Below are 57671 nucleotides of genomic sequence, written 5' to 3'. Positions count from 1 at the left end.
ATCTTCATCACCTAAAATATCAGATAATACAGCAAATTTACCAGAATCAGCATCAGAAATTAATCCCATTGCAATTCCAGAAACTGGTCTTATCATTTGTACCCCAGCATCCATAAGTGCCATTGTACCTGCACAAACCGTTGCCATAGAAGAAGAACCGTTAGATTCTAATACTTCAGAAACAACTCTTACTGTATACGGGCAATCTGCAGGAATCATTCCTTTTAAACCACGTTGTGCTAAGTTACCATGACCAACTTCTCTACGAGAGGTTCCTCTTAATGGTCTAGCTTCACCGGTACAAAAAGGAGGGAAGTTATAATGTAAATAGAAATTTTCCTCACCTTCGTAAGATGGCATGTCTATTTTGTTTGCATCTCTAGATGTTCCTAAAGTAACTGTAGCTAATGCTTGTGTTTCTCCACGAGTAAAGATTGCAGAACCATGAACTGATGGTAAATAATCTACCTCACACCAAATTGGTCTAATCTCGTTAGTTTTTCTTCCATCTAAACGTAAACCTTCATCTAAGGTTAGGTTTCTAATAGCAGATTTTTCTGCTTTTCTGTAATATTTAGAAACTAAATCTCCAAAATCGGCTAATTCTTCTTCTGAAAAAGTAGCTTTAATTTCGTCTTTAATTTCTGCAAATGCAGTAGTTCTTTCATGTTTAGAGGATCCTGCTTTTGCTATAGCATATACTTTATCGTATGCCATGTCATAAACTTTCTTCTCTAAATCTGCGTCTTCTCTTTCTCCTTCGTACTCACGTACTTCTTTTTTACCAAATGCTTCTGCTAATTTTACTTGAACAGCACATTGTACTTTTATAGCTTCATGTGCAAATTTAATTGCGTCTGCCATTTCTTCTTCAGAAATTTCATCCATTTCACCTTCTACCATCATCACAGAATCAGCACTTGCTCCAATCATCATGTCGATGTCAGATTCTGCTAATTGCGCTCTTGTTGGGTTGATTACAAATTCTCCGTTTACACGTCCAACTCTAGCTTCAGAGATAGCACATTCAAAAGGGAAATCTGATAATTGAATAGCTGCTGATGCTGCTAAACCTGCCATTGCATCTGGCATAACGTCTTCATCGTGAGACATTAATTGGATCATCACTTGTACTTCTGAGTGGTAATCTTTTGGGAATAACGGACGTAATACTCTGTCTACTAAACGCATTGTTAATACTTCACCATCACTTGGTCTTGCTTCTCTTTTGAAGAAACCACCTGGATAACGACCAGCTGCTGCAAATTTTTCGCGATAATCTACCGTTAATGGTAAAAAATCTACTGGTGATTGTTTGTAATTGGAAACAACTGTACATAATAGCATACATTTTCCTGACTGAACAACAACAGAACCATGTGCCTGTTTTGCTAATTTTCCGGTTTCGATAGAAATTTCTCTTCCATCACCTAGGTCTATGACCTCTTTAAAAACTTTTGGAATCATAAATAAGTTTTAATACTAATTAAACATTGGTAGTTGTGTTGTGTAGTTGTTGTGGCCAATGAAAAACTGTAATTTAGCTTCTTCAATATTGGAGTTTAGACTCTTCCAAAACGAGTTAGTATATACCAAAAAACCACGCTGTTGGGCGTGGTCTTTGTATTGAGATTATTTTCTTAATCCTAATTCTTTAATTATTGCACGATATCTTAAGACATCTTTCTTAATTAAGTAATCTAGTAAGCTTCTTCTTTTTCCTACTAACATTACTAACGAACGCTCTGTATTATAATCTTTACGATTATTTTTTAAGTGTTGTGTTAAGTGCTCAATTCTGTGAGTGAATAATGCAATCTGTCCTTCTGCAGAACCAGTATTTTTTGCGTTACCACCATGTTTTGCGAATAATTCTTCTTTTGCTTTTTGATCTAAATACATGCTAATATTATTGTAAATGATTTTTATGTACACGAAAGCTCTTCTTTCGAGCGGCAAATATAGTTATTTTTATTTATTTGATTAAATAAATAACAAAAAAGACCTTTAATTTTTTATTTTAAAGGTCTTTTTTGTTATTGTGTTCGTATTTAAGCTCTTATAGGTTGGTTTTGTACCAAGTCTATATAAAGATTTACACGATTTTTTAATTCTTTTCTATGTGTAATAAAATCTAGAAAACCATGTTCTAATAAAAACTCTGAAGTTTGAAACCCTTCAGGTAATTCTTTTCCTGTAGTATCTCTTACAATTCGAGGTCCAGCAAAACCAATTAATGCACCTGGTTCGCTAATGTTAATGTCTCCTAACATAGCAAAAGAAGCTGTTGTTCCTCCTGTTGTTGGATCTGTACATAGCGAGATGTATGGAATTCCTGCGTCTGCTAGTTGTGCCAGTTTTACAGATGTTTTTGCTAGTTGCATTAAAGATAATGCTGCTTCCATCATTCTTGCTCCTCCAGATTTAGAGATAATCATGAATGGTAGTTTCTTTTTTAATGCGTAGTCTGCTGCACGAGCTATTTTTTCTCCTACAACGCTTCCCATAGATCCACCAATAAAACTAAAATCCATAGCAGCAATAACTAAATCATTGCCTTTAGATTTTCCAACAGCTGTACGAACAGCGTCTTTTAGTTTTGTTTTTTCTTGTGCTGCCTTTAAACGGTCTGGATACTTTTTGGTGTCTTCAAATTTTAAAGGGTCTTTAGATTCTAATTTAGCATCTAATTCTTTATATTTATTGTCGTCAAAAAGTATTTCGAAATATTCATTACTACCAATTCTTACATGGTAACCGTCTTCTGGACTTACGTAAAAGTTTTTTTCTAATTCTTTTGCGTCTACTATTTTACCTGTTGGAGATTTGTACCAAAGGCCTTTTGGGGTGTCTTTTTTTTCTTGAGTAGAGGTGGTTATACCTTTTTCTTTTCTTTTAAACCAAGCCATATAGATTTACTATTTTAGTTTTTCTAAAATTAATTTAGTTAGTTCTTATTTTAAATAAATAAGTAAGCAAAATTACTCATTTTATTAATACAACTCCAAAATAGATGTCGCTATCTTGTTTTCTTGTTATATTAAAGCATAAAAAAATCCGTTTAAGTACTGAGGTTATTCTCTTTAAACGGATTTTTTATTTTATTAATTACCTTGATTTGTGTTAAGGATGGAACGGTTTGTTTGAGCTCCTCGCAGAGAGCGAGTAGTGACAGCCTGACCCTACGAAACTTTTGTGAAGTAGGGTAACGCCAAAATAATATTATAGAGTATTTACGTTATTTAAATCTTCAAACGCTCTTTTAAGACGCTCTACAAATGTGATTTCTCCTTTACGTAACCAAACGCGTGGATCATAATATTTTTTATTTGGAGATTCTGGTCCGTCTGGGTTACCAATTTGTGATTGTAAGTAGTCCTTTTTTTCTGCCATATAATCTCTAACTCCAGACATGAAAGCGTATTGCATGTCGGTGTCGATATTCATTTTTATTACACCGTAACCTATTGCTTCTCTAATTTCTTCTAATGTAGATCCAGATCCACCATGAAAAACAAAGTCGATATGATTATGAGGTAGGTTGTGTTTTTTAGATAAAAATTCTTGAGAGTTTTTAAGAATTTTTGGAGTAAGTTTTACGTTACCTGGTTTGTAAACACCATGTACATTACCAAATGCTGCTGCGATAGTAAATTGGTCACTTACTTTGCTTAATTCTTCATACGCATAAGCTACTTCTTCTGGTTGTGTGTATAATTTAGACTCGTCTACATCACTGTTATCTACGCCATCTTCTTCACCACCTGTAATACCTAATTCTATTTCTAGGGTCATTCCCATTTTGCTCATTCTAGCAAGGTACTCTTTACATATTGCTATGTTTTCTTCAAGAGGTTCTTCGCTTAAATCTATCATGTGTGAGCTATATAAAGGTTTTCCTGTTTCTTTATAATGTTGTTCACTAGCATCTAATAAACCATCAATCCATGGTAATAATTTTTTTGCACAATGGTCTGTGTGTAAAATTACTGGAACACCATAAGCTTCTGCCATTAGGTGTATGTGTTTTGCTCCTGCGATGCTTCCTGCAATTGCTGCTTTTTGGTTTTCGTTACTTAATCCTTTTCCGGCATTAAATACTCCTCCGCCATTAGAAAATTGTATGATTACTGGAGCATTTAAAGCTGCTGCTGTTTCTAAAACACCATTAATACTATTAGAGCCAATTACATTTACTGCTGGTAATGCAAAGCCTTTTTCTTTCGCTAGTTTGAAGATTTCTTGTACTTCACGACCTGTTGCAACTCCTGGTTTTATATTATGTGCCATTTTATTATTTGGTTTAGATGAATGTTTGTTTATTCAAAAGTACGTAATTTTTAAATAAATTATAGTTGTTTGAATAGATTCTTAAAGGAATAAACACGATAACGTTTTCGTTGTGAATGGTTTAAAACGGATAGTTAATACCAATATTATAGACTGCTTTACCAAAGTTGTAGTTAGAAAACCAACGGTTGGTTTCTAATGCTGGATTGTAGGTTTTAAAGCCTAAGTCTAATCTTGCTACTGCGAAACCAAAATCATATCTAATACCAAAACCAGATCCTATTGCAATGTCTTTTAAAGAGGATAAACTGGTGAAGGTGGATTTGTCATCCTCTACGTCATCCAATACATTCCAGATATTACCAACATCTATAAATAGTGCAGCGTTTACATCTCCAAAGACATTAAATCTATTTTCAAAACTAAAGGCTAGTTTTAGGTTTGCTTCATTAAATTCGTTGTTAGACCCTGATCTTCCTGGACCAAGACTATAAGCGGTCCATGCACGATTATCATTAGTTCCTCCTGCAAAGAAACTTTTAGAGAAAGGGATGTTTGTAGAATTGCCATACGGAATAGCAATTCCAACAAAACCTCTTGCAGCAAGCACATTTTTTTTACCTAAATCCCAATGACGAATATAATCGAACTCGGTTTTTACATATTGCGAGAATGCGACATTAAAAAACTCATATTGGTCATTATCGTTTTTTTGTAAGCCGAAAGCACTAGATGCCGCAGAAAAAATATTTCCTGCTAATTCTAATTTAAATCGGAAAATAGAAAAGGTTTCATCAAATAAATTTTCACGTCTATCTTGTGTATAGTAGTAATTAGAAGAGAAAATAAGATTGTTTTCTGTTAATCTGTCTTTACGCTCGCTAATAGCCGATATGGTTTGATAATCATCACTTGTGGATGCTAACGAAGTGTTTCCGCTTAATACATCATTGATAAAAAGATTTGTTTGATCTGGTATGCTTAAATCTGTATTGTCTGTATTGTAATTTAGATCTTGTGCAATAGAATTTAAATTATCATAAGAGGTTTCATATACATTAAAGTAATTTCCTGTATTTAAGTTTCTTACGTACTGTGCATTAAAAACATCTAATCTGTTGGTTACTGTTTTGTTAGGAATCCATTTGTAATTAAAAGCTCCAGTAACGGTTTGCTTATCTAAACCAATATTTGTCTGACTAGACATTGCCAACGATATTATGGTGCTTGGAAACATGTGTTTAGGTATTATTTTTTCAGTATTAAAAGGGAAAAATAATCTTGGTATAGTTAGTCTAAGGTTTGCACCTATTTCATTAATATCAAAAAACGGATCGCCATCATTGGATGCGTCTTTGGAAGCACCAATAGATCCAATTGCAGAGAGTTCTAGTGTTTCGGCACCTCGAAATACATTTCGCATTAAAATACTTGGGTTTAATGCAAAGCCTACAGTTTGTATATCGCTTTGTGAAACTTCTGCACTAAAACCAAATTTAAATTTCTTTAAAGGGGATAAATATATGTTCGCAGTAAGTGTGGTGTCTGGGTTTTCTATATACTCAATGTCTGGATATTTAAACGTTTTCAAGTTGCTTAAATGTCGGTAAGAACGCGTTTTGCTTATGTCTTTAAAAATGCTGTTTGGGGTAATAAAAACAGCGTCGGTTAAAGCTTTAGGCTTAAAGCGCATTTTACCAATACTAAATAAATTGTATCCATTGTAGGATACCGTATCAGTAATGGTTTTGTTTCTGTTTTCGTAAGTGCTAGTTGTGAAGATATTTACGTCTTTTACGTTATAGATCTTAAAAGGAATTCTATATGCAGAGTCTTGTTTTCTTACTTGTCGATTTTTTATTTGTAAATCTACCTTTACTTTTTGATTGTTTTCAATTGAATCCATTTCAAAATAAATGTATTCTTGGCTAAAATGATATACTCCTGAATTTTTAAAATGTTCGGTAATACGCTCCAGTTCATTATCGAAAGTAACTGTTTTGTACTGTTCTTTCTTAAGTAGTGATTTATGCGCTTGTGTTTTGTATAAGGAATCTAAAATAGGAGAATCAATAGATGTGGTTAGTGAGTCTACAAAATATGCTTTACCAGTAGTAACGGTGTAATCTACCCTTGCTTTTTTATTACCTAGTGTGTCTGTTTTTGCAGAAGCTTTCACATTAAACCAACCATTGTTAAAATAATACGCCTTTAACTGATTTATTGATTTTTTGGTTTTTACCTCATTAACAATTACTGGTGCTTCCCCCGTTTTTTTAAGCCAAGAATTAAAATCTATTTTTGCTTGTAAATAATTATCTAATTGTTTTTTAGAAAGAAAATTTTCTAATCTTTTTTTACGTTTAGGGTTTCTGTTTATTTTTTCGTTTACAATAGAGTCAATGTTTGGTCTTGCTGTATTGTAAATATGTAAACGTAACGGAATACCTAAAAGTTTTCTATTAGGCGCTTGGTATAAGAGGTTGTTTATTCTTTCTGTATTTACTTTTTTGTTATTTACTAAAATAGTGTTATTCACTAGTAAGTGCTCGTTTTCTCCAACTCTTTTAACGGCATCACAAGAAGTGAAAAATACTGCAAGGCATACAAGTAATACTATTTTAAAGGGTTGTAATTTCAAGAATATTATGTGATAAATTAATACTAATTTTGTTTTAATGAATTTAAGGTTTCATCTTTAGCCAGTAAAAACCTTTTTATAGTTTCAAAAATACATTATTTACATGTTAACCAAAAGCCAAATAAAATTAATAACTAGTTTAAAGCAAAAAAAGTATAGACAGCAAGAAGGCTTGTTTGTAGCTGAAGGTTTAAAAACGATAAAAGAACTATTGCATTCTTCTTTAAAACTGCAGCATATTTTTACTACAGCGTCTTTTAATATGGACCTTAATGAAGAAACTATTATTACAGAAAAGGAATTAAAAAAAATCAGTTTTCTAACTACGCCAAATAAAGCTTTAGCTATTTTTAAAATTCCAGATACAAGTCCAGTGCGTAATAATAATAATAATCTGATTGTAGCTCTCGATGATGTAAGAGATCCTGGAAACTTAGGAACTATTATTAGACTGTGTGATTGGTTTGGCGTTGCAGATTTGGTTTGTAGTACTGCTACTGTAGATTGTTATAATCCGAAAGTAATTCAAGCAACCATGGGGTCGATAACGAGAGTTAACGTGAATTATTTAAATTTAGAGACTTTTCTAAAGGAAAGTAATACCAATGTTTTTGGTGCTTTTATGGATGGCGAAAACGTGTATAAAAGTGAATTGCCAAATCAAGGTGTTTTAGTTTTAGGTAACGAAGCGAATGGTATTTCTCCTGCTGTTGAAGCGCTAGTAACGAAACGAATTAGTATTCCAAGGTTCGGACAACTTCAAGCAACGGAAAGTTTAAACGTGGCCACAGCTACTGCTATTTTGTTGAGCGAGTTTAAGAGGGGGTAAAAGTATTCAGTCGCAGTGGCAGTATTCAGTGGCAGTGGCAGTATTCAGTCGCAGTGGCAGTATTCAGTCGCAGTCTCAGTATTCAGTGGCGGTCGCGGTTTATTGAAAAGTCAAGTTGATAAACAATCCTCTAGTTTGCATACTGGAAACATTTCCTGTCCACGGACTATTAGGATCAACATCTGGAACCATTTCATCATTAAACGCAAAGATTCCACGAACGGATGGTGTAAACTTGAAAAAGTACAAATAGAAATCAATACCAAAACCAATTTCGTAAAACAGGTTATTTTTTTTCATTCTAAATTCACCAGCAGAATTATCATCCGGATTGTCTTGATTACTAGAAAGGTTTAATGCTGTAGAGATTCCACCAACAATAAAAGGTTTAAAGTTATTTAGTCGTTTTGTAGATAGTTTTATTAATAAAGGAATGTGGATATAGGTAGATTTCACTTCTCTAATTAAATCTGCATCTGTAAATTCTGTACCATCAAAATAACTTTCGTCATAAATTAAATTTCTAGAAGTTATAGATAAACCTGGTTCTAATCGTATATCTACATAATCGTTAATTCTTAAGTTTCCAATAAGTCCTACATTAAAACCGGTACTTGTTTCTACTTGAATGTCTTTTTTGTTTTCGTAGTAGTCAAAATTAAAATCATAGCTATTAAAACCAAGAAAGTACCCATAACTTAAGCGCGCTTTATCTATGTTTTCATTGTTTTTTATTCGCTCTTTACTAAATAATTGAGCCGATGCTGTTTGAAAAACAAAAAAAGTGATTATTAAGACAAGTATATTTTTCATATATTATTTTGACGATTTATAGATGGTTGCCACTCCAAATGTTTGAGGGAAATCTGTAACATTAATAAACCCCGTTTCTCTTAAAATATTGTTTAAAGCTTCACCAAAAGGAAAAACAGAAGCAGATTCGCATAAATATTTATAGGCACTTCTATCTTTCGAAAACATTTTACCAATTAAAGGAAGAATGTTTTTTGTGTAAAAATTATACCCTTGTTTATAAGGTGTTTTTGTTGGCATAGAAGTTTCTAATATTACAAAAGTCCCTTGTGGTTTCAATACGCGGTGTATTTCTTTTAGTCCTTTTTCTAGTGTTTCAAAATTTCGAACACCAAAAGCCACGGTTATTGCATCAAAAGAATTGTCTTCAAAAGGCATATTTTCACTGTCCCCTAAAACCATTTCTATAGTATTTTCTAAGCCGCGTTTTTTAATTTTGGTTTTACCAATATTAAGCATACCGCTACTTATGTCTAATCCAACAATTTTTTCGGCATTGGTTTGTGCTAAATTAATAGCAAGGTCTCCTGTTCCTGTAGCGATGTCTAAAATTGTTTTTGGCTGCGATTCTTTAACCATTGCAACCACTTTTTTACGCCATGAAACATCAATTCCAAAGGAAATAACTCTATTTAAGCCATCATAATCTTTAGAAATCGTATCAAACATTTTGGTAACTTGTTCTTTCTTACCTAAATCGCTATCCTTGTATGGTTTTATTTTCGACAAATCTATTTTTTTGGCAAAACTACATATTTTTTTTGTTTAAATACTTATAGTGTAATCAAATCAAATACAGGTATCTTATTTGTATCTTAATAATTTGCAGTATATTTGCTTACTTTTTTATTAAAACTATAAATGAAAATAATTATTGCTGGAGCTGGTGAAGTAGGATTTCATTTAGCAAAATTATTGTCTTACGAATCGCAAGAAATAACCTTAATAGATACTAATAAAGATAGTCTGTCTTATGCAGATAATCATTTAGATATTAAGGTGATTAAAGGGGATGCTACGTCAATATCTATCTTAAAAGAAGCAAATGTTAACAATATTGATTTACTAATTGCGGTAACAGCTTCGGAAACTACAAATATTACAGTTTGCGTTTTGGCGAAACAACTTGGTGCGAAACGTACCATAGCTAGAATCTCGAATACAGAGTTTATCAACCATAAAGATGAAGTTGGTTTTACCGAATTAGGTATTGATGAATTAATTTCTCCTGAAGCTTTAGCGGCTTCAGAGATTAGTCTGTTATTAAATCAGTCTGCATTTAATGATAGCTATGAGTTTGAAGAAGGAGCGCTTACTATGGTTGGGCTAAATTTAGCTAGAACCGCGTCTTTTGTTGGTAAAACAGTAAAAGAAGCAGCGCAATTATTTCATGAAATTCACTTTGTGCCAATAGCAATTCAACGTTTTGGTACGCAATATACAATCATTCCAAGAGGAGATACACAGTTTAAAGAAGGCGACAATGTGGTCTTTATTACTAGTGAAGGAGGAGGAGATGAGTTGTGTAAAATGACAGGGAAAAGTAATGTAGAGATTAAAAATGTCATGATTCTTGGAGGTAGTAAAATTGGTTACAAAACATCCAGAGATTTATGTGCTAACAATTTTAATGTAAAGCTTATTGAAAAAGATAAGGAACATGCTTTTGAGTTGGCAGACGAGTTAGAAAAAGTACTAGTAATAAATGGAGATGGTAGAAATGTAGATTTGCTAGACGAAGAAAACATTGGGGATATGGATGCTTTTATTTCTGTTACAGGAAATTCAGAAACCAATATTATGTCTTGCTTAGTTGCAAAATCTAAAGGGGTTAAGAAAACCATTGCACTTGTAGAAAACATGGATTATTTTGAGTTGTCACAATCTATTGGGATTGATACACTTATTAATAAAAAACTACTTGCTGCAAATAATATTTTTAGATATATACGTAAAGGAGAGGTTGTGGCAATGACCAAACTGAATAACATGAATGCAGAGTTGTTGGAATTTAAGGTAAAAGCTAAATCTAAAATTAACAATAAACTTATTAAAGATGTAGACTTCCCAAGATCTGCAATTATTGGTGGTGTTATTAGAGATGGAAAAGGGCATATTGCACTAGGAAGCTTTAGAATACAAGAAAATGATAATGTGGTAGTATGTTGTTTGCCAAGATCTATTAAACGAGTTGAAAAAATATTCTTGTAATGAGAGCCATTAAGCTTAACCACAAAATTATTTTCCATTTTTTCGGATTGCTACTCTTGTTTAATGGTGGTTTTATGCTGCTGTCTGCACTTATCAGTTTGATTTATAAAGATGGTGTCACTTTAGAGTTATTTCTTTCCGGAATTGTAACGCTTTTAGTTGGTGTTTTTGGAATGGTTTCTACTAGAAATCATAGCAAAGAAATGAACAAACGCGAAGGTTATATTGTAGTAACTTTTGGTTGGATTGTTATGTCGCTATCTGGAACCTTACCTTATGTATTTACCGAAAGTATCCCGCAATTTACAGATGCTTTTTTTGAAACGATGTCTGGTTTTACAACCACAGGAGCATCTATTTTAAATGATATTGAAGCAGTACCTGAAGGTGTTTTGTTTTGGCGAAGCTTAACGCATTGGATTGGCGGAATGGGAATTATAGTACTAGCCATTGCTATTTTACCTTTATTAGGAATTGGAGGTATGCAGCTTTTTGCAGCCGAAGCTCCAGGACCAAGCACCGATAAATTACACCCAAGAATTACAGATACAGCAAAACGTTTATGGCTTATTTATTTTGGGTACACGGTTGCGGAAACTATTTTATTGCAAGTAGCAGGAATGTCGTTTTTTGACGCTATAAATCATTCCTTATGTACCTTGTCTACAGGAGGGTTTTCTACTAAAAATGCCAGTGTTGCCTATTGGAATAATGAACCAGTAATACAATACATTATTATCGTGTTTATGTTTCTAGCAGGAACTAACTTTGTTTTAAGTTATTTCGCTTTTAAAGGTAAAGTGCAAAAAATTATACACGATGAAGAGTTTAAGCTATACTTTAAGTTTGTAGCTATTTTTACAGCTATTGTTGCCCTGATTATTTATTTCAAATCCGATCTTACAGCCTCGACAATTGATCATCCTATGGTTTGGGGAGAAGCAGAAAGTGCTTTTCGTCATGCTTTATTTCAGGTGTTATCTGTTATCACTACAACTGGTTTTGTAACGGCAGATTATACGTTATGGACACCGTTTTTAGTGGTGTTCTTTTTCGGAATCATGTTTCTTGGTGGATCTGCAGGTAGTACTTCTGGAGGTGTGAAAGTAGTACGTCATTTAGTACTAATTAAAAATGGATTTTTAGAGTTTAAACGTACTTTGCATCCCAATGCTATTGTGCCTGTTCGTTATAATAAAAAAGCCATTTCAAAAGAAATTGTATTTAATATACTTGCCTTTTTTATTCTATATATGCTTTCCTTTATTGTTGGAGCATTAGTGTTTTCAATGATGGGAATAAATTTTGAATCTTCCGTAGGTTTGGCAGCTTCCAGTTTAGGAAATGTTGGTCCGGCACTTGGTGATTTTGGTCCCGTAAATAACTATGCATCATTGCCTGATTTAGGAAAATGGTGGTGTAGTTTCTTAATGTTAATTGGAAGATTAGAATTGTTTACTGTACTTATATTATTTACGCCATTTTTCTGGAGAAATAGATAAGATATTAAAAATATTTTTTATTCAAATTCTTTAATTAGAATAGGTGTTTCCACGTTATTGTACAGTTTCAAGACTATTGTTGCTGTAACATTTTGTTATTTGGTTCGTCTTTATTATACAAACCAATTAAAATAAACCATCATGGAATTAGTAATTACATCACAAGATTTAGAGCCACTTCCCAAACAAGATAAGGACACCGTAAACAAACCTTTAGGGTTTTTAAACTCCAACTACCAACAGATCGTTAATAGTAACTTTAGTAAAGTTTCTTCCAATTCTATTTTCGGAATTAAACAACGATTAAAGAGTAGACAATTTAATACCTGTTGCTCTATAGAGACCATATTAAAACTATCTCTGTTTTTTGTAGCATTTCTTATTGCTACTCTGTAAATGTGTTTCTGAAGAATATTTTTTTCTTTTCAAAAGTGTAACATTTATATTAAATGTACTACATATATATAAAGCTTTTTACTGGATTGTTAACTGATGATCTTTGAGCTACCCTCAAAATAATCTTTTATAATATGCTAAATAGAAAGCAAGAATGAGAATTCTTGTAATACACTTCTATTATCTAAAATTTAATGTTTCACTTTTAAAACCTAGAAATTATGGGATTTGGTGGTTCTGTGCAAGCAATGATTACCGTTATTAAGAATAATGAGAAAATGCGTTCCAATAGAAGCAAAAGAAAATCTTTTGAAGGAGGTTATTCTAGTACAAAACTACAGTTTCATAATACCGCAACTAAAGAAGAGTTGAAAAGCATTGAAGAAAAGATACAACGCGAACAAAAGCAAGTAAGACTAAAGCAGATTATTGTTTTAGGTGTTGCTTTAAGTATTCTAATGACACTAATAATTATTTATATATAAGGTTATGCCTTTAGGAGAATCCATGCTATTAACGTTAAAGAATAATAAAAACCTGAAACGTTTAAGAAAGAAAATTACCAGGCCGTTTTTTGGTGAAATTAGGAAAACAGAATCTTTGTATAATTTTCCGGAAGCGACACCAGAAATTTTAGAAAGAATACGTTTGCAAATGGTTATTCAAAACAAAGAAGAAACCATTTATTATCTAATAAGCCTAGTGATTACTTTGCTTTTATTTTTGCTAGTAATAGTATAAAAAAAAAGCCATGAATACATTGTATTCATGGCTTTAAAATATATTTAAAATAAAGTTTAGCTAAGTGCTTCTTTAATTCTTTTGATTGCTTCTTTAATTTGCTCTTGACTTGCTGCATAAGAAATACGAATACAGTTTTTATCTCCAAATGCATCTCCTGTTACCGTAGCAACTAATGCTTCTTCTAAGAGATATAGAGAGAAATCTGTAGCGTTATTTATTTTTTTACCACGTAAGGTCTTTCCGAAGAAAAAAGAAATATCTGGAAACACATAAAAGGCACCTTCTGGTGTGTTGGTTTTAAAACCTTCTATACCATCCAATAAATCTAAAACCATATCACGACGTACTTTAAACTCGTCTATCATGTATTTTACAACACTTGGGTCTGCATTTAAAGCCGTTATAACAGCACGTTGCGCTATACAGTTTGTTCCGCTAGTTACTTGTCCTTGCATTTTATTACAAGCACGAGCAATCCAATCTGGAGCACCAATAAAACCAACTCTCCAGCCAGTCATAGCAAAAGCTTTAGATACACCATTTACGGTAATCGTATTATTAAACATACCATCAATTCCAGCCATACTTGCGTGTGGTTTTCCGGTGTAGTTTATGTGTTCGTATATTTCATCGGAAACCACATAAATATTTGGATGCTTTACCAAAACAGAAGCCAAAGCTTCCAATTCTTCCTTACTGTATAAAGAACCACTAGGGTTACAAGGAGAACTAAACCAAATCATTTTTGTTTTTGGCGTAATAGCTGCTTCTAATTGCGCGGCAGTCATTTTGAAATCTGTATCTATAGACGTTTTTACTTCTACAGGAACTCCTTCTGCAACCTTAACAATATCACTATAGCTCACCCAATACGGACAAGGTAAAATAACTTCGTCTCCTTTATTTAACATTACTTGTGCAATGTTATATAAAGATTGTTTTGCACCAGTAGATACCACTACTTGTGGTAAAGTATATGTTAAATTATTGTCGCGTTTAAATTTTGTAATTACAGCTTCCTTTAAATCTACATAACCATCTACAGGAGAGTATGAATTGTAATTGTCTTTTATTGCTTGAATTGCAGCGTCTTTAATGAAATCTGGAGTATTAAAATCTGGTTCTCCCAAACTTAATCCTATAATATCTTTGCCTTCGGCTCTAAGTTCTCTTGCTTTTGCTGCCATAGCTAATGTGGCAGAAGTAGACATGTTTGTTATTCTTTCTGAAAGTGGATTCATTTATGAAATATTGGTTTGAAGTGCAAAAAAAAAGGGTTAAGCCATGCTAGGTTTTTGACCTAACACTTTTAATTGTTGATAATGTTCTCCTATTGCTTTCCACATCGTGTTGTATTCATTGTATGGTAAGCTAAATTCATGCGCAGTATCTTTAACAATTTTAGCTATGTTTTTATAGTGAACATGGCTAATATGTGCAAATAAGTGATGTTCTACTTGTCTGTTTAAACCACCTGTATAAAATTCTACTAACCAGTTTTTTGGTGAAAAATTAGAAGTAGTAAATAGTTGATGAATTGCCCAAGTATTTTTCATGTTTCCAGCTTTATCAGGAATAGGCATGTCTGTATTAGGCATTACGTGTGCTAATTGAAAAACGACACTTAAGATAATTCCAGCAGTATAATGCATGATTAAAAAGCCTATTAAAACTTGCCACCAAGCATAACCCATAGCTATAGGTAAAACTACCCAAATAGAGTAATAAATTATCTTACCAATAATTAACTTGGTCCATTGTGTAGCTGGTTTTGGGAATTCACCATAAGATAATTTTCTTTTTAGATAAATATAGGTTTGTTTAAAGTCTGTAGTAATAGCCCAGTTTACGGTTAATAAACCGTAAAGTAAAAAGGCATAATATTTTTGATATTGATGAATTTTCAACCATTTAGAATGTTTTGAAAAACGAATAATTCTTCCCGCATCAATATCTTCATCATGTCCTTGAATATTGGTATAAGTATGGTGTAACACATTGTGTTGTACTTTCCAGTTGTAATCGTTACCAGCTAATATGTGTATGCTGCTTCCCATTAATCTATTTACCCATTTTTTACTAGAAAAAGAACCATGATTTGCATCATGCATCACATTCATTCCTACACCAGCCATCCCAATACCTATAATCATCATAGATATAATTTGAAGCCAAGTTGGTAAATCAACCGTTAATAAAAGTACTAAAGGACCAAGTAATAAAGTAAACATTACTATGGCTTTAGTATATAACTTCCAATTACCGGTTTTTTTAATTTTGTTCTCTTTAAAGTAGTTGTTAACACGTTTGTTTAGTGTTTTAAAAAACTTTGCCGAGTCTGTTCTTGAAAAAGTTATTGTTTGTTTTGTCATGCTATTATTTTTTACTGTATTATAATGTATAAATACAAGTATCAATTATTACACCAAAGATAAATAATATTGACGTGCATCTTAATAAAAATTTCATAAAAATGCACAATAATTTATCTACTTTTGTGCAAAATTAAAAACCATGCAGCTAATTCTTAAGTATTTTCCAAATCTAACAGAAGATCAAATTGATAAATTTACCAAGTTAGAAGCCTTGTATCAAGACTGGAACTTAAAGATAAATGTAGTATCTAGAAAAGATATTGACGAATTGTATTTACGTCACGTGCTGCATTCTTTAGCTATTGCAAAAGTGGTAGATTTTAAACCGAAAACTAAAATTATGGATGTTGGTACTGGTGGAGGATTTCCAGGAATACCTTTAGCTATTTTGTATCCAGAATGTTCTTTTCATTTGGTAGATAGTATTAATAAAAAGCTAAATGTGGTTAGAGAAGTAGTAGAAGGTTTAGGGTTAGAAAATGTAAAAACTACCCATTGTAGAGTCGAAGAAATTAAAGATACCTATGATTTTATTGTAAGTAGAGCAGTAGCGGCAATGCCAACTTTTGTGCATTGGGTGAAAGGTCGCGTAGCTAAAAAGCAAAACCACGAACTTAAAAATGGTATTATTTATTTAAAAGGAGGGGATTTAACCGAAGAGTTACAGGATTACCCAAAAGCTACCATTTATAATATTTCAGATTATTATACTGAAGATTTTTTTGAAACAAAAAAAATAGTACATCTCCCTTTAAAGTATAAAGGGTAAATAAAAAAAGGCTTCTTTAATAGAAGCCTTTTTTTATGAAATCTATTTAACCATAAATTTTGTTTTTAGGTTTTGGTTTTCTGAAGTTTCAATATTTAAAATATATAAACCAGAAGCAATATGTAAAGGAATACTTGTTCTTTCATTTAAAGCCATATTGTTATGATATACTATTTTTCCTGTTACATCTACAATAGTTATTTTTGCGTTTTGAAAAGTCTTTGTGCTTAAAATATGTAACGCATTTGTGATAGGATTTTGTTCTAGTTTAATGCTGTTTTCTATGTAGGTATCTGTAGACAATGTTTCTTGAAAAATTTCATTTAAAGCAAAAGCAACGTTCCCTTCTGTTAAAGTGACATGTGGTTGGTTTTCTGTTGGCATGTACCAAGCGTCAAAAGGTGTGATGTTAGATGTTGCTCTAGCAGTAGTTATTCCAGATGGTGTATGAAACCAGTTAATTTCATTGGTCGTTGTTTCAAAAGCCATAGCGCTAACACTTGGAATAAAATTAAATTTATCGATTTTTAAGGAGTTTAAAAAATCACCAACTAGTCCATCTGCACCTAAATCTGTTGTTAATTTTTTAATATCAAATAAACCTCCAGAAGCAGCGTCAATTCCATTGGAGTATGAAAAGGCCGTCGAGCTTGCGTTATTTTCTCTGTCGTTTGCTAGAGCGAACCACCAAGGAAAGTCTAAATGTACTTTACTGTTTTCAATTTGCGTTCCTGCATTTGGTGTAAAATAGGTTCTTACTTTTAAGGTTGCAATATCGAAAAGATCAATATTTGCATTTACAATTTGGCTTCCAGGTACCAAATCATTTTCTTGAGGCGAATTATCTGGATAACGATTATTACTACCACTTCCATTTATTATGGAAATATTACGTGTTTGTTCTGGAAAAATAGAACCGTTTGCTGTATTCATTCTTCCGTCCAAAATACCTTTAAAAGCGTGTGCTCTTGGCAAAGATCGAGAACTATTAAAGGTAACACCATCGCTACTTGTAATATGTGGTTCAAATTGATCGGTTAGCATTTGTCTTGCTGCAGAAGAACGTAACATGCCATCAATAATTGGTTGTAATTCTTCCACATTTTGGTCTCCTAATACCCAGAAGTCATCTAAGCCAAATGCAAGAAAATTGAATTGATGCTGAAAGCCAATTGGTACATTTGCACCATGATGCGGTGCATCAAAAGAAATCCATAATCTAGTTTCATGATCCATATTTTCCGCTTCCATATAATTTAGTGCATATCTAGAAATTAAACCTCCCATACTCGGACCAATAATCACGTTTTGAGCATCCCCTATTTTTTCTTCGGTATTAATATAATTTATTAATTCTACCAATAACATAGCGTTACGCTCTATAAAATCTACACCGCCATCTACTACTTTTGCATCTGCAGCTCTTGTATAAATAGGGAAATTTAAAATGATAACATCAAATCCTTCGGCTCTTACCAAATCACCAAGATTAGAAGTGTTTCCACCATCATTAAAATTAAGGAGGTCATAAAGTCCGTCTACGTAGTTTCCAGATATAATATCGGTATAGCCGTTAATTGGTCTGCCATCACCAGGATCAAATCCATCTACCAGAAAAATTGGTTTGTCTATGATGCCATCGGCACTAGCAAATATTTCATATTCACCGGTTCCAGGGTATGAAGTAGGTTCCCCATAAGGAGCTAGTAAGTTGGTTGGAAGACTAGCATTAAAGGTGCTTATTACACGATTAAAATTAGTGTATAAATCCGCATTAGAGTATTTGATTTCTATGCTAGCGTTTCTAGTAATAATGTTATTGTTATCTAATGTGATTTCAAAATGTAAGGTCTTTTTTCCAGGGCCAGGATATGCTACAACGATGTTTTGATTGGTGGTAATGTTTCTTTTTCCTAATCCGTCATTAAAATCTATTGCAATATTTTGAATACTATGGTTTGTAGTGTTAAATATATTGCTAGCATCTAAACGAAAAGTAGTTTGCAAACCTTTTGTTTCTGTACGTAAAGCCGTTGCAAGTGTAATGGTGCTTTTTTCAAAAACGGGAGTTTCTGTGTTGGTTCTTAATAGGTTTCCTTGCGCATCTTTGGTTACGATATTGTTTTGCATGGCGGCATCTGTTATAGATTCAAACTCACTATGCATTATTGCTAACGGAATTATTTTAGTAAAGTAGCTTTGTTTACTTTTTTCTTTTAAGCTTTGTAAAGGTGAAAGACGTTCTTGTAAATCACCTTGGGCAATGGTTTTGTATGCTTGGTAAAAGCTTAAATTGTTGATTGTTTTTTGGTTGTAGCTAGTGATGTCTGTGATCACCGATTTTTGTGCTAAAACCGAAGTTTCCATGTCTGAAGTATCCAACTTAAGAAATGCCTTTTTGTTTTGGGCAAAAGCAGAGAGGGTTACTAGTGAAAATACTAGAATGTAAAAATTTTTCATAAAATTAAGGGATTGATTAATCACTTTAAATATATGAAGTTCTCTTAAGAGTTTTTTAATTAGGTGTCATTTTAAGATAAAAGGTATAAAAAAACCCTTAAAATGATAAAATTTTAAGGGTTTTTACTAAAATACTATAATTTTATTCTCCTAAAAAAGGATATCTGTAATCTGTAGGAGTTACAAATGTTTCTTTAATCATTCTTGGTGAAACCCAACGTTGTAAGTTTAAAATACTTCCAGCTTTATCGTTTGTTCCAGAACCTCTAGCACCTCCAAATGGTTGTTGTCCTACAACAGCGCCAGTTGGCTTGTCATTGATATAGAAGTTTCCAGCACAGTTTTCTAAAGCTTTTGTTGCTTCAATAACCGCATATCTGTCTGTTGCTAAAATTGCTCCAGTTAAAGCGTAGTCACTAGTTTCGTCAACAAGTTTTAATGTTTCCGAATATTTATCATCCTCAAAAACATAAATAGTAATAACAGGTCCAAATAATTCATCACACATGGTCGTGTATTTTGGGTCTTCTGCTACAATTACTGTAGGCTCAATAAAGTAACCTTTACTTTTATCGTAACCACCACCAACAATAATGTTAGCATCTTTATCCGTCTTAGCTTGGTCAATATATTTTGCAAGCTTATCGAATGAACCTTCATGAATAACAGCAGTTATAAAATTACTCATATCTTCAGGAGATCCCATTTTAAAAGATTTTACATCTTTAATTACTTGCTCTTTCACTTCGTTCCAAATACTTTTAGAAACATAAGCACGAGAAGCAGCGCTACATTTTTGTCCTTGAAACTCAAAAGCACCTCTAACAATAGCAGTTGCTACTTGTTTAGGGTTTGCAGTTTTGTGTGCAACGATAAAATCTTTACCTCCTGTTTCTCCAACAATTTTTGGATATGTTTTGTAGTTATGGATATTGTTTCCAATTTGTTTCCATAATTCTTTAAATACATAAGTAGAACCTGTAAAGTGTAAACCAGAGAAATCTGGACTAGCTAATACTGTATTTGTAATCATAACAGGATCACCAAATACTACATTAATTACACCAGCAGGTACACCAGCTTCTTTAAATACATCCATAATTACTTTTGCAGAGTATATTTGAGAATCACTAGGTTTCCATACTACCACATTTCCCATCATTGCCATACAAGCAGGTAAGTTACCAGCAATAGCCGTAAAGTTAAATGGAGATACCGCGTAAACAAAACCTTCTAATGGTCTGTATTCAATCTTATTCCATGCGTCACTAGTACTTTCTGGTTGTTCGTGGTACATATCTGTCATAAACTGTACGTTAAAACGTAAAAAGTCTATTAACTCACAAGCAGCATCAATTTCTGCTTGATGTATTGTTTTAGATTGTGCCATCATAGTAGCAGCATTTATTTTTGCTCTGTAAGGACCTGCAATTAATTCGGCAGCTTTTAAAAAGATAGCAGCACGATCTTGCCATGGCACTTGAGACCAACCTTTTCTTGCTTCAAGAGCAGTAGAAATAGCCTCGTCTACATGAGATTTTTCAGCTAAATGGTATTGACCAACAATATGTTTATGATCATGAGGAGGAGACATTGTTCTAGTGTTACCCGTTGTAACATCTTTCCCGTTTATGTACATTGGCACGTCTAAATTGCTGTTGTACATTTCTTTATATGTTTTTGAAATAGCTTCACGATACTCGCAACCAGGAGCATACGCTCTTACAGGTTCGTTTATTGCGATTGGAACATTAAAAAATCCTTTTCCCATTTTATTTTGAGTTTTTAGTTGTAAAATTTGAAGTGCAAAGTTACGATATTTTTATAGATTAGTAATTCTTTGAAATATTAAAGGCAAGTTAAATTATAAGATTTTTTTTGTAAGTTGCTGTGCCGATTAAAGACTACAACAAACATGTGTACAGTAACTATTTTTACAAAAGGAGATAATGATTTTGTCTTAACGTCCAACAGAGACGAAGCGCCAAATCGTGTTTCTTTACCTCCAGATTTTTACTTGGTAAATAATACAAAAATGTTGTTTCCAAAAGATGAAAAATCAGGTGGAACATGGATTGGTGTTAGCGAAAAAAACAGGTTAATCTGTTTACTAAATGGCGGTTTTGAATCGCATCAAAGAAAAGAACATTACACATTAAGTCGCGGAGTTGTGGTTACCGATTTATTAGCTTCGGAAGAAATTGTTTCTACAATTGAAAATTATAACCTTCAGGATATAGAGCCATTCACTATAGTGATTGCCGATTGGGATACTGATTTACATTTGTACGAATTGGTTTGGGATGGTACCCAAAAACACTTCACCAAATTACCAAAAGAAGCTAGAGTTTGGTCTTCTTCTACATTATATACCAAAGCCATGCGCGAAGAACGTACCCAATGGTTTGAAGATTTTAAATCCAGAAACGAATTGTCTTCCGCGAAAGCGTTACAATTTCATAAAAATACCAATATAGATAATACAGAATATGGTGTTATTATGGATAGAGGATCTGTGAAAACCACTAGCGTTACTCAAGTTGTAAAAAGAAAAGAAGAAATTTTCATGTCTTTTGAAAACCTTCAAAACAATACGGTATTTTCAAAAACATTTTTATTTTCAGAGACTATTCATGAGTAATACAGGAATTATTTTAACATTGGCATATCCAGAAACTATTGTTATGGTTGCAGATGAATGGTATTCACCATATTTGCGGTTTATAGGAGTTGGAAAAAAGGATTATCTACGAGCAGGACATGCAGCTTTAGTTTTAATTGAAAAAGCAACGGGAACTTTAGAATATCATGATTTTGGAAGATATATTACGCCAGAACCTAACGGAAGAGTTCGAGGAAAAGATACCGATCATGAATTAGCATTTCCTTTGGTTGCTAAAATTGAAAATAACAAAATAGAGAATCTAAACGAAATTTTAGAGTTTCTAAGTACGCATCCAAAACTAACGCATGGTGATGGGAAATTAATCGCTTCGGTTTGTGATGCTGTAGATTATGATTTAGCGAGACAGCATGTAACAAAAATGCAACAGCGTGATTTTATTCGTTATGCCGCTTTTGTTAAAGATGCCTGTAATTGTGCGCGTTTTGTAACCGATGCTTTAATTGCTTCAGTGACCGATTCCGTAATAAATAAGAAACTGCAAAAATCGAAATGGTTTACACCAAGTACCGTTGGTAATGTGGTAATTGCAGATACGGAAAATAAGGTTTATGAAGTTTCCGAAAAAGGAGAGATTTCGGAATACGCATCTTCTGTAAGTAAAGATAATAGATTGTATTTCTTAGATAAATTAAAAGGGCATACGCCAAATTTTGTGGGTACATTACATCCGAAGGCAGTAGCCGATTTACATGAAAAAGCACAATGGCTTTCTGGTATTGCCGCAGGAGCTTGGTATGAATTGCATGCTACGGAAAATAGTTTAGATTATTGGTATAAACGAATTTCACCGCATGGAAATATAGATGTACATGCTTTGTATGAAGTGAATGAAGAAGGATTTGATTATCACGAATCTTATGATTTTATACATTATTCGAATTGTAAGTTTTTCCATGTAGAACAACACGGAAAGGTGTACAGGTTTGAGATAAAAGAGTAAACAGTATGCAGTGAGTAGTCACCATTAAAATACTTGTTCTTTCCTTTTTAAGTAAAATAAATGGAGAGAATTTGTCCTTTGTTAGATTTCTCGACAAGCTCGAAATGACAAAATTAATTTAGAATAAAAAGAGTAAAGCGTTTTTTTTAAAACGTGTTCTTTTCGGTTAGCGTAAAATGAATTGGAATGATTTGTCTTTAGTTAGCTTGTCTCGACAAGCTGGAAAGGACAGCATTAATTTAATGCAAAAGGAGCACTCAACTTAAAAGTTGGAATGGCAACATGAAACTTTTTGGTGTTACTAAAATTCACCATTTCATAATAGCCTTTCATTGCTCCAAAAGGAGAAGTAAGTAAACATCCCGAATTATACGTGTGAGATTCTCCAGGTTTTAAAACTGGTTTTTTACCAATAACACCTTCACCAGAAACCGTTTCTACATGGTTTAAGGCGTCAAAAATCGTCCAATGTCTTGCGTTCAGTTGCACAGAGTCTTTACTCTGGTTTTCAATAGTTACTTGGTATCCAAAGGCAAATTGTATTTTATAATTCTTATAAAACGTGCCTTCAAAAGTAGTATCTACCGAAATTTTTATGCCTTTTGTAACTTGTTGAACCATTCTAACTTCTGATAATCAAGGGGTTTAATAATCAAAAATACTAAAAAATAAATAATTAAAACTTATTTTAGTATTTCTTTAATATGAATATAATGAAATATTTCCATTAATTTGTAATATTAACAGAGCTAGCTTCACCTAAACCAATAATTTTATCATAACGCGCTCCTATATCTCTGTAATAAACCAATACTTTATAGTTGTTTTCTGTTTGCCAAAAGTTTCCGCTAATAGCGCCTTCGTCTATGTTTCCAGATTTATCTACCACTACATATTTGTAATTATAAAATCCTTGTTTTAAAAGCATTTCATTTTTATAAACGCCTCGTTCTGCATTAAAAGTCATTTTTGTGCTTTCATCAATAGTGTAATTATTAAAATTGCCATAGATATGAACTTCTTTGTCTTTTGGTAATTCGTCTAATAATAAAGAGAAAAACATCCATACATAATCTGCTTCAATACTAGAATTGTTAGCATCTACTGCGGTTATCAAATAATTACCATTAATGTCCGGATTGTAGGTGTACGGTTTGTTGTGTCTTACGGGATTGGTGTATAGGTAATTATGATATAAATCTTTTAAATCTATAAACTGAATACCTGTGTTTGCTGCTCTAACATCTTTGTTTTCAAACCATAAATATTCGTTTCCGGCCCAAAAACTAGTTTCCGTGTCATATTTATAAATAAGTTCATTTCCTAAAGTATACATTGGTTCTACTCCAGAAATAGCAGTGTTTAAATTGTTGTTTTGTACAATAACTGTTTTTATGGTTTGCTTTGGGTTTGTGAATTGTAAGGTATTAGAAGAGATGCTAATATCAACGGTTTGTTTGCTTTTTATGTCTCTAACATCACGCGAACGTTTTATGGTAACACCAACATTGGCAATGTTTTCGTAAACCATAAATTTTCTAGAGAAAACTAATTCATCATAATCATTATAAATTTTAATCATATAGTTTCCAGACACCTTTAATCGACGTGTTTGTTGATTAGGAATAGTAAGTTGGTAATTAGAAAATATTTGTAAGGTGTTAAATGAATTTTCATACGTACGTATACGTTGGTTATCAAAACCATCTAAATATTCGATTTTAGATAAAACGGAAGGTGTCCAGTCGTAATTATAATGTTCAATAACATAATAATAGTCTTCTTCGTCTCCATTTAAAGCATCAAATTCTAGTTTTAAGTATTCTCCAAGCTTTAAAACTGGTAATTGGCTTTCTGCAGTATTTCCTTTAAAATTGATTGTTTTTATGTAATCAGGAGGAGCGACTTCTTTTGCAACTTGAGCAAAAATTGTAGCTGAAAATAGGAGTGTTAGTATTAAATATTTGTAATTCACAAGAGTAAAATTGTTGTTTTGCAGTAAATATAAGCAAATTTTGTGCCTAAGGCGATTGATTTATTTAGATTGAGTATAAATAGTATTGAAGACGATATTTAGCCATGATTTTATGGATTTATTCGTAAATTTGCATCGATTTTTAAGGAACTTAAAAATTTAAAACACTATAACTATTAACAAATAGATTTATAATATGTCAAACGACATTAAGATTAAAAAAGGTCTAGATATTAAGTTACAAGGAGCTGCAGAAAAGGCAAAAGAAAATGCCATTATCAGTAACTTCTTTTCTATTAGGCCAGAAGACTTCCACAGTGTTATTCCAAAATTGATTGCGAAAGTTGGAACTAAAGTAAAAGCAGGGGAACCTATTTTTTACGATAAGTCTAACGAAGCTTTAAAATTTGTTTCTCCAGTTTCTGGTGAAATTATTGACATTCCTCGTGGAGAAAAGCGTAAAATTTTAGCAGTTAAAATTCAGGCAGACAAAGAGCAATCTTACCAAGATAATGGTAAGTTTAACGTAGATACTGCAAAAGCAGCAGACGTTAAAGCACATTTGTTAGCTTCTGGATGTTGGCCTTTTATTAAACAACGTCCTTATGATGTAATTGCAAATCCAGACAATGCGCCAAAAGCAATTTTTGTTTCTGCTTATGCTTCTGCACCTTTGGTTGCAGATTTAGATTTTACCCTTCAAGGTAAAGAAGCAGAATTACAAGCTGCAGTTACTGCGTTAACTAAATTAACAGAGGGACAAGTTCATGTTTCTGTTGGTAAAAATAGTAACTCACCTTTAGCAAATGTTTCTGGGGCAACTATTCATAAAGTCTCTGGACCACATCCTTCAGGAAATGTTGGTACACAAATCAACAAAATTGATCCTGTTAATAAAGGAGAAGTGGTTTGGACAGTAAATGCACAAGATCTTGTTATTATTGGTGAATTGTTATTAACTGGAAAGTTTAATGCAGAGCGTATTGTTGCTTTAGCAGGTTCTTCCGTTAAAAAACCAAGATACTTTGTTACTAAATTAGGAGCAGAAGTTGCTTCTATGATTTACGATAATGGTGTCGACAAAAATGATAACATTAGAATCATTTCTGGAAATGTATTAAGCGGTAAGCAAGTACAGCCAGATGGTTATTTAGATTATTACAGTAATACCATTACCGTAATACCTGAAGGTAATGATTATGAATTATTTGGTTGGAATAAACCAGTATTCAATAAAGTGTCTACTACTAGAGCGTTAACATTCTCTTGGTTAACACCAAACAAAAAATACGATTTAAATACCAATACCAATGGAGAACATCGTGCTTTTGTTTTAACAGGAATCTATGAAGAAGTTTTTCCTTTAGATATCTTTCCAATGCAAATTTTAAAATCTTGTATGTATAAGGATTTAGACGAAATGGAAGCTTTAGGAATGTACGAAGTTGCTCCTGAAGATTTTGCTTTAACAGAATTTGTATGTGTATCTAAACAACCACATCAAGATATTATTAGAAAAGGTTTAGACTTAATGCTAAAAGAGATAGGATAATGGGTTTAAAAAGTAATTTACATAACTTAAAAGAAAAGTATAAAGGAACAAAGATGGCTCCTGCGTTTAACGCAATCCATACTTTTTTATACTTGCCAAATGAGACCACACATAATGGAACTCATATAAAAGCAGCCGACGATTTAAAACGTACGATGAATATTGTAATCATGGCACTTATACCATGTTTAATATTTGGTATGTTTAACGCTGGTTACCAACATTATTTAGCTTCTGGAACAATTGAAGCAGCTAACGGATTTTTCAGTGCTTCTTTTTGGGCTTGGGATAACTTAGTTGTTGGTCTTTGGAAAGTTTTACCACTAATCCTTGTTTCTTATGGGGTTGGTTTACTTATCGAATTTATTTTCGCAGTAATTAAAGGTCACGAAGTAGAAGAAGGGTACTTAGTAACAGGAATGTTAGTACCACTTATAGTACCTATCGATATTCCATTATGGATGCTTGCAGTAGCAGTTGCCTTTGGTGTTGTTATTGGTAAAGAAGTATTTGGTGGTACAGGAATGAATATTTTAAATCCTGCATTAACTATTCGTGCATTTTTATTCTTTGCATATCCTACTTGGATGTCTGGAGATAAAGTTTGGGTAGAAGGAGCTAAAGAATTGGCAGGAACTCCTGATGCTATTTCTGGGGAAACTATCTTAGGAACGCTAGCTCAAAATCATGAAGTCACACACTCTGTAGCAGATATGTTTTTAGGATTTATTCCTGGTTCTGTTGGAGAAACCTCCACACTGTTAATTGTATTAGCCGCATTATTCTTAGTGTTTTCTAAAATAGGAAGCTGGAGAATTATGTTGTCTTCTGCATTAGGAGCTTTAGCAATGGGACTAATATTTAATGGTCTTGTAAATGCGGAAGTAATTGCAGATGGAAGTAAATTTTACGGATTAATGAGTACACCTTTTTGGCAACACTTACTTATTGGTGGTTTTGCTTTTGGTACGGTGTTTATGGCAACAGATCCTGTTACTGCATCACAAACCAATAAAGGGAAATGGATTTACGGATTCTTAATCGGATTCCTTTCTATTTTAATTAGAGTATTTAATCCTGCATATCCAGAAGGCGTTATGTTAGCCATTCTATTAATGAATGTGTTTGCTCCAACCATTGACCATTATGTGGTGCAAGGAAATGTAAAAAGAAGAATGAAGCGTTTAAAAACTAAAGTTGCTTAAACATGGAAAAAAGAACAGATAAAAACTCATATACTATCCTTTTTGCCATAGCAATGGTAATTGTAGTAGGAGGTTTGCTAGCTTTTACAGCTTCAGCATTAAGACCAAAAATCGATAATAACGAAAGACTAGAGAAGCAGCAAAATATATTGTATGCGATGGGAGTAAATGAAAATGAAGGGAATTCTGCCATTTTTGTTTCTACCAAAAAAGCTCCGGAATTGTTTAAACAGTATATCAAAAAACAATTAGTAATTGAAGGAGATAAAGTATCAGAAGATGACAACGCATATCTTATTGATGTGAAAAAACAACAAACAAGCGCTAAAGCTGGTAATATAAGAAAGCTTCCTTTATTTGTTGGAGAAAAAGATGGTCAAACATATTATATTGCTCCAATTAGAGGGAAAGGACTTTGGGATGCCGTTTGGGCTTATATTGCTATGGATGAAGACATGGTGGTACAAGGTGCTTATTTTGATCATAAAGGAGAAACAGCAGGTTTAGGTGCAAATATTAAACAACGTTTCTTTATGGATGACTTTATTGGAGAACACCTAAAGTCTAACGGAAGCTTTAAAGGAATTAATATTTCTAAAAGTAATAACGATCCTAAAAACGAAGATAAAACAGATAATGAGGTAGATGCAATAGCAGGTGCAACAATTACTGGAGACGGTGTTGCTGCCATGATAAAATCAGAACTGAAGCAATATGTACCTTATTTCGAAAACTTAAAAAAGAATTAATTTATGGGACTTTTATCAAAAAAAGACGCAGCATTAATTACAGATCCATTAGCAGATAATAACCCAATTACTATTCAAGTACTTGGTATATGTTCTGCACTAGCAATTACTGCAGAATTGGAAGCAGCAATTGTAATGTCTGTTTCTGTATTATTTGTATTAGCTATAGGTAACGTCGTTATCTCTTTAATGCGAAACATTATACCTTCAAAAATTAGAATTATTGTACAACTAATTGTAGTTGCTGCTTTAGTAATTATAGTAGATCAAGTACTAAAAGCTTTTGCTTATGAGTTAAGTAAAACACTTTCTGTATTTGTCGGATTAATTATAACCAACTGTATCATTATGGGACGTTTTGAAGCTTTCGCTTTAGCAAACAAACCATGGCGTTCTTTTCTTGACGGAATTGGAAATGCTTTAGGATACGGTGTGATTTTAATTATTGTAGCATTCTTTAGAGAGCTTTTAGGAGCTGGAACTTTACTAGGTATTCCTGTATTAGGAGATCCTATTGAAAAAACAGGATTATACGCTTTAGGTTACGAAAATAATGGTTTTATGATTATGCCTCCAATGGCATTAATTGTTGTTGGAATTATTATTTGGGTACAACGTAGTAGAAACAAAGCATTAATAGAAGATTAAGCTAGTAACTACTAACAAACTATAAAAAAATGGAATATTTAGAATTATTTTTAAAATCGATATTTATAGATAACATGGTGTTTTCCGTATTCTTAGGAATGTGTTCATACCTTGCAGTATCTAAAAAAGTAAGTACAGCAGTTGGTTTAGGAGCTGCAGTAATCTTTGTATTAGCAATTACAGTACCTTTAAACTGGTTGTTAGATCAGTATGTATTACAACCAGGAGCTTTAAAATGGTTAGGTGCAGAATATGCAGATTACGATTTAAGTTTCCTTTCTTTTATCATGTTTATTGCAACGATTGCAACCATGGTGCAATTAGTGGAAATCGTGGTGGAGAAATTTTCACCTTCATTATATAATTCACTTGGTATTTTCTTACCATTAATTGCTGTAAACTGTGCCATTTTAGGTGGTTCTTTATTCATGCAATCTCGTGAGATTCCAACTTTAGGATTAGCAACTGTTTATGGTGTTGGTTCTGGAATAGGTTGGTTTTTAGCAATTTTAGCAATTGCAGCTATTCGTGAAAAAATCAGATATTCTAACGTGCCTCCAGCACTAAGAGGATTAGGAATTACATTTATCATTACTGGTTTAATGGCAATTGGTTTTATGAGCTTTGGTGGAATGTTAACTGGTGGAGATGAAGAAGAAACAAAAGAAGATAAAACAGTGCAAGTAGAAACTGTAGATAAAGAAAGCTCTAAGGAGTTAGCTAACAACATAACAATAAACGAGTAACATGATATTAGCAGCAAGCACATTAGGAACCATAATAGCAACCGTAGCAGCTTTTTTACTAGTAACTTTAGTATTAGTATCTCTGTTGTTATTTGTAAAGCAGAAATTATCTCCATCGGGTCCTGTAAAAATTACCATTAATGGAGAGCGTGAAATTGAAGTAAGTTCTGGAGACAGTTTACTATCAACTTTAGGAGCACAAAAAATATTCTTACCATCAGCATGTGGTGGAGGTGGAACATGTATACAATGTGAATGTCACGTACTTTCTGGTGGTGGTGAAGCATTACCTACAGAAACACCTCATTTTTCTAGAAAAGAATTAGCAGATGGTGCACGTTTATCTTGTCAGGTAAAAGTGAAACAAGATATGGAAATTACAATTCCAGAAGAAGTTTTCGGAATTAAAAAATGGGAAGCAACGGTAGTTTCAAACTATAACGTAGCAACATTTATTAAAGAATTTGTAGTGGAAATCCCTGAAGATATGAACTACAAAGCTGGAGGATATATTCAAATTGAAATCCCTAGTTGTGAAATAAAATATGCAGACATGGATGTTACTGCACATCCGCAAGATCACCCAGGAGAGCCAGACAAATTTAAACCAGATTGGGAAAAGTTTGGTTTATGGCCTTTAGTTATGAAAAATAACGAACTTGTGGAAAGAGCATATTCTATGGCTTCTTATCCTGCAGAAGGTAGAAAAATTATGTTGAATGTACGTGTTGCAACACCTCCTTTCGATCGCGCCAAAGGTGGATGGATGGATGTAAATCCAGGTGTAGCATCTTCTTATATTTTCAATCAAAAAGTTGGGGATAAAGTAACGATCTCTGGACCTTATGGTGAATTCTTTATTAATGAATCCGATGCAGAAATGTTATATGTTGGTGGTGGAGCAGGAATGGCACCTATGCGTTCTCATTTATACCAACTGTTTAGAACCATTAAAACAGGGAGAAAAGTAACATATTGGTATGGAGGACGTTCTAAAGCAGAATTATTCTACATCCATTACTTTAGAGCATTAGAAAAAGATTTCCCGAACTTTAAATTCTTTATTGCATTATCAGATCCTACGGAAGCAGATAACTGGCAACTTAAAAAGGATATTAATGATGAAAATGGAGATGGATTTACAGGGTTTATACATCAAGTAGTTATCGACCAATATTTATCGAAACATGAGTCTCCAGAAGATATCGAATTATATTTCTGTGGACCACCATTAATGAATCAAGCGGTTCAAAAAATGGGAGAGGATTTCGGAATAGATGATGAGAATATCCGTTTTGATGACTTTGGAGGATAGACACTTCTAGTTATACTGAACTAGTTTCAGTATCTTATTATAAAAAAAACCCAACACTTTCGTGTTGGTTTTTTTTGTTTTACAACTCTAATATAATTGAATTAAATTTGAACTTGTTTAATGCGAAAGTGTTGCTTTTTTTATAGTTAATTCTCATTTTAAGTCCTTTTAAATGTTAATTTTTAGCATATTGATGAAAATTGTTAAAAAAAAACTAATAGTTTTCATTATCTTGTAGTCTTAATTAATTAATTAATGCAAAATGAAGAAAGGTTACTTTAAAAAAGGATGGTTTTATTTTATGTTTTTAGCAGTTTTGGGCCTTCAGGCACAAACTAAATCTGTTCAAAATCAAAGAGTAAATGCAAATGAAAGGTTACAATTAAATGATGAAAATCAAAGATTTTTTGATGAACATGGCGTTGTACGTTGTGCTACTGTTGAAGCACATGAATTAAGAATGCAGAATAATCCAGCAGTCAAATCTATGGATGCATTTGAAAATTGGATGGCACCTCTTGTAGAAGCTAAAAAAGCTAGAATGATACAAGATGCTATTAGTGGATCTGCAAATAGAGTTGTGTATAATATTCCTATTATATTTCATGTAATTACAGGTGCAGCAGGAGATGCTTATGATATTGATGCTGTATATATAAATGCACAAATAGATCAACTTAATATTGACTTTAATAATATGGCAGGAAGTACGCATCCTGCAGCTTATTCAGCAGATATTAATTTTATACCAGCGCAAGTAGATCCAAGTGGGAACCCACTTGCAGAACCAGGAATTCATAGAGTATATGGATATTCTGGAGCACAGTCTACAGGTACTATGGATGGCGGCGTTAAACAAGCTACAATTTGGGATCGTTCAAAATACGCAAATATCTGGACAGCTAACCTTTCTGGCGGATTATTAGGATACGCACAGTTTCCTTCTAATTCTACGCTACCTGGTTTAGATACAGATGGAGGTTCTGTGCAAACAGATGGAGTGGTGTGTTTATATTCAACTATTGGTTCTGTTGCTACACCATACCCTGGTGGGGCTCCTTATAATTTAGGACGTACTTTAACTCATGAGGTTGGTCACTGGATTGGTTTACGCCATATCTGGGGAGATACATCTTCTTGTTCAAATGATGATTATTGTGCAGATACACCAGATGCTTCTGGATCTAATGGTGGATGTCCAACAGTAGATAGTTGTCCTGCAGATGGATTAGGAAATGATATGGTGGAAAACTATATGGATTACACGAATGATGCTTGTATGGATATCTTTACTTTTGATCAAGTTGCTCGTATAATGACTGTAATAGAAAATGCAGATGATTTTGATTTACTTGTCGCATCTACTGCTGGTAATAGTTCTCCAGTTATAGCTTTTGCAACACCAGATGTAACTCAATTAGAAGGCACAAGTTGTACTACTAGAGATATAGATATTGCTGTTAATATTGGTTTAGAAGCTTCTGCTAATGCAACAGTTACTTTTTCTGCTTCCGGTTCTGCAACAAATATGGTGGATTTTGAAATAGTAACGCCTACTGTAACTTTTGCTGCTGGTGTTTTAGATAGTCAAACTTTAACTATTAGAGTTTATGAAGATGGTTTTAATGAAGGTGATGAAGATATTGTTGTAAATATGACATTAAATGCTAATGGAGGTGACGCCGAATTAGCAACAAATGGAAATGAAACGTTAACATTAACCTTAACAGATGATGATATTGTTCCAGGTGGTACTTTCCTAGAAACTGTGTTTAGTGATGGATTTGAAACCTATGCCGATTTTGAAATTGGTAATATAGGAGATTGGACAATGCTAGATGGAGATGGTGACCCTACTTATAATTCCGATAATTTTGATTTTACTAATGAAGGATATACGGGTACATTCATTGTATATAATGCAAGTGCAACAACGCCATCTTCTGTTGGTTCTGGTTGGGATCCACATAATGGAGATAAAGCATATTACTGCTTTAATGAATCTGCAACTCCTTGGGAAAATGACGATTATATCTTTACTCCTTTAATTTCATTAAATGGTACAGGAAGTGAATTAAAATATTGGGCTAAAGGTTTAACAGATAACTATAATGGAGGAGAACGTTATCAAGTTGGAGTTTCAACTACAGATACCAACCCTACTAGTTTTACTTATTTAACAGCTGATCCTTATGCACAGCCTTCATTAGACTGGGCGGAATATACTTTAGATTTGTCTGCTTATGATGGACAAGATGTTTATTTAACTTTCCATGTGGTTTCTTCAGATGAGTTTGTGTTTATGTTAGATGATGTTTCTGTTACTACAAATGCTACAACAGCAGTGCAAATAGATGTGAATACAGCTTCTTCTGCACAAATGAACATTAACGGAACGGGAACTGTTTATGCTTATGATAGCGCTTCAGACAATATTATAGCGAAAATAGATAATAATGATACATTCGACTATGGATGTACAGATATTTCTGTAATGAGAGCTGGTACTGGAGCTCAAATTTTAGAAAGCGCAACTTCCTCAAATTTTGTTGCAGATAAAGCATATAAAGTGACAACAGAAAATGCTAATGTTTCTGGAGATGTGACGAATACGTTTTATTTTACCCAAGATGAAATATTAGGATGGGAATCTGCTACAGGTAGAGATCGTTCCGATGTAGTCATCTTTAGAGAAGTAGATGGAGATTTTATAGAATCTGTTGCAGCTGTAATAGGAAGTTATGGAAGTGATATTACTTTAGAAGGAACTTTCACAGGAGCAAATGGAAATTATTATTTTGGTCCTTCAGAAGCTTTAAGTATTGGTGAAAATAGTTTTGAAACATTTGCTTTATATCCTAACCCATCTAATGGTGAAATTAACGTTAAGTTAAGTACAAGTCAAAATGTTAATGTGACATTATATGATGTTAGAGGAAGAAAAGTTTTTGCTAATAGTTATAATAATAGTAATGCAACTTTTAACAAATCCATTAATTTAGAAACCGTTTCAGCTGGATTATATTTAATACAGTTTGAAAGTGGAAGCAAGAAAACAACTAAAAAATTAGTGATTAAATAACTAGTTCGTTTTTATATAAAATCAAGGCTGTCTTAATCGACAGCCTTTTTTATTTTAAAGCGTAATTGTATTACTTTTGTATCATGAGTAAACCACTTTCAAAACAAGAATTACATAACTTAGCGATGAACCATGTTGGTAAAGATTTAGAACAGCGTGGTTTTGAATTTGTAGCTATAAATAGTAAGCTAACAAAACATCCGCAATTTGTCTGTATAGATAAAAATAGCCAATACTTTTTTGTAATCGTTCGCGCAGTATTACTTCCTGAAAACCCAAATAATTATGATGTAATTTGGATGGAATCCTTTAAAAAACATGCTACCGAAAAAGATGCTAAAGTATTATATGCCGGTGTTGGTCTTGGGAATCCTAATGGCGAAGAATTGCCAGTATATTTAAATCAAGAATATCTAATTGAATATAATGGTATTCAAGTAATGGAAACAAATTTAAATTGATTTTAAAATGAAGAAATATCTAGGTCTACTTTTAATCGCAACAGTATTTTTTGCTTGTAAGCAAGAGCCTATAAATACGAAGCTTTCTGGTGCTGTTTTCGGAACCAGTTATTCCATAATTTATGATGCGGAAACCAATTACCAAAAGCAAATAGATAGTTTGTATTATGTGATTAATAAATCGATGTCTACCTATCAAACCAATTCCGATATTTCTAAGTTAAATAGAAACGAAAGCAATTCCGTAGATACACATTTTGAAAAAGTATTAGCAACTTCCAAACAAATTTATAAGGAAACCGAAGGTGTTTTCGACCCTACTATTGGAACTATTGTAAACGCTTTAGGATTTGGTCCAGAAAAGAGAATCGAACGTTTAGATAGTCTTAAAATTGATAGCTTAATGCAATTTGTAGGATTAGATAAAGTGCGTATTGCAGATGGAACAGTCATTAAAAAACACAAAAATACATTTATCGATTTTAATGCCATTGCAAAAGGATATGGCGTAGATGTGATTGCAGATTTTTTGGAAAGTAAAAAAGTGAATAATTATTTAGTCGAAATTGGCGGTGAAATACGTTCTAAAGGAATTAATATAGAAAGAAATTCTGCATGGACCGTTGGTATAGACAAACCTAATTTTGAAGGAACGCAATCAGTTTTAGAAGCAATTTCATTGCATGAAGCAGCAATGGCAACTTCAGGAACCTATAGAAAGTTTAAAATAGATGAAAACGGAAATCGCTATGCACATATTTTAGATGCTAAAACAGGATATCCAAGTAAATCAAACATCTTAAGTGTTTCTGTAATTACTTCCAATTGCATGACAGCTGATGCTTATGCAACCGCATTTCAAGCGATGGGAATTGACAAAACGAAGCACTTCTTAAAAAGACATCCAGAATTAAAAGCCTTTATTATTTTTGAAAATAATAAGCAAGAGCTAGAAACCTTAAACCTCAACGGATTTCCAGAAGCATAATTTAGTCTGTTAAAAGCTCAAAACCGCATTTCAGCAAATGAAAAGGTGGTGCTTCTAATATTTTTTTCATTTTTACAATATATCCAACATAAATGAAAAGAATACTACCACTGCTTATAGCATTATTTGTTTTTCAATGGAGTTTTTCACAACAAGAGAAACAAATTGATAGCGTAGAAACACTATTGTTTGCCATTAATAATGATAGTTTAAAACTAGAGAAATTAAAAGAAGTAACAAAGACGTATAGAAGTGCAAATTCTGAGATTCATTTACATTTCATAAAAATATATTTACAAGCAAGCGAAGCTTCCAACAGTACTATAAATAAAGCAAGAGCATTAAGAGAACTATCTGAATATTATAGCGATGTAAAAAAGCTCGATTCGGCGTTGTTAAATTTTGATCAAGCAATTGCGCTGTATAGGTCCATTAACGACGACTATGGAGTTGCTATTATTAAAAATAGCAAGGCCATGGTGCTTCAAGAAAAAGGAGATTATACCAATGCGTTAAAAACTTTTAAGGAAGTCGTTGCATATCTAGAAAAAGATGAAGACAAATATACAAATGCGTTGTGGCTTAAAATGAATATTGGCGCATTATATGCTGAAATTAATGAATTTGATAAAGCTATAGACTATTATCTGGAAGTTTATAACGACCCAAAAGCACAAGAAAATAATAGTATAATAGGTAGAATATGTATTAATTTAACAAATAGCTACAGGCAAAAAAAGGAATTTAAAAAAGCATTATCCTTTGCTTTAGAAGCTGAGAAAAAGGTAACACGACCTAGAAGTCTAGCGGGGTTAAAATCTAGTTTAGGAGCATTGTATTCTTATATGGATAACAATGAGAAAGCACATAATTATTACCTACAAGCATTAGATTTATATACTTCGTTAAGTCTTAAAAGTAAAGTTATAGATATGAATCATAATATTGCTTACAACTTTTTACGTTGGGAAAAATATGAGGATGCTGAGCGTTATTTTTTAAAGGCTCATGATAGCATGAAAAAAAACGATAATATTAATTCCCTTAAAAAAAGTTTTAAAGGACTCTATGAATTGTATTATGCAAAAAAAGATTACAAAAAAGCGTTTGATTATTATAATAAACACCAAAATATAAAGGACTCTATTCATGGTATAGAAAAGCTTAATGCTATTGCGGATATTGAAATAAAATACGAAACCGAAAAAACAAAACGCGAAAAAGAAAAAGCAGAACAGCAAGTGGTTATTTCAAAACTAGAAAGTCAGAAAAATAGAAACTTGTTTCTAGGGGTTTTAGTTATTGCAGGCTTAATATTGCTAGCATCGGTATTTTACTTTAGTCGATTGAAAGCAAAAAAGAAAGCCGAATTAGTAACCATAGAACTTAAGGAAACACAGAAACGTTTAGCCATTGAAAAGCAATATAGAGATTCCGAATTAAAAGCATTGAAAGCACAAATGAATCCGCATTTTATATTTAATGCCTTAAACTCTATTCAGGATTATATTGTTTTAAATAAGAAAAATCTAGCCAGTGATTACTTAGGGAAATTTGCCGATTTAATTCGTAATTATCTTCATTTTAGCGATACTGGATTTATTTCCATTCCAGAGGAAGTTCATAATTTAAACCTCTATTTGCAATTAGAAAAATTACGTTTCGAAGAAAAACTAGAATATGTTTTTGAAGTAGATGAAGCAGCTAATTTAGATGAGATACATATTCCAACCATGCTAATTCAACCGTATGTAGAAAATGCTTTAAAACATGGTTTATTGCATAAAAAAGATAATAGAAAACTGAAGATTTCCATAGGGAAGCCTATTAATAAAACTATAGAATGTAGTATTGAAGATAATGGAATAGGAAGAGAAAAGTCTAAAGAAATTACTAGTAAAAGAGAATCACATCACAAATCTTTTGCCTTAAAAGCAACGACAGAGCGTTTAGATTTATTAAATTATGGTCGTGAAAAAAAGATAGGCGTTGCTATTATCGACTTGTACGAAAATAATCATGCTACTGGAACAAAAGTTATTTTAAAAATACCAATTCTAAAACAATAGTTTGGAACACGTTAGAGTAAATTTTGAATTAAAACTAGAGCGTTCCTAACTATTACATTTTACTTATTAAAACAATAAAGATACCCAATGAAGGCACTTATAATTGATGACGAAAAAAAAGCAAGGCAAGTTCTACGTATTTTAGTAGAAGAAAATTGTCCGAAAATTACAGAAATTTTTGAAGCAGAAGATTTGCTTTCTGGAGTAGCACTTATAAAAAAAGAACAACCAAGTATTGTTTTTTTAGACATAGAAATGCCTGAACATTCTGGTTTAGAGATTTTAAATTTCATTGAAAAAGAAGTACATAATTTTGAGGTTATTTTCACAACAGCATATAGTGAATATGCCATACAAGCTTTTCAACTTTCTGCAATAGATTATTTATTAAAACCCGTAAGACCAAGTCAGGTAAAAGCAGCAGTAGATAAAGCAGTTGCCTTTTTGGGTAATACTCAAATCAATAAACGCCTAACAGAATTGAAAGCGAGCTTGCAAGATTCCAACTTTAAAAAAATAGGATTGCCAAATGCAGATGGGATTAAGTTTGTTAATTTTACAGATATTATTATGCTAGAAGCAGATGGAATGTACACCAATGTTTCTACGGTTACTTATGGTAGCATTTTGGTAAGTAAGCCATTGAAATTTTTTGTAGATATTCTTCAGGAACTAAAGACATTCTATCGTCCACACCGTTCCCACCTTATAAATCTTTCCTATATCAAAGAATATATTAAAAAAGAAGGTGGATATATTGTCATGGAAAATGATAAAACCGTATCTATTTCTAATGATAAAAAAGAAGAATTCTTGACCATTGTTCAGAATATAGGGTAGCCTTTTTTATTCCTTAATAACGATTCTATAATAGAAATATTTTTTTAAGAGTTAGATATATACTTTTAAAGTATATTTTATTGTAGCTTTATCTACAATTCCTAGATCTTGAATAAAAACCTACTTTTTATATTCTTTCTGTTGTTTTTCCGCATAACCTATGCGCAAGAGCCTGTGTCTATTCATATTACTGAAAAAGATGGGTTACCAGATATTGAATTCTATGGTATTTTAGAAGATCCTAAAGGTTTTATTTGGCTCGCTTCCGATAGTGGTTTGTATCGATATGATGGTATAACCTATACACAATATTCCAATCCAGAAAAACGAGGCTTGTCGGTTTTTGGACTTTTTGAAGATGCGCAAGGACGCGTTTGGTGTACCAATATTTCAGGACAATTCTTTTATGTTGAAAATAATCAACTAGTTACTTTTATAGATTTAAAAGAAGAATTAAAAGGGCAGCTTGCAAATTTTGAAGTGAATAATAATAAGGTTTTAATCACTACTAATAGGGCTTTTTATGTTGTTGATTTATTGTCCAAGAAGATTCTTTTAAAACAGATAATTGACGAAGGAGGAAATCAATTGTTATCCTTAAAAGACGCATATCTAATTATGAGTTTTAAGACCATTAAAATCTTAGATAAAGACCTAAAAGAGACCCGTGATTTTTTGTTTAATGTTAATTATAGAGATGCTAACGGACTATCTACAGCACAAGGACAAACGTATGTGTTTGAATTAAACGGTACTTTATTTTTTTCACAACAGTTTCATTTTAAAAATACATTTAGAAGTATAAACCTAAAAGCAGGCACTACTACCTTAATTAAAGGATTAGAACTTTTAACAGATCTAAGAATTATTTCTATAAAAGTAATTCATAATGATTTATGGGTTTTAACCAATAAAGGAATTTTTATTTATGAAAATGATAAAGAAGAATTCCAGCTAAAAAGACAAATTTTAAAAGAGGAAATAGTTACGGATGTTCTTATAGATAAAGATCATAATTATTGGGTAACCACACTTGCCAATGGTATTTATTTAATACCTAATATTGAAGTGGTAAAGCATATGTTGCCTGAAAAAAGCAACGATATCATGGCTATTAACAAAGTAAATGATTCCGTAGTCTTTTTTGGCTCTAAAGCGGGACAAGTAGGTTTCCTTAATGTAAATACTTCTGCTTACAAAACATCTTCTTTTTTAAATAATAAAGTATCTGCTATTCAATATAACCCAAAGCGAACACATAGTTATGTTAGTACAGATGATGGTTCTTATTTTGTAAATAATAACTCCTTGTTGGCAACAAGAAAAGGAGATTTTAAAGGTGTAAAAAGTTTTTCTCGTTTAGATGCAAATACAACATTGTTTGGAACGTACATAAGATTGTGTTTTTTAAATGAAGATTCTGAAATAGTAAAAATATATTCAAGAGATAAACGAGTGTATACTACACATGCTAGTTCTAGAAATAATACTGTTTTTATTGGTTTTGTAGATAATTTATTAGTGTTAGATGATGCTTTAAAAGCGACAACCATACAATATGAAGGTAAAGAAATTTCGGCTATCTCTATTACAGAAACTGCAGACGGCATCGTTTGGGTTGGTACCTTTAAAAATGGAATATTAGCGATACGAGATAATCAAGTTATTGCACGCTATTCTACAGAAAACGGGTTGCTTTCTAATCAAATTACATACTTAAAGGGAAATCAAAATTCTGTTTGGATAGCAACTCCAAATGGGCTGCAATTGTTTAATGCCGATTTGAAGACGTTTAAGAATTTAACAGAAACAGACGGTATATTGTCTTATAAAATATCTGGTATTGAAATTTTAAAGAATCAAGTGGTCTTGTCTTCAAATAAAGGTGTTTTTTCTTTTGATAAGGATAAAGTATTTAAAACCATTTCATTCCCAGAAATTTATTTTACCGACATAAAAATCAATGAAAAATCAGTAGAGCTAACAACCGATTATGATTTAGATTATAATCAGAATGCGATACAATTTGGTTTTAATGTGAATGGTATTCTATATAATAAAAATAAAACCTATCAATACCGTTTGTTAGGATATAATGAAAATTGGATTACTACAGATTTAGACATAAATAGCATAAAATATAGTAGTTTGCCTGCAGGTAAATATACGTTTCAAGTACGTCCTACAAATGATAAAGAGGTTAGTGATAATGGAATTAAAAGTATTAAACTACATATAAAATTACCCTTTTGGAAAAAATGGTGGTTTATTTTGTTCTATAGTTTATCCATAATAAGTCTTATTGTTTTTTACTATAAAAGGAAGTTGAAAAATAAAGAAAAGGCAAAACAATTAGAGATAAAACAACTCTCTTTAGATAACGAATTAATCGCTTTAAAATTAGAGAATTTGCGGTCACAAATGAATCCGCATTTTATCTTCAATGCACTTAATTCTATTCAAGATTATATTGTTTTAAATAAAAGTAGACTAGCAAGTGAGTATTTAGGGAAGTTTGCCGATTTAATTCGAACGTATTTAAGCCATAGTACAAGAGGAAAGATCACATTACAAGAAGAGATTAATTGCTTAGAAATGTATTTGGAATTAGAGAAACTACGTTTTGAGGATAAGCTAAGTTATGCAATTACTGCTACTGGAGATTTAAACCCTAATTTGGTATATATCCCAACCATGCTAATTCAGCCTTATGTAGAAAATGCTTTAAAACACGGATTGTTACACCGTAAAACAGATAGGAAACTAGAAATTAGTTTCCATATCCATCTAGCGACTAATACCATAAAATGTGTTATTATTGATAATGGTGTAGGACGCGAACAAGCCGATAAGATTAAAAATCGCGGACGTAAAAAGCATGCGTCTTTTGCTACCAAAGCAACACAAGATCGTTTAGCATTATTAAACTACGGAAAAGAAAAACAGGTAGGTGTCACTATTATTGATTTGTTTGATGGTGAAAATCCTATCGGAACACAAGTAGATGTTATCATTCCATTTACAATAGATTAAACGAGACTTTTTATTTTTAATACGTTTTAAAGTAATAAGGTTTCTGCAAACTTCACGAAAAGAACCCCAGACTAAACAGGACATAACTTCTCTTGTAAAAAGAATACCAAATAGTGTAAAATATTTTTGTTTAAACCTTGTAAGTAAGATGTTTATTAGGTTTTTTAGTTTAGAAGTTGAAAACGGTGTTTCAGAAATTGGTTTCATTTTTTCATAGACTTCACTTGTAGTTTTGTTTCATAAACTATAAACTTATTTATTATGAAAACACGCTTACTTTACTTATTACTATTTATAAGTAGCTATTCTTTCGCAGAATCTTCTATCTCCAATGTTATGGATGTTTACAGGGCTAATTGTTTGCCTGAAGATGTTTCTGTTTATAATATTGCGCCAAATGCTGCAGATGTGTCTTGGACCTCTTCTTCTACAGATACGACATTGCGATATGTGCAATTTGGGTTTCCTGTTTCCTTTGGAACAGATATCGCTAATATTTCTGGAAATACACAAACAATTACTGGATTAACTCCTAACACATCGTATGACGTATACTTGCAAGGAAACTGTAATGGTACTGCAACGGCTTGGACTTTAGCTACAAATTTCACCACATTAAGTGGAAGTGTTATTTATGTTAATCATGCAGCAACAGGTGCAGATGATGGAACCACTTGGAGTGATGCCTTTGCACATCTAGAAGATGCTTTGGCTATTGCTACTGGTAATGATCAGGTTTGGGTAGCACAAGGAACTTATATACCAACAACTACGAATGCAGATCCTAGAAAAGCAACATTTACAGTATTAAACGGAACGAAACTTTATGGTGGTTTTAATACTTCGGAAACTACGGTTTCACAAAGAGACGTGACTAATAATGTTACCATTTTAAGTGGAGATTTATTAGGAGATGATAATGATGTTATTACAGATGATGAAGCTACGAGACAAGATAATGCATATCATGTTTTAAGTATGAAAGGAGCGATTGCAAATGTAATTGTAGACGGGTTTACCATTTCGAGTGGAAATGCTAATGGTGGTTATTATGTTTGGGGATATGTGTATTCACAATATTCAGACAGAAGAGGAGCAGCTGTATTTCTAAATCCTGTGGTTACTTCAAACAATGTAACTGCCACCATTCAAAATTGTGTTTTAGAAAAAAACTCAGCAACATATGGTAGTGTTTTTGCTGGCTTTGGTCCAGTAAATGCAGCAACGCATAATAGATATTTTAGAGGTAATTTTACAAACTGTGTAATTACAAATAATTACTCTTTAAATTCGGGAGCCTTTGAATATCACGGATCTTCAGGGGAAGGTTATAATGCGTATGGTACTGTAACCAATAGTTTATTTTATAACAATACATCTTTAAATGGTGCATCTTGTTTGTCATTAGCAGCTAGTACTACAAATAGTGGAAATACTGGTGGTTTGAACGTTACTGTTGTAAATGCTACTTTTGCTAATAATGTTGGAGCTAATGGAAGTGTTGTTGAAATGGCACAAGCTTCGAACAGTAAAATAAGAAATTCTATTATTTATGATAATGGAAGTACAACTCCTTTCTCCATTACTACTTCTGGATCTGTAGTTTCTAATAGTATTGTAGAAGGTGGACAACAGGGAGCAACAAATGTCGATCCTTTATTTATTAATAGTGGTATTAACTTATTTCAATTAAATACTGGTTCGCCAGCAATTGACGCGGGAGATAATAGTTTTATTCCAAGTACCATATTAAATGATATTAGTGGTAGAACTCGTTTTATGAATACTACCGTAGATATGGGGGCTTATGAATATGGTAATTTAGATTGTTCAGGAATACCAACTAATATTGTTAGTTCGAATGAAACATTTACAACAGTAGATGTGTCATGGACCGCTGGAGGATTAGAAACGGTATGGGATATTAGTTACAATCCTACAGGAACATCCAATTTTGTGAATGTTTCTAATGTTAGCAATCCTTATACAATTACGGGATTAGATCCTAATACAATGTATGATATAATAGTTAGAGCTTCTTGTGTATCTTCTTCAGGAACATATTCAGCAACCGGAACTTTTCAAACGGTAAATCCAGTATTATTTGTGAATGGTGCTGCTACAGGATTAAATGATGGTTCCACATGGACGGATGCTTTTGTGAATTTAGAAGACGCTTTAGCAATAGCTACAATGGAAACACCAATATGGGTGGCGCAAGGATTATATAATCCTAGTACTACCAATGCAAACCCTAGAAAAGCAACATTTACCATTCCTGGAGATGTTAAAGTTTATGGTGGTTTTAATACAACAGAAACGCTAGTTTCAGAAAGAAACCCAAAAACAAATGTAACTATCTTAAGTGGCGATTTAAATGCAGATGATAATGCCAATATTATAGATACAGAAGCAACAAGACAAGATAATGCATACCACGTAATTTCTATTAGAGGGAATGCGCAAAATGTATTAGTAGATGGTTTTACTATAACTGGTGGTAATGCAAATGGCGCAACAGACAACAATTGTGCAACTCCAGATATTGATCAATCTTATGATTTAAGAGGAGGCGCAATTTATGCGAATCCATACCTTTATGGCGATAGCTTAACAGCTTCTATTAAAAATTCTATTTTAGAAAAAAATACAGGAACTAGTGTAGCCGTATATGCTGCTTTTTCTCCTTGCGGATTACAACATGTCACACACGATGTAGATTTTGAGTCTTGTATTATTAGAGAAAACTATTCTCAAGATTTACCAGTAATGATGTTTTCAGGTTCGCAACAGTATCAAATTTTTGCAAAAGGATCTGTTGTAAATAGTGTGTTTTATAATAATACATCACTAAATAGTTCTGCTTGTTTATTCTTGTCGGCTAGTACTTCAGGGAATGCTTCAGCTCTAGAGTTTGAATTAGTAAATTCTACACTATCTAATAACACAGGGTTTAATGAAAATGTAATTACTATGAATCAGGCATCGAACAGTACGGTTGAAAATAGTATTATATACGGAAATGGAGTAGGAACAGGTTTTCCAATAGCAATAACAACTTCGTTTTCTGTGGTAAATAATAGTATTGTGGAGTTAGGAATGATTGGAGGATCTGCTAGTGATCCTATGTTTGTGAATCCAACAAATAATAAATTCACATTAAGTGCAGGATCTGCAGCAATAAATACCGGAAGTAATGCTTCCTTACCAGCGCATATCGTTACAGATATAAATGGAAATAATAGAACCGTAGATACTACTGTAGATATGGGAGCTTATGAATATGATTTTACATTAGGAGTTAGTACTTTTCAGTTAAATGAAAATGAGATCAAAATCTACCCAAATCCAACATCTTCTGTTTTAAATATTAAAATGAAGAATAACCTAAAACAAGCAACAGTGTATTCTGTTTTAGGAGCCAAGGTTTTAGAAACTAAATCGTCTACTATAAATACATCTAATTTAAATACAGGAATGTATTTAATCACCATAGAAGACGAAAATGGAAGCGTTGCTACCAAGCGTTTTATTAAGCAGTAGTTTGTAGTTTTAATTATTGTTATAAATCCCGTAAGCCTTGTGTTTACGGGATTTTTTGGTTTAGAAATTGAAAGCGGTATTTCAGAAATTGGAACAATTTTTAAATGCATTTAGGAAGTAGTTTTGCTTCATAAATCATTAAAAAAAAGATATTATGAAAATACGATTATTACTATTAATTAGCTTATTCTCCACATTCAGTTATGCGCAAACTTTCGATTGGAGCTCCGTATCCTATTTTGGGACTAATTTTGTAAGACAGACTATTGGAAGCTTGCAAGCAACATGTACAAATTCTTCTAATACTGTAACGATACTAAATGCTGGCGGATATGCAGGGTCTAATGGGAACGCTATTATTTCTAGTGGAAATGTTACTTCTTTTACGGTTACATTTAGTGAAGCAATAGATGTGCAATCTATATTTGCCTTTGATGGAAATGCGGATACTGCTGCAGACTGGACATTCACACCAACAGGAGGAACAAACGCTAATGTTGTGCAAAATATAGCCATATCCACAGGAAGTACTGTACAGGTGAATTGGACAAATGTTACTAGTTTTACAATTACAAGTAGTAGTGGTACAGACCGATTTTCTATAGATGATATTGTATTCTCTATTCCTGCTGTATGTAATGTAAATATTCCCGATACTAATTTTAAAAATTATTTAGTTGCCAACACAGCCATAAATACCAATGGGGATACAGAAATACAATGTAGTGAAGCAAGTGCTTTTAGCGGAGCAATATATTGTAATAGTTTATCTATTTCAGATTTAACAGGTATTGAAGCTTTTACAGCTTTAACAAAATTATATTGTTACGATAACCAATTAACAAGTTTAGATGTTTCAAATAACACGGCTTTAACATATCTAACTTGCTACAGTAATCAAATTTCGAGTTTGGATCTTTCCAATCATACTGCATTGACTTATTTGAACTATTCAGATAACCAAATATCGAGTTTAGATCTTTCAAATAATACCGCTTTAATTTATTTGTTTTGTAACGATAATCAAATATCTAATTTGGATCTTTCTAATAATCCGAATGTAATAAAACTATCTTGTACTACTAATCAATTGACCAGTTTAAATCTTTCGGCTAACACTGCTTTGTCTGATTTAAATTGTTCCGTAAATCAATTAACAAATTTAGACCTCTCGGCAAACACTGCTTTAACAAAAATGTATTGTGCAGACAATCAAATAACAAGTTTAGATCTTTCTGCGCACACCTTATTAGAACATTTGTTTTGTAATGATAACCTATTAACGAGTTTGAATGTTGCGAATACAAATAATGCAAATATGCTAAATATGTCTGCGCTTAATAATCCATATTTATCGTGTATAGAAGTAGACGATGTAAGTTATAGTGATACAAATTGGATAGATGTGGATGCTGTATCCAGTTTTAGTTTAGACTGTTCTGTGTGCACCGTAAATATACCAGACACAAATTTTAAAGCGTATTTAGTGGGCAATGCAGCAATAAATACCAATGGGGATACCCAAATTCAATGTAGTGAAGCAACCGCTTTTACAGGATTAATAAATGTTGCTTATCATACTGTTTCTAGTTTAGTAGGTATAGAAGCATTTGTAAATCTTACAGAATTATATTGTTCTAATAATGTTTTAACAAGTATAGATGTTTCTGCTAATACCGCTTTAACGCTTTTGCATTGTAATTCTAATTTGCTAACCAATTTAAATGTTTCGGCAAATACCCTGTTAACAGAACTTTATTGTAATGGAAATGATTTAACAAGTTTAGATGTTTCTGGTAATGCAGATTTGGTAACATTATGGTGTCCGTTTAATGATTTAACAAGTTTAAATGTAGCAAATGGTAATAATACTAATTTTACTGCTACTAAGCTTATTGCTACAGAAAACCAATACCTTAATTGTATTCAAGTAGATGATGCAGCATATAGTGATGCAAACTGGCCTGATAAAGATTCAGGAGCAAGTTATAGTGTAGATTGCAGTACATTAAGTGTAAACGATTTTTCACAGGACACTGTATCTTTGTACCCAAATCCAACCTCTTCTATTTTAAATATTAAAATGAAGAATAACCTAAAACAAGCAACAGTGTATTCTGTTTTAGGAGCCAAGGTTTTAGATACAAAATCAAAATCCCTAAATACAGCTAATTTAAAAAGCGGACTCTATTTAATTACCATTGAAGACGAAAACGGAAGCATTGCTACCAAGCGTTTTATCAAGCAGTAGTTAATGGTTTTAATTATTTTTATCAATCTCGTAAACGCTGTGTTTACGAGATTTTTTGGTTTAGAAGTTGAAAATTAGGTTTCAGAAATTCATACTGTTTTATAGATGCTTCGTGTTAGATATTTGTCCTGTTAAATATAAACACAAAAAATTATGAAAACGCGTTTACTTTATTTAATGTTACTTGTATGTAGCATATCATTTTCACAAATTTTACCTTCTGGACAATATGGTAAATTTGAATTTACTAACGGAAGTTTAACAAACACAGCCCTAAATGGCGGTCCAAATCTATCAGGCAATACCAATCCAACAATAGGGCCAGATAGAAACGGTGCTGCAAATGACGCATTAGTAGGTATGAGTACTTTAAATGGTCATACTCTAGGCGCTACAAACGTTAATAATATGACTTTAAGCTTTTGGATAAAAAGCAATAGTATTGCAACACAACAACGTATTCTTCAAATATATGGAACCGCTGGTGCCGGGTTTAGGTTTGAGTTGGACAATTCAAAATTATATTTAATCTCAAAAGTAGGGAATTCAACCTACGGAGTTCTTGCGGATTGGAACGCAGACGAAACTATTGCATTAACTAATGGGCAATGGCATAATATTATATTAAGAACTACACCAGTTAATTACAATACAGAATTAGAATTAGATGTTTTTGTAGATGGAATTTTACAAAACAATATTTCTGGATCTGCAGATCTAAATGGTACAGTAATAAATACTTTTTTGCATTCTGCACAAATGGTTTTAGATCCTACAGGAACCTATACAGGAGGTATAGATGATATTTATTTATATAAATCGGCACTTTCAGATACACAAATCACCAATTTAGCTAATTATTACCCAGCAACAAATTCACTAACTAAGTTTTATGTTAATGCTAATGCAACTGGTAGTAATGATGGCTCAACTTGGGCAAATGCTTATACAAATTTACAAAGTGCCGTTACAAATGCTACAGATGGCGATGAAATTTGGGTAGCTTCTGGAACATATAAACCAGCAGTTACCAATCGTTCTACATCTTTTGATGTAGTAGTTCCAAATTTAAGTATTTATGGTGGTTTTGCAGGAACAGAAACACAATTGTCTCAGCGTGTCTTGGGGAGTAACGAAACTATTTTAACTGGAGATTTAAATGGAGACGATGTTTTTGTAGACGACCATTTTGTGAATAGTTATACGCACTCCAGTAAAACCGATAATAGTTATAGTATTTTAAATATAACAAGTTTAGGCGAAAACTTAGTGCTAGACGGCTTAACGATTTCTAATACGCATAATCATACATCTACAAGAATTGGTGCTATTTTTAAAGAAAAAACAATATCCAATTTAACCGTTAAAGACTGTACGATTAAAAATAATATTTCTAAAACTGGAGCAGCTGGTATATTAGCCGAATTCGAGTTAAACAATACTTCCGGAACAACAGGGGATTTAATAATAGAAAACAGTAAATTTATTAACAATATGTCAATTTTTGGTGCTGGTATGTATGTATATCTAGGAGATAATACCAATGTGGATGTAAGAGTTGAAAATAGCTTATTCGATAATAATATTGCAGGAAACTTCTCGGGTGATGGGTTAAGTGGAAGAGCTTCTTGGTTTATATCTATTGGTACAAATGCAAATATGGATTTAAAATTAATTAACAACACTTATGTTAATAATCTGGATAATTCTACCGGGAGTGGAATTAATATTAACAGTAGAGCAGTAGTTGCAATTAATAAAACAGCAGGAACTATAAATGCAGAAGTGGTTAATTGTATTTTTTGGAATAATTTTTATCCTGGATCAACAACTTCAGTAAAATCTATTACCAATACGTATAACGATGCGGTACAATCTTTAAATGTTAGAAACTCTATAGATCCATTAAATTTTAACGATGCTAGTATTACAAGTACTACGGCTACAAATACTGCAGATCCTTTGTTTGCAAGTTCTACAGACTTTACATTACAGTCAAATTCACCAGCTAAAGATGCAGGCGATAACACGTATGTAACAACAACTTCAGATTTGTTAGGAGGTCAACGTATTTTTAATTCTATTGTAGATATGGGAGCTTACGAATATGGTACTACATTAAGCACAAACCAATTCGATAGCATTAATAACGAAATAAAACTATATCCAAATCCAACAACATCGGTTTTAAATATTAAAATGAATAGCAACCTAAAAGGTGCAACGATCTATTCTGTTTTAGGTGCAAAAGTTTTAGAAACAAAATCGAATACGATAAATACATCTAATTTAAAAACTGGATTATATTTAATTATAATTGAAGCAGAAAACGGAAGCATTGCTACCAAACGATTTATCAAGCAGTAATTAATAGTTGAGTTATTGTTGAAAATCTCGTAAGTGTCATGCTTACGAGATTTTTTTGGTTTAGAAGTTGAAAATAAGGTTTCAGCAATTGATGTAGTTTTTAAATACGTTTACCAAGTAGTTTTGTCGCATAATCAATAAAAAATAATTATGAAAACAAAATTACTTTCCATTTTTGCATTTATTTCAATATTTGCAGTAACAAATGCACAAAATGTATCTATTCTGGATACAAATTTTAAAGCCATATTAGTAGCAAATACGAATATTAATACAAATAACGATGCAGAGATACAAGATACCGAGGCCGTTGCATATACAGGAACTATTAATGTTTCCGGTTCAAGTATTCAAGACTTAACAGGACTTGAAGCTTTTACAGAGATTGTAGGTTTGCAAGCTTTTGGAAATCCTTCGCTTACAAGTATTGATGTTTCTCAAAACACAAAACTGACACAGTTATTAGTAGAGCAGACTGGTATTTCTGGTATTTTAGATTTAAGTATGCTTACCGATTTAGTCGATTTTAAAGGACATACAACATCCATAACAGCTATTAATATGGCAAATGGTAATAATAGTAATGTAACTCGTTTTAATGTTGTAAGTAGTACTGTAGATTGCGTGCAAATAGATTCTGGATTTACACCTAACTCTAATTGGGGTGCACCATCTAATGCTAGTTTTTTGGAAGATTGTCCTACTATTTTAAGTGTTCATGAGTTTCAAGTAAAGAAAGTGTCTTTATATCCAAACCCAACAACTTCGGTTCTACATATAGAAATGAATAGTAATATAAAAAGCGCAGCAATCTATTCTGTTTTAGGAGTAAAAGTTTTAGAAACAACATCCAAAAAAATAGTGACTTCCGAATTAAGAAATGGTGTGTATATTATTATAATTAAAGATGAAGAAGGAAGCGTTGCAACCAAACGATTCATCAAACAGTAGTATATCGTTAAGTTTTATTTAGAAATCCCGTAAGTGCGAGGCTTATGGGTTTTTTCTGGTTTAGAAGTTGAAAACAAGATTTCAGAAAGTAGAAGCATTACTTAATCGTTTTTAATAACATATTTGCAGCAGTAAATTTAAAACAATTCAACATGAAAACAATAATTATCGCATTAAGTGCATTCGTATTACTTTCTTTTTCAGAAGAAAAACAAATTGTAAAAGCATCCCAAAATATGGAGATTTCTATTGCAAGTAGTTTCTCATTAGTTAATGATACTAAAGAAAAAGTGAGCATTTATACAGGAACAGGTTTTGTTTCTTTAAACAAAGGCTCTAAAACCAGTATTACTTGTAATACAGGGAAAGAAGTACGTTGGGCAAATAAAGGGAGAAAAGGAGACGTTATTTTTAAAATTACAAGTGATATGTGTGGGAAAACGATTAAGCTTTCCAAAGTCATGGACTAACTAAAAAGTCGATAAAAAATATTAAAATATTAAAGACGCTATTAATCAGTTTTTATTAAAAGTTGGGCTACTGAGGTAGCTCAGCTTTTTTTTCATTTAATATCTAAATTATGAGTTTTTTAAAACAAAAAAAGTTAGAGTTTTTTTTAATAGCTCTTTATACTGCGATTGCAATTGTGATATATGTAATCTAATTTCTTGCTTAAAAGAAATGAATCAATAATAAAAACCAACCCGAAACTAAAAGCAAACCACCAATAGGTGTAATTGGTCCTAAAAAACGAAGCTTTTTTCCTTTGGCATCCGACAAAACCAACCCGTAAATACTAAAAGAAAATAACAGAATTCCTATAGTAAAACACCAGTAAATTGCTGCCGTTGTAAAGTTCGGTTGTAAGCCTAAAGCTAATAATACAATAGCGTGATACATCTGGTATTTCACGCCAACTTCAAAACTTTGTAATTGGTCTGTAGATAAAATTTTCTTCAAAGCATGGGCTCCAAAAGCACCAAAAATTACAGAGAGCGTACCAAAAGAGGCCGCAGTTACTATTATAATTTGCTGAGTCATTAAAATGAATTTTAGTAAAATGTTTTATTTATAAACCACAGGGATAATTTCTCCTTTAGCTAGGTAGTAAATTCCTGCGTAGGCAGGAATCTCAAAGATAATTATATATTAAGATATAACTTTAAAAAAGGTCTTTTTGATAGCGTTTTTTTAGTGTTTAAGTATGGTTATTTATAAACCACAGGGATAATTTCTCCTTTAGCTAAACAATATTTTTCAATTTCCCCTTCGGAAAGCGTTGCGGTATAATCGACTTCATTAACCATAAAACCAATCTCTCTAAGTTTATTGAAATAATCGTAACCATACACACGAACATGATCATATTGTCCGAATATTTTTGCGCGTTCTTTTTTATCTGTAATAGAATTGTCTTCAAAAGTAGTATGTCTACTTAGGTCTTGCGGTATTTGAAAAATTCCATAACCACCAGGTTTCATCACACGAAATAATTCTTGCATTGCTTTCGTGTCGTCAGGAATATGTTCTAAAACATGATTGCATAAAATAATATCATAACTATTGTCTTCAAACGGAAGATTGCAAATGTCCGCCTTTACATCAGCAATAGGAGAAAGTAAATCTGTAGTGGTGTACTTCAGGTTTTTCAGCGCTCTAAAACGATCTAAAAAGCATTGTTCTGGTGCAAAATGAAGTACGCTTTTTTCCGCAGTAAAGAAATTGGTTTCATTTTTTAAATACAACCACAATAATCGATGACGCTCTAAACTTAAAGTAGAAGGAGATAGTACGTTATTGCGTTGTTTGCCATACCCATAAGGTAAAAAGGTTTTAAAGCTTTTACCATCAATAGGATCTGTAAATGTGTTTCCTTTTAAAAAGAATGCTAAAATAGGACGTGCTATGTAGCTTAGCCTAATTAGCAAAGGTCTTGGGATAATATTTAAAATTATTTTGAAGATTTTTTTCATATGGTTACACCGAGTTTCGCAGAGAGTCACAGCGTTTCACGGAGTGCTTACTCGGTTGTGTTTATAAATCTTTTTATTCCGTTTTTTAGTAATTTAGTATTGAAATTTAATAGCAAACCCAAAGGGTAATTGCCTAGTTTCATATACGTTAAAATTTGAGCAGTATGGACTTCAGTAAAATATTCTACAGTTTTAAGTTCAACAACAATGGTGTTTTCAACGAGTAAATCAATTCGATAGCCATGATTTAAAGTGATGTCTTTATAAAATATAGGTCGAGAGACTTCATTCTGAACAGCATATCCAATAATTTTTAACTCATAAAGCAAACATTCTTGATAAGCAGATTCTAACAATCCAGGGCCTAATGCTTTATGAACTTCAATTGCGCAGCCAATACTATTTTCTGTGATTTTATTATAACTCATAGTATTAATAGAAGTACAAAAGCTCTGCGAATCTCTGTGAAATAATCTGTGTCTTAAATAATCAAAGCCTTTTGTCTAAACGCATCTTCCTCATCACTAACAATCCCCAAAGCGTCATAGATATAAGCAAAAGTAGAAAGTAGTTCTGGTTTACCATCTAAAATAGCAACATCATGTTCAAAATGTGCAGACGGCTTATTGTCCAACGTAGTAATCGTCCAACCATCTCTGTGTTGTTTGATGCTTTTTGTTCCAAGATTAATCATTGGCTCAATAGCTACAACCATACCTTCAATGAACTTTTTACCACGACCACGTTTACCATAATTTGGCATTTCTGGATCTTCATGCATTTTGGTTCCTAAACCATGACCTACAAGTTCTCTTACTACACCATAACCATGATCTTCGCAGTATTTTTGAATTGCATAACCAACATCACCAACGCGATTGCCCACTTTTAATTCTTTTATTCCAACATAAAGAGATTCTTTAGTGACTTGTAAAAGTTTTTCGGTTTCCGGAGCAATCTCCCCAACTGCAAAAGTGTAGGCGTGATCGCCATAATAACCGTTTTTAATAGAACCACAATCTATAGATATAATATCGCCTTCCTCCAAAGGTGTATTATTAGGTATACCATGCACTACTTGTGAGTTCGGACTCATACAAAGTGTGTTAGGGAAATCGTACAATCCTAAAAAACCAGGAATTGCTCCTTGGTCTCTAATGCATGCTTCCGCAATTTTATCTAATTCTAAAGTGGTCACTCCAGGTTTTACTGCTTTAGCGATTTCACCTAAGGTTTTAGATACTACTAATGCTGCTTCACGCATTAATTCTATTTCTTCTCTTGTTTTTACTATGATCATAATGTAATATAAATGTGGTGCAAATATACTAAAAATAACAAGGCATACTTTTTTATTGAAACATGATATTCGACAGTTTTTATACTTTTTTTGTTTCCTATTTTTGCGACATAAATAATTAGGTATATGTATAGGTCCGTTAGTGCAGAAGAAGCAGTAAAAGTAATTAAGTCTAATAGTAGAGTTTATATACAAGCAGCAGCAGCAGCTCCACAATCACTTATACAAGCCATGACAGCACGTCATGAAGAACTTCGAAACGTGGAGGTTTGCCATTTACATACAGAAGGCGAAGCTCCTTATGCAAACCCAGAATTACGGGAGAGTTTTCATGTGAATTCTTTTTTTATAGGAAAAAATGTAAGGCATACTTTAAAAGCTGGAAACGGTTCCTATACGCCAGTTTTTTTAAGCGAATTACCATTACTTTTTAAGCGTAATATTATTGATATAGATGTGGCACTAATTCATGTTTCTGTTCCAGATAAACATGGTTATTGTTCTTTAGGCGTTTCTGTAGAAGCTACATCAGCAGCAATTGATAATGCAAATCATGTAATTGCACAAGTAAATAGAAATATGCCTAGAACACATGGAGCAGGAATTATTCATGTTTCTGAAATTGATTTGTTCGTAGAGTCTAATGTTGATTTGCCAACACATGATATTGCAGAACCAACAGCTATTGAAAGTCAAATTGGGGATTATGTAGCCGGATTAATTGAAGATCGAAGTACCTTACAAATGGGAATTGGTAGTATACCTAATGCCGTTTTAACTAGATTAACAAATCATAAAGATTTAGGGTTGCATACGGAAATGTTTTCCGATGGTGTGATTGATTTAATATTAAAAGATGTTATTAATGGAAACTATAAAGGTATAAATCGAGGTCGTGCATTGTCTACTTTTTTAGTTGGATCGAAACGTTTGTACGATTATGTAGATGATAATCCTTTTGTAGAAATGCGGGCATCCAATTACACGAATGATGTTTTAAAAATAAAACAAAACCCAAAGATGGTCGCTATTAATTCTGCTATAGAAGTCGATCTTACCGGACAAGTTTGTGCAGATTCTATAGGAGCACATATGTATTCTGGAGTAGGAGGTCAGATGGATTTTATTAGAGGTGCATCTTTAAGTGAAGGAGGAAAGGCTATTATTGCTTTACCATCAACTACTAAATCAGGTATAAGTAGAATTGTTGCTTGTTTAAAGCCAGGAGCAGGAGTAGTAACTACTAGAGCACACGTGCATTATATTGTAACCGAATATGGTATTGCTAATCTATATGGGAAAACAATTAAAGACCGTGTCAAAGCACTAGTTCATATTGCGCATCCAGACCATAGAGAAACTATAGATAGACAGTATTTTGATTTGATAAAAGGCTAGTGATTTTTTCTTAAAAAGGAAAAGAATCCTTTCTTTTTGGGAGGTGTTTTTTGATTGTATTTAGGGTTCGAAAGATGTTGGTATACTTCTCCCCAGCCTAAAAATCCACCAATATTTCTATCATCTATAAATAAATCAGCGTGAATTTTTCTACTCTTAGATGCATCAAATTGCTCTTCAGGAAAACTTTTATTTACCGCATAAAATTCAATGCCTTTACTTTTACAAAAAGCGACAGCTTCTTCTAAAGGTTTTCCACATCTATAGGTCCATAATATTAAACGATGGCCATCTTCTTGTAGTTTTTTAAGTGTTTCAATAGCAAAAAGTTTTGGTTTCCCAACTTTTGGATATGCATCATCTACAATGGTTCCATCAAAATCAATGGCAAGAATAAGTTTATCGTTTAAATTCATAGAAATTCATTAACTGCAAATATATAAATTATTCTTCTTCAAAATAAGCGTTTTTATAAGGTTGATTGCTTAGAATATGTAAAATATCTTGTTCTAAACTTTCTATAGGGTATTCAACTATTCTATTCATTTCTTTACCATCTTTGAAAAAAATCAGGGTTGGAACATTCGTAATGTTATAGTTTTCTTCCAGTTTTTGAGGGGTTACCTTGTCTCTGTCTACAGCAATTAACTGCAGGTTTTTCAAGTTGAAATTAGCAGCATCTAAAATTTTATAAATACCAGGAGTTTCTCGTTGACTGTCCTCGCACCAAGTCCCCATAAATAATTTAATAGAAACATCTGCTAGTTTTGGTTTAATAAGAGATACTAAAGAATCATTGATTTTATAATTGGTATAGGTTGTATGGTACCAACTATTAAAAGGTTCTTGTTGTAAGCCTTCTTCATTTGCTGGTCCTAATAACATAATTGTCTCTTCCTCTTCATCAGGAACGGTTACATTTATTGGCTGTTCTTTACACGCAAAACAAATTAAGGCTATAAAAATAAAATATAAATTTCTCATAATTATTATATTAAAGAATGTTGGGTCATTACTTTAGGTTGTTCTACACCAATAAGTTTTAAAATAGTAGGAGCAATGTCTCCTAAAATACCATCTTTAATATGTTTTAAATCTTTATCTATTAAAATAATTGGAACCGGATTTGTGGTATGTGCGGTATTTGGTGATCCATCCGGATTTATCATGGTTTCACAATTTCCATGATCTGCAATAAGAATGGTTGTGTAATCATTTTCTAGAGCAGTAGTTATCACTTCTTTTACACAGTTGTCTACAGCTTCGCAAGCTTTAATAGCAGCTGCCATAACTCCTGTATGTCCAACCATATCTCCATTAGCAAAGTTTAAGCATACAAAATCTACTTCACCTTTTTTAAGTTCTGGTAAAAGAGCTTCTGTTAGTTCAAAAGCACTCATTTCTGGTTTCAAATCGTAAGTAGCAACTTTAGGAGAGTTTTTTAATATTCTGGTTTCTCCTTTAAAAGGTTCTTCTCTTCCTCCTGAAAAGAAAAAAGTAACATGTGGATACTTTTCTGTTTCAGCAATACGTATTTGTTTTTTGTTGTGTTTTTCTAGAACTTCACCTAGTGTTTCTTTTAAATTATCTTTATCATAAATCACATGCATTCCTGTAAAAGAATCATCATAATTGGTCATGGTTACATAATACAAGTTTAATTTATGCATGTTCTGTTCATGAAAGTCTTTTTGCGATAAAGCCTCTGTTAATTGTCTTCCTCGGTCTGTTCTGAAATTAAAAAACACAATTACATCCCCTTCTTTAATTTTTGCAATTGGTTGATTGGATGCATCTACAGCTATTATAGGTTTAATAAATTCGTCTGTAATGTCATTATCATAATTCTCTTGAATCGATTTTAAAATATTTGTAGAATGTTCGCCTTCTCCATTAACCATTGCATCATAGGCTAGCTTTACGCGTTCCCAACGTTTATCTCTATCCATTGCATAATATCTTCCAGTAACTGAAGCTATTTTGGTGTTTTTGTTTTTAAGATATTCTTCTAATTCTGTAATAAAACCATACCCAGATTTTGGATCTACATCACGACCATCTGTAAATGCATGAATAAAAGAATTTTTAACTCCAGAGTCTTCAATAGCATCCACTAAACCTAATAAATGATTAATGTGAGAGTGTACGCCGCCATCACTAACTAAACCTAAAAAGTGTACAGCTTTATTGTTTTCTTTCGCATAGTTAAAAGCATCTATAAGTACTTTTTCTTGTGCTAATGTTTTATTTTTTACAGCTAAATTTATTCTTACTAAATCTTGATATACAATACGTCCAGCACCAAGATTCATGTGTCCAACTTCAGAATTCCCCATTTGTCCTTCTGGTAAACCAACATGTAAACCATCTGTGCGTAAAGTTGCGTTTGGGTACTTTGTATAAAGCGAATCTATAAAAGGTGTATTTGCATTATCTATTGCTGAAACTTTTGGGTCAGGAGATTTTCCCCAACCATCTAAAATCATAAGAATTACTTTTTTGTTCATGTTGCGATAGTATTTAGTATTCAAATATAATTTATTATAACAGAAATAACATATTAAATACG

Annotated in this window: 47 protein-coding genes (1 of these 47 only partly in view); 27 read left to right on the top strand and 20 right to left on the bottom strand. The window is 32.5% G+C overall.

The annotated features are described in order from the left end of the window. From FG167_RS02680 to FG167_RS02660, 5 genes are all read right to left on the bottom strand, one after another. Positions 1-1467 carry the 5' portion of a polyribonucleotide nucleotidyltransferase gene (locus tag FG167_RS02680; RefSeq protein WP_203459919.1) on the bottom strand. 789 nt of this gene lie to the left of the window's left edge, so 1467 of the gene's 2256 nt are visible here — the first part of the coding sequence; the start codon lies at positions 1465-1467; its stop codon lies off the left edge, out of view. 165 nt (positions 1468-1632) lie between these two features. After that, positions 1633-1902 (bottom strand): 30S ribosomal protein S15, encoded by a 270-nt coding sequence (gene rpsO, locus FG167_RS02675; RefSeq protein ID WP_055445122.1) that lies wholly within the window; start codon positions 1900-1902, stop codon positions 1633-1635. 149 nt (positions 1903-2051) lie between these two features. Continuing rightward, a complete protein-coding gene (gene accD, locus FG167_RS02670) occupies positions 2052-2909 on the bottom strand; it encodes an acetyl-CoA carboxylase, carboxyltransferase subunit beta (protein ID WP_203459918.1) in 858 nt (285 codons plus the stop codon). Positions 2910-3222: 313 nt separating this feature from the next. Continuing rightward, positions 3223-4290: a class II fructose-bisphosphate aldolase gene (fbaA, locus tag FG167_RS02665; protein WP_203459917.1), complete on the bottom strand. Its 1068-nt coding sequence runs from the start codon at positions 4288-4290 to the stop codon at positions 3223-3225. A gap of 121 nt (positions 4291-4411) precedes the next feature. After that, entirely contained in the window at positions 4412-6931 is a 2520-nt protein-coding gene (locus FG167_RS02660; protein ID WP_203459916.1) for a BamA/TamA family outer membrane protein, read from the bottom strand. Between the two features lie 103 nt (positions 6932-7034). On the opposite strand from FG167_RS02660, the gene FG167_RS02655 reads away from it, so the two are divergent. After that, a complete protein-coding gene (locus tag FG167_RS02655) occupies positions 7035-7760 on the top strand; it encodes an RNA methyltransferase (protein WP_203459915.1) in 726 nt (241 codons plus the stop codon). 99 nt (positions 7761-7859) lie between these two features. Here FG167_RS02655 and FG167_RS02650 read toward each other — a convergent pair whose 3' ends face one another. Beyond that, a complete protein-coding gene (locus tag FG167_RS02650; RefSeq protein WP_203459914.1) occupies positions 7860-8573 on the bottom strand; it encodes a porin family protein in 714 nt (237 codons plus the stop codon). Between the two features lie 3 nt (positions 8574-8576). Then, positions 8577-9302: a bifunctional demethylmenaquinone methyltransferase/2-methoxy-6-polyprenyl-1,4-benzoquinol methylase UbiE gene (gene ubiE / locus FG167_RS02645; RefSeq protein ID WP_055445116.1), complete on the bottom strand. Its 726-nt coding sequence runs from the start codon at positions 9300-9302 to the stop codon at positions 8577-8579. Between the two features lie 132 nt (positions 9303-9434). Between ubiE and trkA the strand changes: the two genes are divergently transcribed. The 5 genes from trkA (at position 9435) to FG167_RS02620 (ending at position 13423) form a co-directional block, all read left to right on the top strand. Next, entirely contained in the window at positions 9435-10784 is a 1350-nt protein-coding gene (gene trkA / locus FG167_RS02640) for a Trk system potassium transporter TrkA (protein ID WP_203459913.1), read from the top strand. After that, positions 10784-12286 carry a TrkH family potassium uptake protein gene (locus tag FG167_RS02635; protein WP_203459912.1) on the top strand — a complete coding sequence of 501 codons (1503 nt, stop codon included), beginning with the start codon at positions 10784-10786 and terminating at the stop codon, positions 12284-12286. The genes trkA and FG167_RS02635 overlap by 1 nt, the downstream gene beginning before the upstream one ends. A 141-nt stretch (positions 12287-12427) precedes the next feature. Then, the gene (locus FG167_RS02630) at positions 12428-12682 is read left to right on the top strand and encodes a hypothetical protein (protein WP_203459911.1); all 255 of its coding nucleotides are present in this window, start codon (positions 12428-12430) and stop codon (positions 12680-12682) included. Positions 12683-12903: 221 nt separating this feature from the next. Beyond that, complete coding sequence (locus tag FG167_RS02625) at positions 12904-13167, top strand: hypothetical protein (protein ID WP_203459910.1); 264 nt, start codon at positions 12904-12906, stop codon at positions 13165-13167. Between the two features lie 4 nt (positions 13168-13171). Beyond that, positions 13172-13423: a hypothetical protein gene (locus FG167_RS02620; protein ID WP_203459909.1), complete on the top strand. Its 252-nt coding sequence runs from the start codon at positions 13172-13174 to the stop codon at positions 13421-13423. 56 nt (positions 13424-13479) lie between these two features. Here FG167_RS02620 and FG167_RS02615 read toward each other — a convergent pair whose 3' ends face one another. Continuing rightward, a complete protein-coding gene (locus FG167_RS02615; RefSeq protein WP_203459908.1) occupies positions 13480-14667 on the bottom strand; it encodes a pyridoxal phosphate-dependent aminotransferase in 1188 nt (395 codons plus the stop codon). Between the two features lie 36 nt (positions 14668-14703). Then, positions 14704-15798 (bottom strand): acyl-CoA desaturase, encoded by a 1095-nt coding sequence (locus tag FG167_RS02610; RefSeq protein WP_203459907.1) that lies wholly within the window; start codon positions 15796-15798, stop codon positions 14704-14706. Between the two features lie 142 nt (positions 15799-15940). Between FG167_RS02610 and rsmG the strand changes: the two genes are divergently transcribed. Beyond that, complete coding sequence (gene rsmG / locus FG167_RS02605; protein ID WP_203459906.1) at positions 15941-16570, top strand: 16S rRNA (guanine(527)-N(7))-methyltransferase RsmG; 630 nt, start codon at positions 15941-15943, stop codon at positions 16568-16570. A gap of 42 nt (positions 16571-16612) precedes the next feature. Here rsmG and FG167_RS02600 read toward each other — a convergent pair whose 3' ends face one another. Next, positions 16613-19030 carry a T9SS type A sorting domain-containing protein gene (locus FG167_RS02600; protein WP_203459905.1) on the bottom strand — a complete coding sequence of 806 codons (2418 nt, stop codon included), beginning with the start codon at positions 19028-19030 and terminating at the stop codon, positions 16613-16615. 142 nt (positions 19031-19172) lie between these two features. Further along, positions 19173-20801: an L-glutamate gamma-semialdehyde dehydrogenase gene (pruA, locus tag FG167_RS02595; protein WP_203459904.1), complete on the bottom strand. Its 1629-nt coding sequence runs from the start codon at positions 20799-20801 to the stop codon at positions 19173-19175. A 144-nt stretch (positions 20802-20945) separates the two neighbouring features. On the opposite strand from pruA, the gene FG167_RS02590 reads away from it, so the two are divergent. Continuing rightward, positions 20946-21671, top strand: coding sequence for an NRDE family protein (locus FG167_RS02590; protein WP_203459903.1), 726 nt, complete (start codon positions 20946-20948; stop codon positions 21669-21671). After that, entirely contained in the window at positions 21664-22656 is a 993-nt protein-coding gene (locus FG167_RS02585) for a DUF6695 family protein (RefSeq protein WP_203459902.1), read from the top strand. Before FG167_RS02590 ends, FG167_RS02585 begins: the two co-directional genes overlap by 8 nt. 234 nt (positions 22657-22890) lie before the next feature. On the opposite strand, the gene apaG is transcribed toward FG167_RS02585, so the two are convergent. Both apaG and FG167_RS02575 read right to left on the bottom strand, forming a co-directional pair. Beyond that, on the bottom strand, positions 22891-23277 hold the full coding sequence (gene apaG, locus FG167_RS02580; RefSeq protein WP_055445103.1) for a Co2+/Mg2+ efflux protein ApaG: 387 nt from the start codon (positions 23275-23277) through the stop codon (positions 22891-22893). A 106-nt stretch (positions 23278-23383) separates the two neighbouring features. After that, positions 23384-24631 carry a DUF5103 domain-containing protein gene (locus tag FG167_RS02575; protein ID WP_203459901.1) on the bottom strand — a complete coding sequence of 416 codons (1248 nt, stop codon included), beginning with the start codon at positions 24629-24631 and terminating at the stop codon, positions 23384-23386. A gap of 196 nt (positions 24632-24827) precedes the next feature. Between FG167_RS02575 and FG167_RS02570 the strand changes: the two genes are divergently transcribed. The 17 genes from FG167_RS02570 (at position 24828) to FG167_RS02490 (ending at position 50901) form a co-directional block, all read left to right on the top strand. After that, a complete protein-coding gene (locus FG167_RS02570; RefSeq protein ID WP_203459900.1) occupies positions 24828-26183 on the top strand; it encodes a Na(+)-translocating NADH-quinone reductase subunit A in 1356 nt (451 codons plus the stop codon). Then, the gene (locus FG167_RS02565) at positions 26183-27388 is read left to right on the top strand and encodes an NADH:ubiquinone reductase (Na(+)-transporting) subunit B (RefSeq protein ID WP_203459899.1); all 1206 of its coding nucleotides are present in this window, start codon (positions 26183-26185) and stop codon (positions 27386-27388) included. Before FG167_RS02570 ends, FG167_RS02565 begins: the two co-directional genes overlap by 1 nt. 2 nt (positions 27389-27390) lie before the next feature. Beyond that, positions 27391-28137, top strand: coding sequence for a Na(+)-translocating NADH-quinone reductase subunit C (locus FG167_RS02560; protein ID WP_203459898.1), 747 nt, complete (start codon positions 27391-27393; stop codon positions 28135-28137). 3 nt (positions 28138-28140) lie between these two features. Continuing rightward, on the top strand, positions 28141-28785 hold the full coding sequence (locus tag FG167_RS02555) for an NADH:ubiquinone reductase (Na(+)-transporting) subunit D (protein ID WP_055445098.1): 645 nt from the start codon (positions 28141-28143) through the stop codon (positions 28783-28785). Positions 28786-28814: 29 nt separating this feature from the next. Further along, entirely contained in the window at positions 28815-29531 is a 717-nt protein-coding gene (gene nqrE / locus FG167_RS02550) for an NADH:ubiquinone reductase (Na(+)-transporting) subunit E (protein WP_203459897.1), read from the top strand. A gap of 1 nt (position 29532) precedes the next feature. Then, a complete protein-coding gene (nqrF, locus tag FG167_RS02545) occupies positions 29533-30846 on the top strand; it encodes an NADH:ubiquinone reductase (Na(+)-transporting) subunit F (protein ID WP_203459896.1) in 1314 nt (437 codons plus the stop codon). 262 nt (positions 30847-31108) lie between these two features. Beyond that, positions 31109-33928 (top strand): T9SS-dependent choice-of-anchor J family protein, encoded by a 2820-nt coding sequence (locus FG167_RS02540; protein WP_203459895.1) that lies wholly within the window; start codon positions 31109-31111, stop codon positions 33926-33928. 83 nt (positions 33929-34011) lie between these two features. Continuing rightward, complete coding sequence (locus tag FG167_RS02535) at positions 34012-34389, top strand: Na(+)-translocating NADH-quinone reductase subunit F (RefSeq protein WP_203459894.1); 378 nt, start codon at positions 34012-34014, stop codon at positions 34387-34389. Positions 34390-34396: 7 nt separating this feature from the next. After that, positions 34397-35377 (top strand): FAD:protein FMN transferase, encoded by a 981-nt coding sequence (locus FG167_RS02530; protein ID WP_203459893.1) that lies wholly within the window; start codon positions 34397-34399, stop codon positions 35375-35377. Positions 35378-35469: 92 nt separating this feature from the next. Continuing rightward, on the top strand, positions 35470-37446 hold the full coding sequence (locus FG167_RS02525; RefSeq protein WP_203459892.1) for a tetratricopeptide repeat protein: 1977 nt from the start codon (positions 35470-35472) through the stop codon (positions 37444-37446). Positions 37447-37533: 87 nt separating this feature from the next. Further along, positions 37534-38286, top strand: a complete 753-nt coding sequence (locus tag FG167_RS02520) for a LytTR family DNA-binding domain-containing protein (protein ID WP_203459891.1) — start codon at positions 37534-37536, stop codon at positions 38284-38286. Between the two features lie 108 nt (positions 38287-38394). Next, positions 38395-41319: a histidine kinase gene (locus FG167_RS02515; protein ID WP_203459890.1), complete on the top strand. Its 2925-nt coding sequence runs from the start codon at positions 38395-38397 to the stop codon at positions 41317-41319. 261 nt (positions 41320-41580) lie between these two features. Further along, positions 41581-44862, top strand: a complete 3282-nt coding sequence (locus FG167_RS02510; RefSeq protein WP_203459889.1) for a choice-of-anchor Q domain-containing protein — start codon at positions 41581-41583, stop codon at positions 44860-44862. 154 nt (positions 44863-45016) lie between these two features. After that, positions 45017-47113: a T9SS type A sorting domain-containing protein gene (locus FG167_RS02505; RefSeq protein WP_203459888.1), complete on the top strand. Its 2097-nt coding sequence runs from the start codon at positions 45017-45019 to the stop codon at positions 47111-47113. Positions 47114-47266: 153 nt separating this feature from the next. Next, on the top strand, positions 47267-49480 hold the full coding sequence (locus tag FG167_RS02500) for a T9SS type A sorting domain-containing protein (RefSeq protein ID WP_203459887.1): 2214 nt from the start codon (positions 47267-47269) through the stop codon (positions 49478-49480). A gap of 150 nt (positions 49481-49630) precedes the next feature. After that, a complete protein-coding gene (locus tag FG167_RS02495) occupies positions 49631-50431 on the top strand; it encodes a T9SS type A sorting domain-containing protein (protein ID WP_203459886.1) in 801 nt (266 codons plus the stop codon). Positions 50432-50583: 152 nt separating this feature from the next. Beyond that, positions 50584-50901: a hypothetical protein gene (locus tag FG167_RS02490; protein ID WP_203459885.1), complete on the top strand. Its 318-nt coding sequence runs from the start codon at positions 50584-50586 to the stop codon at positions 50899-50901. 202 nt (positions 50902-51103) lie between these two features. On the opposite strand, the gene FG167_RS02485 is transcribed toward FG167_RS02490, so the two are convergent. From FG167_RS02485 to map, 4 genes are all read right to left on the bottom strand, one after another. Next, positions 51104-51472 carry a DUF423 domain-containing protein gene (locus FG167_RS02485; RefSeq protein WP_203459884.1) on the bottom strand — a complete coding sequence of 123 codons (369 nt, stop codon included), beginning with the start codon at positions 51470-51472 and terminating at the stop codon, positions 51104-51106. Between the two features lie 167 nt (positions 51473-51639). Beyond that, positions 51640-52404 carry a class I SAM-dependent methyltransferase gene (locus tag FG167_RS02480; RefSeq protein WP_203459883.1) on the bottom strand — a complete coding sequence of 255 codons (765 nt, stop codon included), beginning with the start codon at positions 52402-52404 and terminating at the stop codon, positions 51640-51642. Positions 52405-52451: 47 nt separating this feature from the next. Continuing rightward, positions 52452-52832 (bottom strand): GxxExxY protein, encoded by a 381-nt coding sequence (locus FG167_RS02475; protein ID WP_203459882.1) that lies wholly within the window; start codon positions 52830-52832, stop codon positions 52452-52454. A gap of 53 nt (positions 52833-52885) precedes the next feature. Beyond that, positions 52886-53704 (bottom strand): type I methionyl aminopeptidase, encoded by an 819-nt coding sequence (gene map, locus FG167_RS02470; RefSeq protein WP_203459881.1) that lies wholly within the window; start codon positions 53702-53704, stop codon positions 52886-52888. 126 nt (positions 53705-53830) lie between these two features. Between map and FG167_RS02465 the strand changes: the two genes are divergently transcribed. After that, entirely contained in the window at positions 53831-55102 is a 1272-nt protein-coding gene (locus tag FG167_RS02465; protein WP_203459880.1) for an acetyl-CoA hydrolase/transferase family protein, read from the top strand. Here the strand turns inward: FG167_RS02465 and FG167_RS02460 are convergent. From FG167_RS02460 to gpmI, 3 genes are read right to left on the bottom strand one after another with little or no spacing between them, the layout of a single operon-like run. Then, complete coding sequence (locus FG167_RS02460) at positions 55099-55518, bottom strand: BT0820 family HAD-type phosphatase (protein ID WP_203459879.1); 420 nt, start codon at positions 55516-55518, stop codon at positions 55099-55101. The genes FG167_RS02465 and FG167_RS02460 overlap by 4 nt on opposite strands. 28 nt (positions 55519-55546) lie before the next feature. Next, the gene (locus tag FG167_RS02455; protein ID WP_203459878.1) at positions 55547-56086 is read right to left on the bottom strand and encodes a thioredoxin family protein; all 540 of its coding nucleotides are present in this window, start codon (positions 56084-56086) and stop codon (positions 55547-55549) included. A gap of 5 nt (positions 56087-56091) precedes the next feature. Then, positions 56092-57609, bottom strand: coding sequence for a 2,3-bisphosphoglycerate-independent phosphoglycerate mutase (gene gpmI, locus FG167_RS02450; protein WP_203459877.1), 1518 nt, complete (start codon positions 57607-57609; stop codon positions 56092-56094). Positions 57610-57671 lie beyond the last annotated feature (62 nt).

The sequence above is a fragment of the Lacinutrix sp. WUR7 genome, assembly GCF_016864015.1.
GTDB lineage: Bacteria > Bacteroidota > Bacteroidia > Flavobacteriales > Flavobacteriaceae > Oceanihabitans.
The sequence above is the reverse complement of the archived record's forward strand: the minus strand, read 5'-3'. Positions and strand labels throughout refer to the sequence as shown.

Bases quoted from the DNA above. Each gene is read 5' to 3' on its own strand.
- rpsO (WP_055445122.1), bottom strand. From the start codon at position 1,902: ATGTATTTAGATCAAAAAGCAAAAGAAGAATTATTCGCAAAACATGGT.
- accD (WP_203459918.1), bottom strand. From the start codon at position 2,909: ATGGCTTGGTTTAAAAGAAAAGAAAAAGGTATAACCACCTCTACTCAA.
- fbaA (WP_203459917.1), bottom strand. From the start codon at position 4,290: ATGGCACATAATATAAAACCAGGAGTTGCAACAGGTCGTGAAGTACAA.
- FG167_RS02655 (WP_203459915.1), top strand. From the start codon at position 7,035: ATGTTAACCAAAAGCCAAATAAAATTAATAACTAGTTTAAAGCAAAAA.
- FG167_RS02650 (WP_203459914.1), bottom strand. From the start codon at position 8,573: ATGAAAAATATACTTGTCTTAATAATCACTTTTTTTGTTTTTCAAACA.
- trkA (WP_203459913.1), top strand. From the start codon at position 9,435: ATGAAAATAATTATTGCTGGAGCTGGTGAAGTAGGATTTCATTTAGCA.
- FG167_RS02635 (WP_203459912.1), top strand. From the start codon at position 10,784: ATGAGAGCCATTAAGCTTAACCACAAAATTATTTTCCATTTTTTCGGA.
- FG167_RS02630 (WP_203459911.1), top strand. From the start codon at position 12,428: ATGGAATTAGTAATTACATCACAAGATTTAGAGCCACTTCCCAAACAA.
- FG167_RS02625 (WP_203459910.1), top strand. From the start codon at position 12,904: ATGGGATTTGGTGGTTCTGTGCAAGCAATGATTACCGTTATTAAGAAT.
- FG167_RS02620 (WP_203459909.1), top strand. From the start codon at position 13,172: ATGCCTTTAGGAGAATCCATGCTATTAACGTTAAAGAATAATAAAAAC.
- FG167_RS02615 (WP_203459908.1), bottom strand. From the start codon at position 14,667: ATGAATCCACTTTCAGAAAGAATAACAAACATGTCTACTTCTGCCACA.
- FG167_RS02610 (WP_203459907.1), bottom strand. From the start codon at position 15,798: ATGACAAAACAAACAATAACTTTTTCAAGAACAGACTCGGCAAAGTTT.
- rsmG (WP_203459906.1), top strand. From the start codon at position 15,941: ATGCAGCTAATTCTTAAGTATTTTCCAAATCTAACAGAAGATCAAATT.
- FG167_RS02600 (WP_203459905.1), bottom strand. From the start codon at position 19,030: ATGAAAAATTTTTACATTCTAGTATTTTCACTAGTAACCCTCTCTGCT.
- pruA (WP_203459904.1), bottom strand. From the start codon at position 20,801: ATGGGAAAAGGATTTTTTAATGTTCCAATCGCAATAAACGAACCTGTA.
- FG167_RS02590 (WP_203459903.1), top strand. From the start codon at position 20,946: ATGTGTACAGTAACTATTTTTACAAAAGGAGATAATGATTTTGTCTTA.
- FG167_RS02585 (WP_203459902.1), top strand. From the start codon at position 21,664: ATGAGTAATACAGGAATTATTTTAACATTGGCATATCCAGAAACTATT.
- apaG (WP_055445103.1), bottom strand. From the start codon at position 23,277: ATGGTTCAACAAGTTACAAAAGGCATAAAAATTTCGGTAGATACTACT.
- FG167_RS02570 (WP_203459900.1), top strand. From the start codon at position 24,828: ATGTCAAACGACATTAAGATTAAAAAAGGTCTAGATATTAAGTTACAA.
- FG167_RS02565 (WP_203459899.1), top strand. From the start codon at position 26,183: ATGGGTTTAAAAAGTAATTTACATAACTTAAAAGAAAAGTATAAAGGA.
- FG167_RS02560 (WP_203459898.1), top strand. From the start codon at position 27,391: ATGGAAAAAAGAACAGATAAAAACTCATATACTATCCTTTTTGCCATA.
- FG167_RS02555 (WP_055445098.1), top strand. From the start codon at position 28,141: ATGGGACTTTTATCAAAAAAAGACGCAGCATTAATTACAGATCCATTA.
- nqrE (WP_203459897.1), top strand. From the start codon at position 28,815: ATGGAATATTTAGAATTATTTTTAAAATCGATATTTATAGATAACATG.
- nqrF (WP_203459896.1), top strand. From the start codon at position 29,533: ATGATATTAGCAGCAAGCACATTAGGAACCATAATAGCAACCGTAGCA.
- FG167_RS02540 (WP_203459895.1), top strand. From the start codon at position 31,109: ATGAAGAAAGGTTACTTTAAAAAAGGATGGTTTTATTTTATGTTTTTA.
- FG167_RS02535 (WP_203459894.1), top strand. From the start codon at position 34,012: ATGAGTAAACCACTTTCAAAACAAGAATTACATAACTTAGCGATGAAC.
- FG167_RS02530 (WP_203459893.1), top strand. From the start codon at position 34,397: ATGAAGAAATATCTAGGTCTACTTTTAATCGCAACAGTATTTTTTGCT.
- FG167_RS02525 (WP_203459892.1), top strand. From the start codon at position 35,470: ATGAAAAGAATACTACCACTGCTTATAGCATTATTTGTTTTTCAATGG.
- FG167_RS02520 (WP_203459891.1), top strand. From the start codon at position 37,534: ATGAAGGCACTTATAATTGATGACGAAAAAAAAGCAAGGCAAGTTCTA.
- FG167_RS02510 (WP_203459889.1), top strand. From the start codon at position 41,581: ATGAAAACACGCTTACTTTACTTATTACTATTTATAAGTAGCTATTCT.
- FG167_RS02505 (WP_203459888.1), top strand. From the start codon at position 45,017: ATGAAAATACGATTATTACTATTAATTAGCTTATTCTCCACATTCAGT.
- FG167_RS02500 (WP_203459887.1), top strand. From the start codon at position 47,267: ATGAAAACGCGTTTACTTTATTTAATGTTACTTGTATGTAGCATATCA.
- FG167_RS02495 (WP_203459886.1), top strand. From the start codon at position 49,631: ATGAAAACAAAATTACTTTCCATTTTTGCATTTATTTCAATATTTGCA.
- FG167_RS02490 (WP_203459885.1), top strand. From the start codon at position 50,584: ATGAAAACAATAATTATCGCATTAAGTGCATTCGTATTACTTTCTTTT.
- FG167_RS02485 (WP_203459884.1), bottom strand. From the start codon at position 51,472: ATGACTCAGCAAATTATAATAGTAACTGCGGCCTCTTTTGGTACGCTC.
- FG167_RS02480 (WP_203459883.1), bottom strand. From the start codon at position 52,404: ATGAAAAAAATCTTCAAAATAATTTTAAATATTATCCCAAGACCTTTG.
- FG167_RS02475 (WP_203459882.1), bottom strand. From the start codon at position 52,832: ATGAGTTATAATAAAATCACAGAAAATAGTATTGGCTGCGCAATTGAA.
- map (WP_203459881.1), bottom strand. From the start codon at position 53,704: ATGATCATAGTAAAAACAAGAGAAGAAATAGAATTAATGCGTGAAGCA.
- FG167_RS02465 (WP_203459880.1), top strand. From the start codon at position 53,831: ATGTATAGGTCCGTTAGTGCAGAAGAAGCAGTAAAAGTAATTAAGTCT.
- FG167_RS02460 (WP_203459879.1), bottom strand. From the start codon at position 55,518: ATGAATTTAAACGATAAACTTATTCTTGCCATTGATTTTGATGGAACC.
- FG167_RS02455 (WP_203459878.1), bottom strand. From the start codon at position 56,086: ATGAGAAATTTATATTTTATTTTTATAGCCTTAATTTGTTTTGCGTGT.
- gpmI (WP_203459877.1), bottom strand. From the start codon at position 57,609: ATGAACAAAAAAGTAATTCTTATGATTTTAGATGGTTGGGGAAAATCT.